Genomic DNA, 56979 nt, shown 5'->3' on the forward strand with positions numbered 1-56979 from the left:
GCCGCCGCGCAGTCCGCGATCGGCAAGCCGTACGTGTGGGGCGCCAACGGGCCGGGCGCCTTCGACTGTTCGGGCCTGATGCAGTGGTCGTACGCCCAGGCCGGGGTCTCCCTCCCGCGCACCTCACAGGCCCAGCGCTACGCCGGCCGCCAGGTACCCCTCTCCCAGGCGCGGCCCGGCGACCTGGTCACCTACCGGGGCGACGCCAGCCATGTCGGCATGTACGTCGGCAACGGCCAGGTCGTGCACGCCCCGTACCCCGGGGCCCCGGTGCGCTACGACCCGGTGGGCATGATGCCGGGGGCGACGGTCACGCGCCCCTGACCCAGGGCCGCGCTACCCGTACGATCGGGAAACATGGCTGGTCGAAGGCGGGTGCCGAAACACGGTGTCGTGGTGCTGTGCCTGCTGCTCGCCTCGCTGGTGGCCTGCGGCGGGAGGCCGACGTCCACCGACTCCGTCAGGGCCGATGTGCAGCACCTGCTCGACCGGCGGGCCGCGGCCGTCCTCGACCGCGACAAGGCGGCGGTGGCCGGGACGGGCGCCGCGGGCTGGTACGAGGACGTCAGCGCGGTGCCGCTCGCCTCCTGGGCCTACAAGGTCACCGGCGTCCACCGCACCGGCGCCACGGCCACCGCGGACGCCGAACTCCGCTACCAGGTCCAGGGATACGACCAGGCCCCCGTCACGGCCGCCCGTGTCCTGGACCTGTCCCGGGACGCGTCCGGCCGGTGGTACGTCGTCAGGGAGAAGCCCGCCCGGAAGGCCTCGCAGCAACTGTGGGACCAGGGCGAGGTGACCGTCGTCCGCGGAAAGCACAGCATCGTCCTCGGCGTCGGTCAGTCCGGCGAGAGGCTGCACTTTTTCGCGGACCTGGCCGACCGTGCCGTGCCCGCCGTGTCGGACGCCTGGGGCACCGAGTGGTCCCGGCACGTCGTCGTGCTCGTACCCAGGTCCCTGGAGGGGATGGCGGAACTGCTCGGCTCGCCGGCCTCCTCGTACCGCGGGATCGCGGCCGTCACCACCGGTGAGACGGGTGCCCCGGCGCGGGCGCCCGCGGACCGGATCATCGTCAACCCCGACGCGTACGGCCTGCTCGGCACCCTGGGCAGGCAGGTCGTCCTCACCCACGAGACCACCCATGTCGCCACCCGCGCCGACACCACCGCCGCGACACCGCTGTGGCTGTCGGAGGGGTATGCCGACTGGGTCGGGTACCGGGGCACCGGGCGCACCCCGGCCGAGGTCGCGCCGGAGCTGAGGGAGGCCGTCTCCGCGGGCCGGGTGCCGACGGCCCTGCCGTCCGACGCGGACTTCGGCTTCGACGGCACCGCGTCCGGGCTCGCGGTGTCCTACGAGAGCGGCTGGATGGCCTGCCGGATGATCGCGGACCGGTGGGGCGAGGCCAGGCTCGGCGCGTTCTACCGGGCCGTGGGCACGCACACCAAGCGGCCGGGGGCGGTGGAGGAGGCCATGGCGAAGGTGCTCGACACCGACCTGAAGGCGTTCACCGCCGCATGGCAGGAGTACCTGCGCGATCAGCTCGGCTGATCCAACTGCTCGACGGCTTCCGCCAGCCACGCCCGCTCGGCCCGGCCCGTCGCCCGCGCCACCCGCAGCATGCCCTGCCGGAACAGGTCGTCCGCGTCCTCCGCACTCACCGGTTCGCCGCCGTCGTAGAAGAAGCTCGTCGGTGTCTCCAGGAACTCCAGCCGCCGCCGCAGCACGGCCGCCTGCTCGTGCCGGTCCGGCAGGTGCCGCAGGAACGCGAGGACGGTGTTGAAGCGGACCTGGTCGCTGATCTCGGCCTGCTTCGGGTGCCGCAGCCGCTCCAGGAGGTCCTCGCGGCCCTTTTCGGTGAGCGACAGGGTCCGGCGTGGCGCGGCGCTCGTCCCCGGCTCCGCGCGCTCGTCGAGCAGACCCGCCCTGACGAGCCGGGTGATCGCCGGGTAGAGCGCCCCGTCGCTGACCGGGCGGACATGGCCGGTCAGCGCCTTGATGCGCTCCTTGAGCTCGTAGCCGTGCAGCGGCTCCTCGGCGAGGAAGCCGAGGATCGACAGCTCCAGCACTGCATTCCTCCTTGCGGGGGTTCTGACGTCATGCTACCTCTAATCGAGCTACCTCGTTTAGGGGTAGCTCGTATCGAGGGGGATTGCTCCGTGAACAGCCATCGCAAGCAGCTCGTCGCGCTCGCCCACCCCGTCTATCTCGGCCTCCTGGCCTCCGTGGCCGCCGGGATCATCAACACCGTGTGGGTCTCCCGGCTCGGCGGCTCCGCCGTCGCCGCCGTGGCCGTGGCGACCAACACCGAGAACGTGCTGCTGGGCGTCGCGCTCGTCTTCGGCTCCGGTACGACCGTGCTGGTGGCGCACGCCCGGGGCGCGCGGGATCCCAGTGGGGTGCGGGCGGCCGTGCGCGGCGGCCTGGCGCTGTGGGCGCTGGTCACGCCGGTGGTCGCCGTGGGCGGCTTCCTGCTCCGCGAGCCGCTGGCCCGGCTGGTGCTCGACGGCGGCCCGGCCGTGTCCCTGGCCACCGCCTACTTCGCGATCTCCCTGCCGGGCATCGCCGTCTTCTTCGCCCAGCAGCTCGTCGACGGCGTCCTCAAGGGCGCCGGAGACACCCGGACACCCATGCGGCTCGCCCTCCTCGCGAACGGGCTGATCCTGGTGTGCGACCCCTTCCTGATCCAGGCGTACGGCGTCCGGGGCGCCGCCGCCTCGACCGTGCTGTGCCGGGCGGTGGCCCTCGGGGCCGGGCTGCTCGCCCTGCGCCGCAACCTGCTGCTGCGGTCCTGTGCGGGGGCTCCGGCCGGCGTCCGTCTGCGCGCGACGCTGACCACCGGGCTGCCCATGGCCGCCGACTTCACCGTGCGGCAGGGCGGGGCGCTCGTCCTCGTCGCGATCGTGGCGCGGCTCGGGGTGACGGCGGTGGCCGCGTACTCCATCGCCTACAAGGTCATGTACGTGGCGACCATGGCCTCCTACGCGGTGCGGCAGGCCGCCTCGATCCACACCGCGCACCTGCGGGGCGCCGGGCGGGACGCGCGGCGGGCGGTCGGACGGGAGGCGGTACTGGTCTCCGGGGCGGTGGGGCTCGCGGCGGCCGTGCTGCTTCTCGTGACCGCCCCCTGGATCATGGCCGCGTTCGGCGCGGGATCCGAGGTCGCCCGCGACGGGGTGTTGTTCCTGCGCTGCGTGGGCCCCTATCTGCTGCTGATGGCCTGCTTCATCGCGCTCGGCGGGGTCTTCGAGGGCAGTGGGGGAGCACCGGCGCTGCTGAGGGTGACGCTGCTCGGCACGGCGGTCCAGCTGGCGCTGGCGTACGCCTGCACGGGCCTGGGCCTGCCCGGCGTGTGTCTGGCACTCGCACTGGCCATGGCACTGCAGTGCGGGATCGTGCTGCTCCTGTTCCGGCGGGCGGGTACGCGGGTTGAGGGGGAGGCGGAGGCCGCGCGGGCCGGGGCGGTGGCCTGATCCGGGGGCGGGGTCGGCGTGGGCTGTGGGGAGTCGAGCGGGGGACCGCGGATGACGTCCGCGCATGGGATCGGGGGCTTGAGGATGGTGGCCGGTGCCTGGGTTCAGGGGGAGGTCGAGGTTTCCCGGGCCGGGGTGGGGGTCTGGTCCGGGGCCGGGGGTGGCGGGGTGTGTTTGGGGACCGTGGCCTGCCACAGCTCGCGCATGCCGATGACCGTGGCGAGGACCAGCAGGCCGTTGCGCACGAGGAGGAGGCCGATGCCGCGCGGGGTGCTGCCCACGACGTCCGCGAACCAGATCGGGAACTCCAGGACCGTCACGAAGCACGCCACCAGCACCAGGGCGGCGGGGACGCCCATCCGGCTCGCGCGGAAGCACAGACAGGCCGCCGCGAGGCCGACCAGCCACACCATGTACTGCGGGCTTATCACCCGGCTGGTGGTGGTGAACATCAGCACCGCCACCAGCGCCGCGTCGGCCGCCGTGTGCGTCTCGAACCGGGTCGCCGTCAGCCGCCACAGCAGCAGCAGACCGAAGGCCATCCCGGTCAGCGCGAGCGCGGCCGTGCTGACGGCGGTCACCCAGGGGCCGAGGAACTCGACCGAGCCGTAGTTGAGCAGGACCGAGCCGTTCCAGCCGTGATGGCGGGCGATGTGGAAGACCAGGGAGCCCAGGGACTCCACCTCGGTGCCCCGCTCCCGCTGGAAGGTCAGAAAGGCGAAGGCCCCCGGCATCGCCACCGAGAAGACTCCGGCGACCACCGCGACGGTCACCGCCGCCGAGGCCCAGACGCTCCGCCTGCGGATGCCGACCAGGATCAGCGCCGGCCACACCTTCAGCATGGCCCCGAAGCCCACCAGCGCCCCCGCCACCTTCGGATGCCGGGCGGCCGCGAGAACCGCGGCGACCGCCACCGCGGTCACCATCACGTCGTAGCGGGAGTAGACGGTCGGTCCGAGCAGAGGTACGCCCGCCACCCAGACCCAGGCCCCCCGCAGCCGCCGGCCGTCCCGCAGGCCCGCGTACAGCAGCAGGAGGAGGACGGCCAGGTCGGCGGCGAAGGCGAGGAGGAAGAAGGCCTGCGTGTACTCCAGGAAGGGCAGCAGCGCGGGGGAGAGGATCGCGAGTGCCGCGGCCGGCGGATACTGCCAGGTCACGTCGGACTGCGGGAACGTTCCGGTGCGCAGGACGTCGTACCAGCCCTGGTAGATGACCGACACGTCACTGGTGACGTCCGGGCCCGGGAAGACGTACACCTTGTAGACCCACAGCAGGAGCAGCAGCCTGGTCACGCCCCAGGTCAGCAGCAGTCCGGTCAGGGATCGCCGCCCGGCCTTCGTCTCCACGTGATCCCCTGCCGTTCTCGTGCGGTCTTGAGGGGAACATGATGTCCCGCTCTCCTGTGAGGGTGCCATAAACGCGGCCGCGCCCGGCCGTGAGCAGCCGGTTCGGTAGGGTCGGCCGCGATGCACAAGACCCTGATCGTGACGAACGACTTCCCGCCCCGCCCCGGGGGCATCCAGGCGTTCCTGCACAACATGGCGCTGCGGCTCGACCCCGAGCGCCTGGTCGTCTACGCCTCCACGTGGAAGCGCAGCCGGGAGGGCGTCGAGGCGACCGCCGCCTTCGACGCGGAGCAGCCCTTCACCGTCGTACGGGATTCCACGACCATGCTGCTGCCGACGCCCGGGGTGACCCGCAGGACCGTCGGGCTGCTGCGTGAGCACGGCTGTACGTCGGTGTGGTTCGGGGCGGCCGCGCCGCTCGGGCTCATGGCTCCGGCGCTCAGGAGGGCCGGGGCGGAGCGGCTGGTGGCGACGACCCACGGGCACGAGGCCGGGTGGGCCCAACTGCCCGCCGCGCGGCAGCTGTTGGGCCGGATCGGGGAGTCCACTGACACCATCACCTACCTCGGCGAGTACACGCGGTCGCGGATCGCCGGTGCGCTGAGCCCGAAGGCCGCCGCACGGATGGTGCAGCTGCCGCCGGGGGTCGACGAGAAGACCTTCCATCCCGGGTCGGGCGGCGACGCCGTGCGGGCGCGGCTGGGACTGACGGACCGGCCGGTGGTCGTGTGCGTCTCGCGGCTGGTGCCGCGCAAGGGGCAGGACACCCTCATCCTCGCCATGCCCCGGATCCTGGCCGCGGAGCCCGACGCCGTGCTGCTGATCGTCGGGGGCGGCCCGTACGAGAAGGAGCTGCGCAGGCTCGCGCACGAGACGGGGGTCGCCGCCTCCGTCCGTTTCACCGGAGCCGTGCCCTGGACCGAGCTGCCCGCGCACTACGGCGCCGGGGACGTCTTCGCGATGCCGTGCCGGACCCGCCGGGGCGGGCTCGACGTGGAGGGGCTGGGGATCGTCTACCTGGAGGCCTCCGCGACCGGACTGCCCGTCGTCGCCGGGGACTCGGGCGGCGCCCCGGACGCCGTGCTCGACGGCGAGACCGGCTGGGTGGTGCGGGGCGGCTCCCCCGAGGAGGCCGCCGAACGGATCACCGTCCTGCTCGGCGACGCGGAACTGCGGAGGCACATGGGGGAGCGGGGACGCGAGTGGGTCGAGGAGAAGTGGCGATGGGATTTGTTGGCGGAAAAGTTGAAGACACTGCTATAGCCGGAGGCCGATAATCCGCCGATGCTGCGCGCATGGCAACAAAACTGATACAGCGTCAGCTGACTAGACGTCAGATCCTTGGTATGGCCGCCCTTCAGACGGCGGCCACTCTCGGCTTCACCCGCGTCGGGCTCCAGTCGGCCCGCGCGGACGAGCCCGCCGCGGTCGAGTCCGCGCCCGCCATCGTCGTGGGCTCCGGCTACGGCGCCTCCGTCGCCGCCCTCCGTCTCGGCCAGGCCGGCATCCGCACCCTCGTCCTGGAGATGGGCCGGCTGTGGAACACCGCCGGCCCTGACGGCAAGGTCTTCTGCAACACCGCCAACCCCGACCAGCGCTCCATGTGGTTCCGCACCCGCACCGAGGCACCGCTGGCGACCTTCCTGTGGCTGGACGTCGTCAACAAGGACGTCAGCCCCTACCCCGGCGTCCTGGACCGGGTGCACTTCGACCACATGTCCGTCTTCGTGGGCCGCGGGGTCGGCGGCGGTTCCCTCGTCAACGGCTCGATGGCGGTCACCCCGCTCCAGTCCTACTTCGCCGAGCAGTTCCCGACCGTCGACACCGCGGAGATGTACGGCACGTACTTCCCGCGCGCCCGCGCCATGCTCGGCGTCAACACCATCGACCCGGCCTGGTTCGAGTCGACCGAGTGGTACAAGTTCACCCGGGTCTCCCGGAAGCACGCCCAGAACACCGGCCTGAAGACCACCTTCGTGCCCAGCGTCTACGACTTCGGCTACATGCAGCGCGAGGCCGCGGGCACCGCCACCAAGTCCGCTCTCGGCCAGGAGGTCATCTACGGCAACAACTTCGGCAAGAAGAGCCTCGACAAGACGTATCTGGCGTCCGCGCTCGGCACCGGCAACGTCACCATCCACACCATGGAGAAGGTCACCGGGATCAGCCGGGCGGGCGACGGCAGCTGGGTGCTGAGCGCCGAGCGCATCGACTACAGCGGGGCGGTCGTGGAGACCAAGCAGTACTCCTGCACCTATCTGTTCCTCGGCGGCGGCAGCCTCGGCACGAGTGAACTCCTGCTCCGGTCACGGCAGTCGGGGACCCTCCCGGCGCTGGACGCCAGCGTCGGGGCGGGCTGGGGGCCCAACGGCAACACGATGCTCGGGCGGGCCAACCACCTGTGGGACACCGTCGGTGCCAACCAGTCGACCATGCCGGTCATGGGCATCGACGACTGGGCCAACACCGACAACCCCGTCTTCGCCGAGATCGCGCCTTTACCCACGGGACTCGAACACTGGGTGAGCCTGTATCTGGCCATCACCAAGAACCCGCAGCGCGCCAGGTTCTCCTACGGCAGCGGGGGGTTGAGCCTCGACTGGAGCGGCGCACAGAGCGCGGTCTCCTCCGGCATGGCCAAGAAGCTCTTCGACCGGATCAACTCCGCCAACTCGACCATCTACCGGTACGACCTCTTCGGATCGCCCAGCAGGGTCTTCGCCGACGACTTCACCTACCACCCGCTCGGTGGCTGCGTGCTGGGCAAGGCCACCGACAACTACGGCCGCGTGAAGGGCTATTCGAGGCTGTACGTCACCGACGGCTCGCTGATCCCCGGCAACATCGGGGTGAACCCGTTCGTCACCATCACCGCGCTCGCCGAACGCACGATGGCGCGGGTCCTCGTGGAGGACACCGCGCCATAGGCCCCGTACGGGCGACTACTTCGCGTAGATCGCCTCGATCTCGTCCGCGTAGTCCTTCGCCACCACGTTCCGCTTGAGCTTCAGGGACGGCGTGAGGTGGCCCGTCTCCTCCGTGAACTGGGAGGACAGAATGCGGAACTTCCGCACCGATTCCGCCTTCGACACCGCGGCGTTGCCGTCGTCGATCGCGGCCTGGATCGCCGCGTTCAGGTCCGCGTCCCCGGCCAGCGACGCCGCGGTGGAACCCGCCGGCTTGCCGTGCTCCTCGGCCCAACGGCCCAGGAACTCCTCGTCGATGGTGACCAGCGCGCCCACGAACGGCCGCCCGTCGCCCACCACCATGCACTCCGCGACCAGCGCGTGCGCCCGGATACGGTCCTCGATCACGGCCGGGGCGACGTTCTTGCCGCCCGCGGTGACGATGATCTCCTTCTTGCGGCCGGTGATCCTGAGGTAGCCGTCCTCGTCGAGGGTGCCGATGTCACCGGTGTGGAACCAGCCGTCGGTCAGCGCCTCGGCGGTCGCGGCCTCGTTGTTCCAGTAGCCCTTGAACAGGTGCTCGCCGTGCAGCAGCACCTCGCCGTCGTCGGCGATCCGGATCACCGAGCCAGGCAGCGGCTGCCCGACCGTGCCGATCTTCGTGCGGTCCCAGGGGTTGAAGGCGGTCGCCGCGCACGACTCGGTCAGGCCGTAGCCCTCCAGAACCGTGAAGCCGATGCCGCGGAAGAAGTGCCCGAGCCGCTCGCCCAGCGGGGCGCCACCGGAGATGGCGTACTCGCCCCGACCGCCCAGCACGGCCCGCAGCTTGCTGTAGACCAGCTTGTCGAAGGTCTTGTACTTGATCTTCAGCCCGAGCGACGGACCCGACGGGGTGTCCAGCGCCTTGCTGTAGGCGATCGCCGTGTCGGCGGCCTTGTCGAAGATCTTGCCCTTGCCGTCCGCCTGCGCCTTGGCGCGCGCCGAGTTGTAGACCTTCTCGAAGACGCGCGGCACGCCGAGGATCAACGTCGGCCGGAAGGACGCCAGTTCGTCGGTGAGCTGCTTGATGTCCGGGACCATGCCCAGCTTGATCGGCGCCATCATCGGCGCGATCTGCACCAGCCGCCCGAAGACGTGCGCGAGCGGCAGGAAGAGCAGGACCGAGCACTCGCCGGTGCGGAACAGCGGGCGCAGTCGCTCCACGATGTTGCCGCACTCGGCGAAGAAGCTGCGGTGGGTCAGCACACAGCCCTTGGGCCGGCCGGTGGTGCCCGAGGTGTAGACGATGGTCGCCGGGTCGTCGGCCTTCGCCAGCGAACTGCGCTCCTCGACGGTGGCGTCGCTGATGTCCTTGCCCGCGCGGCCCAGCTCCTCGACCCCGCCGCCCTCGATCTGCCAGACGTGCTTGAGCGCGGGCAGCTGCTCGCGCACCGACTCGACGGCCGCGCTGTGACCGTCCAGCTCCACGACACAGGCGGTCGCGCCCGAGTCGCTGAGAATCCACTGGATCTGCTCCGCCGAGCTGGTCTCGTACACCGGCACGGTGACCGCGCCCGCGCTCCAGATCGCGAAGTCGAGCAGCGTCCACTCGTAACGGGTACGGGACATCAGGCCGACCCGGTCGCCCGGCTGGACGCCGGAGGCGATGAGCCCCTTGGCGGCGGCGTGCACCTCGGCCAGGAAGGCCGTGGCCGTCACGTCCTGCCACTGACCGCCCACCTTGCGGGCGATGACGGCGACGTCGGGATGCTGCGCGGCGTTTCTACGGACGATGTCGGTGAGATTGCCGTCCGCAGGGACCTCGTACAAAGCCGGAAGGCTGAACTCGCGCAAGACTGCTGCTCCTCATAGGGCGCCGGCGCCACGACGTTGTGTGATGCGACGGTCGGTCCAAGGCTCGGGCAGGTGCTCAGGATTTCAGTAATTGAATGCTGAGCACGACTGGACTGCCCGGACGTTACCCGCCGGTATGGCTTCTTCGACAGGGGGTCCCGGCGAGATGTTCGCTGCGTCACACGGATTGGGGTTCCCCGGCACAGTAGTCCACCTGCTTGCCGACTGGCCAGTAACCGCAGGCCCGGTCGGCACTGTTCACGTATGCCGCACAGCCTTACCCTTGATCGTCATGGCACCCACACCGGCCGGAAACCGGAAGACACGCGTACACGTGGTCAGTGACGTGCACGGCAACGCCCGTGACCTGGCCAGAGCCGGCGAGGGTGCCGACGCCCTGATCTGCCTGGGCGACCTGGTGCTGTTCCTGGACTACGCCGACCACTCGCGCGGCATCTTCCCCGACCTGTTCGGGGTGGAGAACGCGGACCGCATCGTGGAACTGCGCACCGCCCGCCGTTTCGAGGAGGCGCGGGAGTTCGGGGCCCGGCTGTGGGGCGGGATCGGTGCCGACCGGGCCTCGGTGATCGAGACGGCGGTGCGCAAGCAGTACGCCGAGATGTTCGCCGCGTTCCCGACACCGACGTACGCGACCTACGGCAATGTCGACATGCCGCCTCTGTGGCGGGAGTACGCCGGGCCCGGCACGACCGTGCTCGACGGCGAGCGGGTGGAGATCGGCGGCTGGACGTTCGGCTTCGTCGGCGGCGGCCTCAGGACCCCCATGCGGACGCCCTACGAGATCGACGACGAGGAGTACGCGGCGAAGATCGAGGCGGTCGGCGAGGTGGACGTGCTCTGCACACACATCCCGCCGGAGGTGCCGGAGCTGGTCTACGACACGGTGGCGCGGCGGTTCGAGCGGGGGAGCCGGGCGCTGCTGGCAGCGATCCACCGCACCCGGCCCCGCTACTCGTTGTTCGGTCATGTCCACCAGCCCCTGGTCCGGCGGATGCGGATCGGGGCGACCGAGTGCGTGAACGTGGGGCACTTCGCGGGGAGCGGGAAGCCGTGGGCGCTGGAATGGTGACTCCGTCCGCGCGGTAGCCTTCACGCTGCACAGACGTGCGTACCACCCTTCCTCACCGGACCTTATCTGGAGGAGCCACGGCGATGGCGGAACACACCAGTTCGAGCATCACGATCGAAGCTGCGCCGGCCGACGTCATGGCCGTGATCGCGGACTTCGCCCGCTACCCGGACTGGACGGGTGAGGTGAAGCAGGCGGAGGTGCTCTCCACGGACGCGTCCGGCCGTGCCGAGCAGGTCCGGCTGGTCATGGACGCGGGCGCCATCAAGGACGACCAGGTCCTCGGCTACACCTGGACCGGCGAGAACGAGGTCTCCTGGACGCTGGTCAAGTCCCAGATGCTGCGGCAGCTGGACGGTTCGTACGTGCTGAAGCCGGCGGGTGCGGGGGCGACGGAGGTCACGTACCTGCTGACGGTCGACGTCAAGATCCCGATGCTCGGCATGATCAAGCGCAAGGCGGAGAAGGTCATCATCGACCGGGCGCTGGCGGGGCTGAAGAAGCGGGTGGAGTCGGGGCAGTAGAGGTCGCGTTTTTGTCGCGCAGTTCCCCGCGCCCCCAAGAAGGTGGGTACAGCTGGACCGGCCGCGACTGTACCCACTCAGGGGCGCGGGGAACTGCGCGATCAGCCACGACGCGCCCGCAGCCGAGTCCGTTACGGTTCACCCCTATGCGCACCATCCTGATCACGGGCCCTGGCGGCAGTGGCCGTACGACCATCGCCGCCGCCACCGCGCTCGCCGCCGCCCGCGAGGGAACCCGCACTCTTGTGCTGAGCGCCGACCGGACCGACACCCTGGGCACGGTCCTCGGCGCGAAAACCGGCCCCACCCCCACCCAGGTCACCCCCACTCTCACCGCCTGGCGCCCCGACGCCACCGCAGGATTCCGGGACGACCTCGCCGCCTTCCAGGACCGTGCCTCCCACGTGCTCGACCTGCTCGGCGCCTCCCGCCTCGACCCCGAGGAGGTCACCCCTCTCCCCGGCGCCGAGGAACTCACCCTCCTGCGCGCCCTGCGCGACGCGGCCCTCTCCGAGCGCCATGAGCTGCTGGTCGTGGATCTGCCGCCCACCCCGCAGGCCCTCGCGCTCCTCTCCCTCCCCGAGGAACTGCGCCGCTACCTGCGCCGGCTCCTGCCCGCCGAGCGCCAGGCGGCCGCCGGCCTGCGCCCCGTCCTCGGACGGCTCGCCGGCATTCCCATGCCCTCGGAGTGGCTGTACGAGACCGCCGCCCGCTGGGACACCGAACTCGGCGCGGTCCAGGCCGTCCTCGCCGACCGGCAGGCCGTGCTGCGACTGGTCGCCGAACCCGGCCCCGCCGGCACCGACGCCGTACAGGCCGCGAGCCTGGCCCTCGCCCTGCGCGGCCTGCGCCCCGACACCCTGGTCGCCAACCGCGTCGTACCGGAGGACTGGCCCGCGGGACTCGTCGCCCAGCAGCGCAAGGCCCTGGAGGAGTGGCAGGAGTCCTACGACGTCCGCGCCGTCCCGCATCTCGGCCACGACCCGCGCGGCGACGACGACCTCGGCGCGCTCGCCGTCCCCGAGGTCAACGACACGACCTCCACCGTCGAGTGGCCCGTCGTCGATCACCTCGCCGAGGACGGCGTGCTGGTGTGGCACATCCCGCTGCCCGGCGCCCTCCGCGACGAGCTGGACCTGGTCCGGCGCGGCGACGAACTCGTCGTCAGCGCGGGCCAGTTCCGCCGGATCGTCCCGCTGCCCTCGGTCCTGCGCCGCTGCACCGTGGCCGGCGCCGCCCTGCGCGAGGGCGAGCTGCGGATCCGGTTCGCGCCGGACCCGGATCTGTGGCCCCGCACTCCGTGAACCGCGTACGCCCATTCGGGTAACGTCGTAGGGACGAACCGTAGTCAGGAGTCCGTCATGAGCGAAGAGCTCCCCCCGTCCGACGCCGCTGACCGTGAGCCCGCGGACGCCGTGGACGAGGTACGGGCGACCGACGCCGACGCGTGGGCGACGGCGGTCGCGGAGGACCTCGCGGCGGAGAAGGCCCGCCGCCGCACCCAGTACGGCCAGCCCCCGGGCTCGGCCGCCGAGGAGCTGCGCAAGCTCGTCGACAACGTCGCCGAGAAGCTGTCCGGCCTCCAGTCCCCGCTGCTCGGGGGAATCGCGGGACCCGCCGCCCAGCAGATGGTCAAGCAGGTCGTCCAGCAGGCCAAGGCCGCGGTCGAGCCGGTCATCGAGCGCAATCCGGACGTCTTCGACCACCTCGCCGCCGCCGGTGGCGAACTCCTCGCCGCGTACCGCTCCGCGGTCCAGGCGCAGGAACAGCGCTGGAGCCGGCGTGACGACACCCTGCGCGACAAGGGCGAGGAGGGCCCCGGTCCCGAGCGCATCGACTTGGACTGAAACCCGCTGACGGCAGGGCCTCGGGTACGGTTGGCCGTAGCGGGGCTCGACCGAAACTGAGGGATTCATGGGACTCACCATCGGCGTCGACATCGGCGGCACGAAGATCGCGGCCGGCGTGGTCGATGAGGAAGGCAACATCCTCTCGACCCACAAGGTGCCGACCCCGGGCACGGCCGAGGGCATCGTGGACGCGATCGCCTCGGCGGTGGAGGGCGCGCGTGCCGGGCACGACATCGTGGGCGTGGGCATCGGTGCGGCCGGATACGTCAACCGCCAGCGCTCGGAGGTCTACTTCGCCCCCAACATCCACTGGCGGAACGAGCCGCTGAAGGAGAAGGTCGAGACCCGTGTCGGCCTTCCGGTCGTCGTGGAGAACGACGCCAACGCGGCCGCGTGGGGCGAGTACAAGTTCGGGGCGGGCAAGGGCCACCGCAACGTCATCTGCATCACGCTCGGCACCGGCCTCGGTGGCGGCATCATCATCGGCAACAAGCTGCGCCGCGGCCACTTCGGCGTGGCGGCCGAGTTCGGCCACATCCGCATGGTCCCGGACGGCCTCCTGTGCGGCTGCGGCTCGCAGGGCTGCTGGGAGCAGTACGCCTCCGGGCGCGCCCTGGTGAGGTACGCCAAGCAGCGCGCCAACGCCACCCCGGAGAACGCCGAGATCCTCCTCGGACTCGGTGACGGCAGCCCCGACGGCATCGAGGGCAAGCACATCTCCATGGCCGCTCGCCAGGGCGACCCGGTCGCGGTCGACTCCTACCGCGAGCTCGCCCGTTGGGCCGGCGCGGGCCTGGCCGACCTGGCCTCCCTCTTCGACCCCTCCGCCTTCATCGTCGGCGGCGGCCTCTCCGACGAGGGCGAACTGGTCCTGGACCCGATCCGCAAGTCCTACAAGCGCTGGCTGGTGGGCGGCAACTGGCGTCCCGTGGCGGACGTCATCGCCGCCCAACTGGGCAACAAGGCGGGGCTTGTCGGGGCAGCCGACCTGGCGAGAGAGCCGGACCCGATCATGTGATCAGGCGTTGACCGGACCTGCCCAGGGGCGCGGGGAACTGCGCGACCAGCCACGGACGACCGGCAGTCGCACACCGTCCTCGCGCCCCTCCCCTTTGGGCGTAGATTGATCCACATGGTTCTGGTCAAGGTCCTGAGCTACAACATCCGCTCGATGCGGGACGACACAGACGCGCTGGCCCGGGTCATCCAGGCCTGCGAACCGGATCTCGTCCTGATCCAGGAAGCCCCCCGCTTCTTCCGCTGGCGCAAGAAGCTGGCAAGGCTGGCGTCGACCGCGGGACTGGTCGTCCTCACCGGAGGCGGCACCGCGGCGGGCCCCGCGATCCTCTGCAACCTCCGCGTCACCGTCGAACGCACCGAGGACGTCCTCCTGCCCCTCATCCCCGGCCAGCACCGCCGGGGCTTCGCCACGGCCGTCGTACGGATCGGCGCAGCCCGGCTCGGCGTACTGAGCTGTCACCTGTCGTTGCAGAAGGACGAGCGCTACGACCAGGCGGGCATGCTCCTCGACCGCCTGGCCGGCATGGGCGTGGAGCACGCCGTGGCCGGCGGCGACCTCAACGACCGCCCCACGGGACCCGCCTTCAGCCGTATCGCGGACAGCCTTCAGGACTGCTGGGCGACCAGCCCGACCGGCGGCGAGGTCACCTGGACCCGCACCGAACCCCACCGGCGTATCGACGCGATCTTCGCCACGAAGGGCATCGAGGTGCGCGGCTGCGGGGTCCCCCTGGACCTGCCCGGGATCACGGAGACAGACCTGAGGGCGGCCACCGACCATCTCCCGGTCCTGGCCACCCTCGACATCCCCGCGAGCTGAGCCGGACTAGACGACCGCTCCCCGGCCGGGATTCTCGTCGTCCTCGTCGTCCGCCCGCATCCGCGTCACCAGGGTGACGAAGCCGCCCAGGAACCCGCCGATCCCGACCGTGGCCAGCCACCACGTCATCTCCCAGCCGAGCAGCACCGCGACCAGCAGCAGGACCGGGCCGCCCAGCACGCCCAGCCAGGCGAACTTCGCGGTGGTGTCCGCGGCGGGCAGCGGCGGCGGCTCCGGCGGCACGAAGTGCCCCTCGTCGTCCTCCTCGAAGTCGTCCTCGGAGGGCTCCGGGCCGCTGTAGTCACGGGGCCCGACGCCGGGCGCGAAGGAGACGGAACCGCCCAGCGGCTTGGCCGGCTTCTCGTCCTTCTTCGGCTTGGGCTCCGGCTTCTCCAGTGCCGTCACCGTCGGCTCGTCGTTCGTCTCGGTCTCGAGGAGCGCGAGATCCTCGACCGACTTGAACGGCTTGGTCCCCGGCGGGTCCTTCGGCTCCTCGCCGTACCCGGCGACGATGGCCGCCCACGCGGCCTCCTCGTCGAACGGGACGCCCTGCTCCTCGGGCTCGTGGCCCTCGCGGTCCTCGCGCTCGGAGTCGTGCTCAGCCACGGGCGGCCGTCCCTTCACTGCCGATGCCGGTGGTGTGCCGGCCGATGAACGCGAGGCTCTCGTCGAAAATCCGCTCCGCGTCATGGTCCAACGTCGCGACGTGGTAGCTCTGTTCCAGGACGATCTCCGTCACGTCCGTCGACGACACCCGGCTCAGCACGCGCGCGGAGTCGGCCGCCGGCACCACATGGTCCTGGGCGCTGCGCAGCACCAGCAGCGGCTGGGTGACCTGCGGCAGCTCACCGTCGACCTGGCGGAAGAAGGTCCGCAGGGAGTGCGCCGCGTGCAGCGGCACCTTGTCGTACCCCAGCTCGACGCTGCCCTCCTTCTTGATGTCACTGGCGATCCCGGGCGCCGTACGGACGAAGTGGCGGGCCACCGGAAGGGCGTACGGCGCGAGGCCGTGCATGCGGTTCGCCGGGTTGACGACGACGACACCGCTCACCGCGTCCCCGTGCTTGGCGGCCAGCCGGAGGGCCAGGGTGCCGCCCATGGACAGACCGGCCACGAACACGGAGGTGCAGCGCTCGGTCAGGGCGCGCAGCTCGCGGTCCACCTCGGCGTACCAGTCCTGCCAGCCGGTGAGGGCCATGTCCTGCCAACGGGTGCCGTGCCCGGGCAGCAGCGGCAGGGAGACCGTCAGGCCGTGCGCGGCGAGGTGCTGGGCCCAGGGCCGCAGTGACTGGGGGGAACCGGTGAAGCCGTGGCAGAGAAGGACACCGGCCTCCCCGCCCTCATGGCGGAACGGCTCGGCTCCGGGGAGGACCGGCACCTAGGTCTCCTGTTCATGAAAGAAGCGTGAGCAAGTCCAGGTGAGGTTCACCGTACGCGACCGCACTGACACCGACCAGGGCCGTCGGACTGTTTGACAGGGCGCCGGGTTAAGGTCTGTTCGACGGACACAGGAGGCACTCGGTTGTTGTACGGCACGATGAAGGTCGCCATCGGCGGGCCGCTGAAGGTCGCCTTCAGGCCCTGGGTGGAAGGCATCGAGAACATTCCCGCCGAGGGCCCGGCCATCTTGGCGAGCAACCACCTCTCGTTCTCCGACTCCTTCTTCCTGCCCGCGGTCCTCGACCGCAAGGTCACCTTCATCGCGAAGGCCGAGTACTTCACCACGCCCGGGGTGAAGGGCCGGCTCACGGCCGCCTTCTTCAAGGGCGTCGGCCAGCTCCCGGTGGACCGCTCCGGCGCGCGCGGCGCGGGCGAGGCGGCCATCAAGAGCGGCCTCGACGTCCTGGAGCGCGGTGAACTGTTCGGTATCTACCCCGAGGGCACACGCTCGCCCGACGGGCGCCTGTACCGCGGCAAGCCCGGAGGCCTCGCGCGCGTGGCGCTCGCCAGCGGCGCCCCGGTCATCCCGGTCGCCATGATCGACACCGAGAAGATCCAGCCGCCGGGCAAGGTCATGCCCAAGCTGATGCGGCCGGGCATCCGCATCGGCGAGCCGCTGGACTTCAGCCGCTACCAGGGCATGGAGCACGACCGTTTCGTACTGCGCGCGGTGACCGACGAGGTCATGTACGAGATCATGAAGCTGTCCGGCCAGGAGTACGTCGACATCTACGCGACCGCCGCCAAGCGGCAGATCACGGAGGCGGCCAAGGCCGAGAAGGCGGCCAAGGCGGCTGCCGCCAAGGCCGCTGCCGCGAAGGCCGAGCAGGACAAGCCCGAGCAGCCGGCGTCCTAGGATCCTGGGACACGGCAGTCGGAGCCCGGGGGTGGGGGACATGGCCAAGCAGGTGCGCGTCATGCGCATGTCGGTCGAGCAGCCGCTGTGGCGTGCCCTGACCGGGTACCGGGTGCTCACCATGCTGTACGCGGTCGGGCTCTTCGCCACCGCCTACGACGAGTACGACCGGCCCGGCGTCGCCATCGCCTACTACGCCGTCCTGTGCGTCTGGACGCTCGCCACCCTGCCCCGCGTCCAGAACGCGGCCGCCTGCACCAAGCGCTTCCTCGCCGTCGACCTCGCGATCGCGATCACCGGGATCGTGCTGACCCCGCTGGTCGTCAACGACCACCACATCGACAGCGGCGGCCCCACCCTGCCGTCGATATGGACCGCCGGTTCCGTCCTCGCGTTCGCCATCAAGGGCGGCTGGCGCTGGGCCGCGCTCGCCTCCACGCCGGTCGCCGCCGCCAACCTGATCGAGCGCGGCCACCCGGCCCGCGACACCGTCCACAACGTGATCCTCGTCTGGGTCGCCTCCATCGCCATCGGCTACGTCGTCGAGGTCGCCCGCGCCTCCGAGCGCACCCTCGCCCGCGCCCTGGAGATCGAGGCGGCGACCCGGGAGCGCGAGCGGCTGGCCCGGGACATCCACGACAGCGTCCTCCAGGTGCTCGCCATGGTGCAGCGCCGGGGCGCGGTCATGGGCGGCGAGGCGGCCGAGCTGGGCCGGATGGCCGGTGAGCAGGAGGTGGCGCTGCGCACCCTGGTCTCCGGCGGCCTGACGTCCGTGTCCCGGGTGTCCGACGACGTGGCCCAGGGGGCGGTCGTCCATGTCGTCGACGAGGGGCGGGACGATGACGAGCCGGACGGCCCGCTCGATCTGCGCGCGCTGCTCGCCCCGTACGCCTCGGCGAAGGTCTCCCTCGTCGAGCCCGGCGCCCCCGTCCCGCTGCCCCCGCCCGCCGCGCGCGAGCTGGCCGCGGCCGTGGGGGCCGCCCTGGACAACGTGCACCGGCACGCGGGTGAGCACGCGCGTGCGTGGATCCTCGTCGAGGACGAGCCCGACGAGGTGATCGTGACCGTGCGGGACGACGGACCCGGCATCGCCGAGGGGCGACTCGCGCAGGCCGAGGGGGAGGGGCGGCTCGGAGTCGCTCAGTCGATCCGGGGCCGGCTGCGTGACCTCGGCGGCAGCGCCGAGTTGATCTCGCCTCCGGGGCAGGGCACGGAGGTCGAGCTGAAGGTACCGAAAGTCTCCCGGGGGAAGGCAGGACAGCGATGAGTGACAAGGACCTGATCAAGGTCATGGTGGTCGACGACCACCCCATGTGGCGCGACGCGGTCGCCCGGGACCTGGCCGAGTCCGGGTTCGACGTGGTCGCCACCGCGGGCGACGGCGACCAGGCCGTACGCCGGGCCCAGGCCGCCGCGCCCGACGTGCTGGTGCTCGACCTGAACCTGCCGGTGAAGCCCGGCGTCCAGGTCTGCAAGGAGCTCGTCGGCCACAACCCGGCCCTGCGGGTCCTCGTCCTGTCGGCGAGCGGCGAGCACGCCGATGTCCTGGAGGCCGTGAAGTCCGGCGCGACCGGCTATCTGCTGAAGTCGGCGTCGACCGAGGAACTCCTGGACGCGGTCCGCCGCACGGCCGTCGGCGACCCCGTCTTCACGCCCGGCCTCGCCGGCCTGGTCCTCGGTGAGTACCGCCGCCTCGCCTCCGACCCCGCGCCCGCCTCCGACCCCGACCGGCCCAGGGCCCCGGAGCTCACCGAGCGCGAGACCGAGGTACTGCGGCTGGTCGCCAAGGGCCTAAGCTACAAGCAGATCGCCGAGCGTCTGGTGATCTCCCACCGCACGGTCCAGAACCACGTCCAGAACACTCTCGGCAAGCTGCAACTCCACAACAGGGTCGAGCTCGTCCGCTACGCCATCGAACGAGGTCTCGACGACGAGTGAGACGCGCGTCACACTGACCCTTCGTCAGGCACCTGCGGCGAAGGGAACTGTCCATGCGCGTCGGAGTACTGACCGGAGGCGGCGACTGCCCCGGCCTCAACGCCGTCATCCGGGCCATAGTCCGCAAGGGCGTACAGGAGTACGGCTATGACTTCACCGGCTTCCGGGACGGCTGGCGGGGTCCACTGGAAGACCGCACCGTGCGTCTCGACATCCCGGCCGTCCGCGGCATCCTGCCCCGCGGCGGCACCATCCTCGGCTCCTCGCGCACCAATCCGCTGAAGCAGCAGGACGGCATCCGCCGGATCCAGGAGAACCTGGCCGCGCGGGAGGTCGACGCGCTCATCGTGATCGGCGGCGAGGACACCCTCGGCGTCGCCGCGGCGCTGTCCAACGAGCACGGCGTGCCCTGTGTCGGCGTACCGAAGACCATCGACAACGACCTCTCCGCCACCGACTACACCTTCGGCTTCGACACCGCGGTCGGCATCGCCACGGAGGCCATCGACCGCCTGCACACCACCGCCGAGTCCCATATGCGCGTCCTGGTCTGCGAGGTGATGGGCCGTCACGCCGGCTGGATAGCCCTGCACTCCGGTCTCGCGGGCGGCGCCAACGTCATCCTCATTCCCGAGCAGCGCTTCGACGTCGAGCAGGTGTGCGCCTGGATCACCTCCCGCTTCAAGGCCTCGTACGCCCCGATCGTGGTCGTCGCCGAGGGCGCCATGCCCAAGGACGGCGACATGGTCCTCAAGGACCAGTCGCTCGACTCCTTCGGACACGTGCGGCTGTCCGGGGTCGGCGAGTGGCTGGCCAAGCAGATCGAGAAGCGCACCGGCAAGGAGGCCCGCACCACGGTCCTCGGGCACATCCAGCGGGGCGGCACCCCCAGCGCCTTCGACCGCTGGCTCGCCACCCGCTTCGGCCTGCACGCCATCGAAGCCGTCCGCGACGGCGACTTCGGCAAGATGGTCGCGCTGCGCGGGACGGACATCGTGCGCGTGCCGATCGCCGAGGCGACCGCGCAGCTGAAGACCGTCGACCCGAAGCTGTACGAGGAGGTGGGGGTCTTCTTCGGCTGACCGGGCGGGGCGCGGCTGTGGGCCCTACATTCGGCCCACAGCCGACCCGAGGTGCGCAACGTCCTGGACTACAAGGCCGGCCGCCGCTCCGAGAACGTGCTGGTGCCCCGCAGCTGAGCCACCAGCTCCCGTACGACGGCCGCGCCGTTCAGCGTCAGGACCGACTCGGGGTGGAACTGCACCCCGGCGAAGCCCGGCCCGCGCAGGGCATGCACCTCGTGCGTGCCGCTCCGGCTCACCTCGATGCCGTGCGCGGCCAGCTCCCGGGCGGCCTCGTCGTCGCAGCGCGCCACGAAGCTGTTGTAGAAGCCGACCGTCTCCGGCCGCCCGAACAGGTCGACGGTCGTCTGGGCCCCCTGGTACGGCACGTCCTTCCGTACGATGCCCAGCCCCAGCTCGGCCGCGATCAGCTCGTGCCCGAGGCAGACGCCGAGCACGCCGTGCCGGTGGCCGCGGATGACGTCGGCGGTCAGGGCGCGCAGGAACCGCATCTTGGGGTCGTCGAGGTCGGAGGGATCGCCGGGACCGGGACCGAGCACGAGGGGGCCCTCGTGCGCGAGCACGGCGTCCCTGAGGCCCGGTTCGTCGTAGCGCCGCACGGTCACGTCCAGTCCGCCCGAACGCAGCACATGCGCGAGCATCGAGGTGAAGGTGTCCTCGCCGTCGACCACGAGCGCGTGCCCTTCGAGGTCGTTCGACCGCTCCTGCATCCGCAGCCAGAACGGGGCGAGGTTCGTGCGCCGCCCGTCGAGCGCGGCACGCACGCGTGGATCGTCGGAGAGACTCACGCGCGCCTGGTCCGCACGGGGCCGGGACGGCCGTACGCCGAGAGCCGCCAGCACCCCCGCCGCCTTCGCGTGGGTCTCCGCGACCTCGCTCGCCGGGTCCGAACCGCGCACGAGGGTCGCGCCGACCGGGACCCTCAGGTGTCCCTCGGCGGAGATGTCCGCCGTGCGGATGAGGATGGGGGAGTCCAGGGTCTGCGCCCCGCCGGAGTCCCGGCCGAGCAGCGCCAGCGCGCCCGCGTAGTAGCCGCGCCCCCCGACCTCGTGCCGTTCGATGACCCGGCAGGCGTTCTGCACCGGGGAGCCGGTGACGGTGGCCGCGAACATGGTCTCCCTCAGGACCTCCCGCACGTCCAGCGAGGACTTGCCGCGCAGCTCGTACTCGGTGTGCGCGAGGTGGGCCATCTCCTTGAGCCGGGGCCCGACGACGACCCCGCCCATGTCACCGACGGTGCACATCATCTTGAGCTCCTCGTCGACGACCATCGACAGCTCCTCGATCTCCTTGCCGTCGACGAGGAAGTCGAGCAGGTGCTCGGGGGACGGGCCCTCCGCGGGATAGCGGTACGTCCCGCTGATCGGATTCATGACGACGGTCCCGCCGGTCATCCGGACGTGTACCTCAGGGCTCGCGCCGACGAGCGTGCGCTCCCCGGTGTGGACGACGAAGGTCCAGTAGGCGCCCCGCTCGCCCACCAGGAGCCGCCGGAACAGCGCGAGGGCGTCCGCGCGGGAGAATCCCGGGATCTCGCCCTCGTACGTGCGCCGGATCACGAAGTTGGCACCCTCGCCTCGCCCGATCTCCTCGTGCAGGACCCGTCCGACGATCCCGGCGTACTCCTCGTCGGCGACATCGAAGCCGCCGTTCTCGACCCGGACGTCATGAGCGGGGAGCTGTTCCAGCACTTCGGCGAGAGGGAGCTCGTACGTCTCCTCGGGGGTCAGCACCGCCAGTGGCGTGTCGTCGTCCCTGACGTCGAAGCCGCGCTCGCGGATCTGGCGGAAGGGGATGAGCGCGAGCCCCTCGTCGGGGAGGTCGGCGAGGCGGTCGTAGGTGCGGACCGGGCCCACGAGCAGTTCGACGGTGTTCTCGTCGTGGCCCGGGGTGCGACGGCGGACCAGGGCGAACGGACGGTCGTGGCCCAGGAGGTGTGTCAGGTCCATGGTTCCTCAGCTCCCGATGAGTCGATGACTCGATGTCGGAGAGGAACGACCCCGGAAACGCCGAAGGCCGCCCCTCGGGCGGCCTTCGCGAAGTCTTGCGTACGCGCAGTCAGTGGGCCGCCGGATGAGCGGTCCACCACCAGTTCTGGGTCGAGTGCGCGAACATGCGAGGCACCATATCCCATGTCCGACCCTCGTACCCCGTGTCTCATTTGCTGGGCACGGAGCAGGGGCCCCCGACACGACCCCGTAATGTTGATGCCGTGACCGTGAACGCTAAGACCAGCGCGAGCGCTGGCAACACCTGGCGAGACCTGCCCGCGGCGCAGCAGCCCGAGTACCCCGACACCGAGGCTCTGCGCGCAGTGATCGCGGACCTCGAGTCGTATCCGCCGCTCGTCTTCGCGGGCGAGTGCGACCAGCTGCGCGCCCGGTTGGCGGCCGTCGCCAAGGGAGAGGCGTTCCTCCTCCAGGGCGGCGACTGCGCCGAGGCCTTCGACGCCGTGTCCGCGGACCACATCCGCAACAAGCTCAAGACGCTGCTCCAGATGGGCGCCGTACTGACGTACGCCGCCTCGGTGCCGGTCGTGAAGGTCGGCCGCATCGCCGGCCAGTACTCCAAGCCGCGCTCCAAGGGCACCGAGACCCGCGACGGCGTGACGCTGCCGACGTACCGCGGCGACTCCGTCAACGGCTTCGAGTTCAACGAGAAGGCCCGCATCCCGGACCCCGAGCGCCTGAAGCGGATGTACAACGCGTCCGCCTCCACGCTCAACCTGGTGCGCGCCTTCACCACCGGCGGCTACGCCGACCTGCGCCAGGTGCACGCCTGGAACCAGGACTTCGTGAAGTCGTCCCCCTCCGGTCAGCGCTACGAGCAGCTGGCCCGGGAGATCGACCAGGCGCTGAACTTCATGCGGGCCTGCGGGACCGACCCGGCCGAGTTCCAGACGGTCGAGTTCTACTCCTCGCACGAGGCACTGCTGCTGGACTACGAGTCGGCGCTCACCCGCGTCGACTCCCGCACCGGGCGGCTGTACGACGTCTCGGCGCACATGGTCTGGATCGGTGAGCGCACCCGGCAGCTGGACCACGCGCACATCGAGTTCGCCTCGCAGATCCGCAACCCGATCGGCATCAAGCTCGGCCCGACGACCACGGCCGAGGAGGCGCTCCAGTACATCGAGCGCCTGGACCCCGACCGTGAGCCCGGCCGGCTGACCTTCATCGTCCGCATGGGCGCCGACAAGGTCCGCGACAAGCTGCCCGAGCTGGTCGAGAAGGTCACCGCCTCCGGCGCGACCGTCGCCTGGATCACCGACCCGATGCACGGCAACACCTACGAGGCGGCCTCCGGTCACAAGACCCGCCGCTTCGACGACGTGCTCGACGAGGTCAAGGGCTTCTTCGAGGTCCACAAGGGCCTCGGCACCCACCCGGGCGGCATCCACGTCGAGCTCACCGGTGACGACGTCACCGAGTGCGTGGGCGGTGGCGACGAGATCTTCGTCGACGATCTGCACCAGCGCTACGAGACGGCCTGTGACCCGCGGCTCAACCGCAGCCAGTCGCTCGACCTGGCCTTCCTCGTCGCGGAGATGTACAGGGACCAGTGACGGGGGCACCTGTTACAGGAACGTGAATGGGGCGCGGATCACATACGATCCGCGCCCCGCTCCACTTTTGCGGTTCCTGAGCGCCGGGTAAGGTTAGGTTAGCCTCACCGATCATCGGGATGGCAGCACTGATCAACCCGTCGGGAGGTGAGCCGCGTGTACATCTGCAGTTGCTTCGGCGTCACCGAGCAGCAGGTCAAGAAGCACGCGGCGGACGGTGCCTGCACTCCCCGCCAGATCGCCTCCGCCTGCAAGGCGGGCACCGACTGCGGTTCCTGTGTGCGACGCATTCAGGCCCTTCTGGGCCGCGGGGCGTGCTCGCGGGGCGAACTCGTCGAGAAGGGCGAGCCCACCCGCGCCGCACTGGACGAGGCCGCCTAGCTCGGGTCGCTCAGCTCTCCGGCTGCTCGATCAGCTGTGCGATGTACAGCGCCTCGCCGAGCTTCTCCAGAAGCTCCAGCTGTGTGTCGAGATAGTCGATGTGGTGCTCCTCGTCCGCGAGGATCGACTCGAAGATGTTCGCCGACGTGATGTCACCCTTGGCGCGCATCACCTCGATACCGCGCTTGAGGCGGTCGATGGCCTCGACCTCGACCTGCCGGTCGGCCTCGAACATCTCCTTGACGGTCTGGCCCACGCGCACGTGGAACAGCCGCTGGTAGTTCGGCAGGCCCTCCAGGAAGAGGATGCGGTCGGTGAGGACCTCGGCGTGCTTCATCTCGTCGAACGACTCGTGGCGCGTGTACTTCGCGAGCTTCGTCCAGCCGAAGTTCTCCTGCATCTTCGCGTGCAGGAAGTACTGGTTGATCGCGGTGAGCTCGCCCGTGAGCTGCTCGTTGAGGAATTCGATGACCTCGGGGTCGCCCTGCATCGCAGAGGCTCCTTCCAACCGTGGGGAACTGGCAGGCTGCGCCGCATCCTTGCACCGGCGAAGAAGATCGTCCAGTAAGCCCTCACTTAGTAAGTAAGGGCATGCTTAGTCCGATATAGGGGGCATTGGGGGGAGCCTGGTCAGGTGCATCGCCTCGGGTCTGTCAGGATGGAAGGCATGGGTCAGCCGGTGGAGCGGGAGAGTGGAGAAGCGGCGAACTCCGAGCTTCCGCCGGGGCAGCGACTGCAGCGCGGCTGGCCCGTCACGCACTACGGCCCCGTCCCCAGGTTCCGGCCCGAGCGCTGGGAGTTCCGGGTCTTCGGTGCCACCGCGGACGACGAGAAGCACTGCTGGAACCACGAGGAGTTCACGGCCCTGCCGTACACCACCGTCGTGGGCGACCTGCACTGTGTGACGAAGTTCAGCATGCTGGGCGCCGAGTGGGGCGGTGTCCCGGCCCGCGCGATCCTGGACATCGCCCCGCCCGCGCCGGCGGTCACCCATGTGATGGTCTGGGCCGAGTACGGCTTCAGCTCCAACCTGCGGCTCGACGACTTCGCGTCCGAGCGCACGATCTTCGCCACCCACAAGGACGGGGAGCTGCTGACCGCGGAGCACGGGTTTCCACTCCGGCTGGTCGTCCCCCATCTGTACGCCTGGAAGGGGCCCAAATGGGTCCGCGGCGTGGAGTACATGACCGCCGACCGGCGCGGGTTCTGGGAGGAGCGCGGCTACCACAACGTCGGCGACCCCTGGAAGCAGCAGCGGTACTCGTACCAGGAGGAGCCGGGGGACGGCCCCGAGTTGTGACGCTCAGTGGGCGTGGTGCTGGTGGACCACGGCGTGCCCCTTGCCGCGGCCGATCATCCACTTGTTGACCGGCACGGTGACGACGAACGCGACGGCCAGCGAGATCGCCAGCGACGCCCAGAACAGCAGATCGACGAGTTCCGCGTCCATGGCGTCCGGCCACAGGGCGATCACGCCGTTGTCGATCAGCTCCATCACGGCGATGGACAGGGTGTCGGCGGCCAGCGCCACCCGAAGCGCGGCCCGGAAGCCCATGCCGGCCTTCAGGACCCCGCGCAGGGTGAGGGAGTAGCCGAAGAAGAAGGCCAGGATGATCGCCAGCACGGTGGTCGCCAGGTTGCCCCACCCCAGCGCGGTACCGATGACCATCCCGAGCACCTCGCCGATGGCGCAGCCGGTGAGGCAGTGGAGGGTGGCCTGGACGGCTGTGGACCATCCGGGTGCCTGGTGCCGCATGAGTGCCCCCAATGTCAGTGACGGTTCCTGTACGCGGAACCGTATACCCCCTGGGGGTATTCCCGCTCCTGAATTCGTTGCCGAGTCAGCCGTCCCGGAGCTTCTTCAGCCGCTCCACGTCCGCCGCGTGTCCCTCCTTGCCGCCGGGGGTCTCGATGATCAGGGGGACGCCCTCGGTGGCGGGGTGGGTCATCAGGGCGCGGAACGGGTCCTCGCCGATATGGCCGGAGCCGATGTTCTCGTGGCGGTCCTTGTGGGCGCCGACGACGTCCTTGGAGTCGTTGGCGTGGATCAGCTTCAGACGGCCCTCGCCGACCGTGTCCACCAGCAGGTCGAGCGTCTGGTGCATGCCGGAGGGGCCGGTCAGGTCGTGGCCGGCGGCGAAGATGTGGCAGGTGTCCAGGCAGACGCCCAGTTTCGGATGGGCGTCCAGGGCCTCGAAGTACGGGCCGAAGTCCCAGGTGCGGGAACAGAGCGAGGCGCCCTGGCCGGCGGTCGACTCCAGGAGCAGGTACGGGTCGTCGTCGTGGGTGAGTTCGTCGAGGAGCGGCAGCAGGTGCTCGCGGACCTGCTTCAGGGCCACGGAACGGTCCCGGCCGCCGGTCGCGCTGCCCGTGTGCACGACGACACCGAGCGCGCCGATCTCGCGCCCGCGCCTCAGGGAGTGCCGGAGCGAGTCGACCGACTTCTCCACCGTGGCCTCGGTGTGCGAGCCGAAGTTGATCAGATAGGGGGCGTGGACGTACGCCGGGATCGACCGTTCGGCGCAGGTCTCGCGGAACGCCTCGTCCTGGCGGGGGCTCCCGACGGGGGTGGCCCAGCCGCGTGGGTTGGCGACGAAGACCTGCACGGTCTCGGCGTCGAGGTCCTGGGCGTACGACAGGCCCACCGAGTGGAGACCGCCGGCCACCGGGACGTGGCCGCCGACGGGGTTGCGCTGAGTTGTCACCGGTCAAGGGTGCCATTGCCTGCGGGGCCTGAACGGGGTGGGGTTCCCTGGGCAGGTGTGGCGAGGGTGCCTGCGCCCGTCAGCGAATGGTGATCGTGATGGTCGAGCCCTTGGGCGCCGTGTCCCCGCCGTCCACCGACTGCTTCTTCACGGTGTCGCCGAACAGGCCCAGCAGGCCGCGGTCCTCGTCGACCTGGAAGCCCGCGTCCTCCAGCTCGGCCTTGGCGTCGTCCACGCTGTCGCCCGTGACGTCCGGGACCTCGACCATCACCGGGCCCTTGGAGACCGTCAGCGTGACGGTGTCGCCCTCGGCCGCCTGGCTGTCGGCGGTCGGGGTCTGCTTGGCGACCTGGCCCGCGTCGTACTCGGAGTTGACCCGGGTGGTGGCGACCTCGACCTTCAGGCCGGCCTCCGCCAGATCGGCCTTGGCGTCGGCCAGGTCCTCGCCGGTGACGTCCGGGACGTCGACCGGGGCGCCCTTGCTGACGGTGAGCGCCACGGCCGAGCCGGCGCGCAGTGTGGTGCCGACCTCGGGGTCGGTGCCGATCACGAACCCCTTCGGGACGTCGTCACTGAACTCCCGGGTGGCCATGCCCGGCTCCAGTCCCTCCGCCTTCAGCCGGGCTCTCGCCTTGCCCAGTGCCCACCCGTCCACGTCGGGCACCTTCACCGTCTGCGGGCCCTTGGAGAGGGTGAGCGACACGGAGTCGTGGCTCCGGATCCGGCTGCCGGCCCCCGGGTCCGTGCTGATGACGGTGCCGCGCTTCACGGTGTCGCTGTAGGCGTACGTGACCTTGCCGGTCTCCAGATTGGCCTCGTCCAGCCGGTCCCTGGCCTGTGCCTCGGTCTTCGTCAGGAGGGCCGGGACGTGGGTGAACTGGCCGGAGTTGATGTACCAGACCCCTGCCCCGAGCCCGAGGGCCAGCAGGACCGCGGCGACGATCAGGAGCGGGCCGCGCCGACGGCCGCCCGAGGAGCGCTCACGCCGGGACGGCGGGAGCGGGGGGCTCTGCAGGACGCTGGTGCGGTGGTACCCCGGCTGGGGCTCGTCCTCGTTGACCGGCAGCAGGCGCGGCACGGTCAGCGAGCGCGGGATCACGCTCGTACGGTTCTCGGCGCCCCCGTACTCCGTGGCGAGCGCCTGCGGGGGCACCGCGTCCAGCTGGTCGGCGCTCAGCCGTCCGCGGGCCTCGCGGGTCTGCGCGAGCAGGGCCACGGCGTCGTACGGACGCAGGTCCGGGGTGCGGGCGGTCGCCGACGCGACCAGCTCGTCCAGTTCGTACGGCAGTCCCGGGACCACGGCTGAGGGCGGCGGGACGTCCTCGTGGAGGTGCTTGTACAGGACTATCGCGGGGGATTCGCCTTCGTGCGGCTGGCTGCCGGTCAGCATCTCGTACAGGACGACTCCGCACGCGTACACGTCGACGCGGGCGTCCGCGGCCCCGGGTTGGTCGATCTGCTCGGGCGAGAGATAGGACACGGTGCCGAGGACGGCTCCGGTGGTGCTGGTCACGGTGTTCACGGACCGCACGAGACCGAAGTCGGCGACCTTGACCCGGCCGTCGTCCCCGATCAGGACGTTCTCCGGCTTCATGTCCCGGTGCACGAAACCGGCGCGGTGCGCGGCACCGAGCGCGGCGAGCACCGGTTCCAGGATGTCCAGGGCGGCGCGCGGCTGCAGCGCCCCGCGCTCGCGCAGCACGTCACGCAGGGTGCAGCCGGCCACGTACTCCATCGCGAGGTAGACGTACGACCCGTCGGTGCCCTGGTCGAAGACCTGCACGACGTTGGGGTGGGAGAGCCGGGCGACGGACTTGGCCTCCCGGATGAACCGCTCGACGAAAATCCCGTCCGCCGCGAGCGCGGGGTGCATCACCTTGAGCGCGAGCACGCGGTCCAGACGGGTGTCCAGGGCCCGGTAGACCGTGGCCATCCCGCCGACCGCGATGCGCGCGTCCACGCGATAGCGGCCGTCGAGCACCTGCCCGACCAGCGGGTCCTGAAGGGTCGTATCCACGCAGGCGAGTCTACGAGCCGCCGCCGACAGTCCATCCGGTTCGGCGGATTTGGCGGCCGTACTGCAGCTGACCTGTGACGGAGGTCGCACCTGCCCGTGTCCCAGGCCGAACGTGTGTTTCAGAAGGCGGGGCGTTCCGGGTCCAGTACGGCCCTGCCCGCCACCGGGGAGGACGCCTCGGCGAAATGCCGCCGCGGGATGCGTCCCGCCCGGTACGCCAGCCGTCCGGCCTCCACCGCGTGCCGCATCGCGTGCGCCATCAGCTCCGGCTCCTGCGCCCGTGTCACCGCCGAGGCGAGCATCACACCCGCGCAGCCGAGTTCCATCGCCAGGGCCGCGTCCGAGGCCGTGCCCGCTCCCGCGTCCAGGATCACCGGCACGCGCGCGTGCTCGACGATCAGCTGGAAGTTGTGCGGGTTGCGGATGCCGAGCCCGGAGCCGATCGGGGAGCCGAGCGGCATGATCGCCGCGCAGCCCACGTCCTCCAGCTTGCGGGCCAGCACGGGGTCGTCGTTCGTGTACGGCAGCACCGTGAAGCCGTCGTCCACCAGGGTCTCCGCCGCGTCCAGGAGCTCTATGGGGTCCGGCAGGAGGGTGCGCTCGTCGGCGATGACCTCCAGCTTGACCAGGTCGGTGCCGAGCGCCTCGCGCGCGAGGCGGGCCGTCAGGACGGCCTCCCCGGCGGTGAAGCAGCCGGCCGTGTTCGGGAGCACCCGGATGCCGAGCTTGTCCAGTACGGACAGCACCGAGCCGTGCACCGAGGGGTTCACCCGGCGCATCGCGACGGTCGTCAGCTCGGTGCCGGAGGCGAGCAGCGCCCGCTCCAGCACGTCCAGGCTGGGCGCTCCGCCCGTGCCCATGATCAGCCGGGACGAGAAGGACGTACCGCCGATGACGAAGGGATCGTCGGCCATGGGTCAGCCTCCTTGGACGGCGGTGAGGACTTCCACGCGGTCTCCCTCGGCGAGGGACGTCGAGGGCCACTGAGCGCGCGGGACGACGGTCTCGTTGAGCGCGGCGGCCACCCCGGAGGGCGCCGGCGTCAGCGCCCGCACCACGGTGTCGAGAGCCGTGCCGGGAGCGAACTCCCGCGGCTCCCCGTTGACGGAGATGTTCATGCCGGCTGCTCCAGGAGTCCCGTGGCGGCGAATCGCCTCGGGGTGAACGGGCGCGCCACATCGGGGAGTTCACCCGTCGTCAGGACGTGCGCCATGGCGTCCCCGGTGATCGGCGTGAGCAGCACGCCATTGCGGTAGTGGCCGGTCGCGAGCACCAGCCCGGGCAGTTCCGTCGGGCCGAGCAGCGGGGCGTTGTCCGGGGAGCCCGGGCGCAGTCCCGCGCGGGTCTCCGTCAGCGGCAGCTCGGTGATGCCGGGGACCAGTTCGTGCGCGTCCCGCAACAACTCGTACACCCCGCCCGCGGTCACCGTCGTGTCCCAGCCCAGCTCCTCGCTGGTCGCGCCGATCACCAGCTCGCCGCTCTCGCGCGGCACCAGGTAGACGTGACTGCCGCGCACGATCGCCCGCACGGTACGGCTCAGGAAGGGCGCGTGGCGCGGCGGCACGGTCAGCCGCAGCACCTGCCCCTTGACGGGCCGTACGGGAGGCAGGAGGGCCTGCGGGACCCCTTCCAGGCGGCCGCCGAAGCTTCCGGCGGCGAGCACCACCTGGTCCGCGCCCAGTTCCTGGCCGTCCGTGGTGGCGACCCCGGCGGCCCGGTCCCCTGCGACCCGCAGACGCTGCGCCCACATGCGGTGGAACACCACGCCCGCCCGTTCGCACGCGGTCAGCAACGCGCGCGTGAGGCGGCGCGGGTCGATCTGGTGGTCACCGTCCACCCGCAGCCCGCCCCGCACCCCCGGCGCGAGCATCGGCTCCAGGCGCCGGCACTCCCGGCCGGACAGCCACTCCGACTCCAGCCCCGACTGCCGCTGGAGCGCGTGCAGTTCGCGAAGGTGCGCGCGGTCGTCGGCGTCCAGGGCGACGGCGAGGGTGCCGCAGCGGCGGTAGCCGAGGTCGTGTCCGGTCAGCTCGGTGAGTTCGGCCACGAAGGCGGGATAGCGGTGGGCGGAGGCGAGGTTCAGGCCCAGCAGGGTCTGCTCGCCGTAGTGCAGTTCGGTGACCGCGGCCAGCATCCCGGCGGCCACCTGGGCGGCCCCGCCGCCCGGTTCGGGGTCCACGACGGCCGTGGTGAGACCGCGTTGCGCGGCCCGCCAGGCCGTGACCAGGCCGATGATGCCGCCCCCGACGACGAGGACGTCTGACGTACGTGAGGACATGGGCGTCCAGCCCCTCCCTTCGCCGGCATGACCCGGATCAGGTTCGTACGGTCGGAGGCCGCCCAGCCTCCCTCTCAGCCCGGTACGTCCGGGCTCCCGCGAGTGCTCTACGTTGGCCACCCTAGCCCGTGTTCGTGTGCCTCTGTAAGGGAGCCCGCCGCCATGCCCCGCTCGCTCGACGGCCTTGTCCTCGCCCCGGTGGCCGATCAGGCCCCAGGTCAGGTCGGGACGCGGACCCGGTTCACCTACCACGAGCAGGACGGGGAGATCTGGGCCGAGTACGCGGGCGGTGACGTCGTCCGCGGACATCTCGTCGGCACGCGCGCGGGGGACCGGCTCGACTTCCGTTACGTGCAGCTCAAGCACGACGGAACGACCTCCTCCGGGCACTGCGTGTCGACGGTCGTGGAACTTCCCGACGGCCGGGTGCGGCTGGAGGAGACCTGGGAGTGGGAGTCGCAGCCGGGCCGCGGGACAAGCGTTGTGGAGCAGGTCACCGCGCACGACTCCTGACTGACTGATTGTCAGCTGGCTATGGTGATCAAATGAGCGAGCAGACGCAGGCGCAGCGGCGGGTGGTCGTGGTCGGCGCGGGCATGGCCGGGGTGCAGACCGCGGTCGCCCTGCGCGAGCAGGGCTTCAGCGGTACCGTCACGCTGATCGGCGCGGAGCACCATCAGCCGTACGACCGTCCGCCGCTCTCCAAGGCCGTGCTGCTGGGCAAGGCCGAGGGTTCCGCCTTCGACGTGGACTTCGAGGCGCTCGGCATCGAACTGCTGCTCGGCCGCGAGGTGTTGGGCGTACGCCCCGAGGCGCACGAGCTGGACACCGAGGACGGGCCCTTCCCGTACGACGTCCTGGTCCTCGCCACCGGCGCCGAACCGATCCGGCTGCCCGGCACGGAGGGCGTGCCCGGGGTGCATCTGCTGCGCACCCTGGACGACGCCGAGCGGCTGCGTCCCGTGCTCGCCCGGCAGCACGACGTCGTGGTCGTCGGCGCGGGCTGGATCGGCGCCGAGTTCGCCACCGCCGCGCGCGAGGCGGGCTGCGCGGTGACGGTCGTGGAAGCCGCCGAACGGCCGCTCGCGGGCGCACTGCCCGCCGAGGTGGCCGCGCCGATGACCTCCTGGTACGCCGACGCGGGTGCCGTGCTGCGCACGCACGCGCGCGTGGAGCGCGTCGAGCCCGGCGAGGTCGTCCTGGACGACGGCTCCCGGGTGGCCGCGGGCGCGGTCGTGGTCGGCATCGGCGCCCGGCCCGCCACGGCCTGGCTCGCCGGTTCGGGGATCGAACTCGGCGCCCACCGCGAGGTCGTCGCCGACGAGCGCCTGCGCACCTCCGTGCCGGACGTGTACGCGGTCGGCGACTGCGCCTCCTTCCCCTCGGGCAGGTACGGCGAGCGCCTGCTGGTCCACCACTGGGACAACGCCCTCCAGGGGCCGCGCACGGTGGCCGCCGACATCCTGGGCGAGACCCCCACGGTCTACGACCCGGTCCCGTACTTCTGGTCCGAGCAGTTCGGCCGCTTCGTCCAGTACGCCGGCCACCACGCCTCCGCCGACACGACCCTGTGGCGCGGCGAGCCCTCCGGCCCGGCCTGGACGGTGTGCTGGCTGCGCGAGAACCGCCTGGTCGCCCTACTGGCGGTGGGCCGGCCCCGCGACCTCGCGCAGGGCCGCCGCCTGATCGAGGCGGGCACGGAGATGGACCCGGCGCTGCTGGTGGACCCCGCGAGGCCCCTGAAGGCAGCGACGGCGTAGCCGAGGGCCGGGCGCCCTCCCCGGCCGACAGCCGCGACCCTTCACGGTGGGGTTTCGGGTGCTTGGCTGCGGGGCTGGGTGGTGGGGGTCTCGGGTGCTTGGCTGCGGGTCTGAGCGGTGGGGTCTCGGGTGCTTGGCTGCGGGTCTGTGCGGCGGTATGTCGGGTGGCTCGTTGCGGTCTGTGCGGTGGCATCTTGGGTGGGTGGCCGCGGGTCTGTGCGCGGTATGTCGGGTGGTTCGCTGTGGTCTGTGCGGTGGCATCTTGGGTGGGTGGCCGCAGGTCTGCGCGTGGCATCTCGGGCGGGTCGCTGCGATCTGTGCGGCGGAGTCGGGTGGGGCCGGGGCGTCGAGACCCGCCTGGTTCTGACGGAGTCATCCCCCGGCATTCGCGCCCCCTGTTCCCCCGCCGGAGGCGCCCCGGCTTCCGACTGTCAGTGCGGGGCGCCCCCTGTTCCCCCGCCGGAGGCGCCCCGGCTTCCGACTGTCAGTGCGGGATGGCACGCTTAATCCCGTGACCGAGATTGACGCAAAGATCGATGCTCTCGTCCCCGCCTGGCTCACGCTGCCCGACATCGCAGAGATGCTCGATGTCGAGGTGACGCGTGTGCGGCAGCTGGTCAAGGACGGCCAGCTCATCGCCGTACGCCGTGGTGAGAACCGCGCGCTGCACGTCCCCGCCGCCTTCATCGACGGGGCCGAGCAGAAGGTCGTCAAGGGCCTGGCCGGGACCCTGACGCTCCTGAGGGACGACGGCTTCTCCGACGAAGAGATGCTGGAGTGGCTCTTCACCCCCGACGAGAGCCTGCCCGGCACCCCCGCTCAGGCCCTGAGCGAGAATCGCGGCACGGAGGTGAAGCGCCGGGCCCAGGCGCTCGCCGTCTGATCCGAACCACACCGGTGTACGGGCCGTGACCGCCAGGGCCACGGCCACGATCCGGCACGGCCCGTACGCCACCGAACCCGGGGGAGACACACGCATGCCCGACACCGCCCGCACCCAGCTCGCCGACGCCCGTGTCTACCTGTGCACGGACGCCCGCGGGCGCCAGGGAGACCTCGCCGCGTTCCTGGACGCGGTCCTGGCCGGCGGCGTCGACATCGTGCAGCTGCGGGACAAGGGCATGGAGGCGGCCGAGGAACTGGAGCACCTCCAGGTCTTCGCCGACGCCTGCGCGCGGCACGGCAAGCTGCTCGCGGTCAACGACCGGGCCGACGTCGCCCACGCGATCGGTGCCGACGTGCTGCACCTGGGCCAGGGCGACCTGCCCGTCCCCGCCGCCCGCGCGATCCTCGGCGAGGACGTCCTCATAGGCCGCTCCACGCACGCCGAGGCGGAGGCCGCCGCGGCCGCCGTGCAGGACGGCGTGGACTACTTCTGCACCGGCCCCTGCTGGCCGACCCCCACCAAGCCCGGCCGGCACGCTCCCGGTCTCGACCTGGTCCGGTACACCGCCGCCCTCCGCACCGACCGCCCCTGGTTCGCCATCGGCGGCATCGACCTCGGCAACCTCGACGAGGTCCTGGAGGCCGGCGCCCGCCGGGTCGTGGTCGTCCGGGCGATCACCGAGGCGGACGATCCGGGCGCGGCCGCCGCGGAGTTCGCGAAGCGCTTGCGTGACACACGGTGAGGGGCAGATGCCGACCGGTCGCATGATCGGCCCGGTGTCCGAAGGGTGGACAACAAGTCGACAAAACGGGCAAATTTCCGTGATCTGGTTGGGTGACCGCTGCCCCCTGGCTAACCTGCCGGTATGGCCCTAGGAACCGCATCCACCAGGACTGACCGCGCACGCACCGTGCGTGACATGCTCGCCGCGGGCAAGACGACGTACTCCTTCGAGTTCTCGGCGCCGAAGACCCCCAAGGGTGAGCGGAACCTGTGGAGCGCGCTCAGGAGGGTCGAGGCGGTCGCCCCGGACTTCGTGTCCGTCACCTACGGCGCCGGCGGCTCCACCCGCGCGGGCACCGTCAGGGAGACCCAGCAGATCGTCGCGGACACGACCCTGACCCCGGTCGCCCATCTCACCGCGGTGGACCACTCCGTCGCGGAGCTGCGCAACATCATCGGGCAGTACGCCGACGCCGGGATCCGCAACATCCTGGCCGTACGCGGCGACCCGCCCGGCGACCCCATGGCCGACTGGGTGGCGCACCCGCAGGGCCTGACCTACGCCGCCGAACTCGTCCAGCTCATCAAGGAGTCGGGCGACTTCTGCGTCGGCGTCGCGGCCTTCCCGGAGATGCACCCGCGCTCCGCCGACTGGGACTCTGACGTCACGCGCTTCGTCGACAAGTGCCGAGCCGGCGCGGACTACGCCATCACCCAGATGTTCTTCCAGCCGGAGTCCTATCTGCGGCTGCGTGACCGAGTCCACGCGGCGGGTTGTGCGACCCCCGTCATTCCCGAGGTCATGCCCGTGACCAGCGTGCGGATGCTGGAGCGGCTGCCGCAGCTCAGCAACGCGAGCATCCCCTCTGTCCTGAAAGAGCGGATCCTCACAGCAAAGGACGATCCGGCCGCTGTACGCTCAATCGGAATCGAGTTCGCCACGGAGTTCTGCGCACGGCTGCTGTCCGAGGGAGTGCCCGGACTGCACTTCATCACGCTCAACAACTCCACGGCGACGCTGGAAATCTACGAAAACCTGGGTCTGCACCATCGACCGCAGGCCTAGACCGGCCGCACGGATATACGACACACTGCGTAGCGGTCACTGGGAGAGGGGCGTACATGGGCTGGACGGTCCTCTACATCGCGTTCGGATTCGTCGCGCTGTGGCTGCTCGGCGAGGTGCTGCTGCAGTACAAGGCGCGTCTGCGCTGGCGGTTGCTCGCTTTCGTCGGCTTCCTCGGCGTGGTCCTCGGCGTGCTGATCCCGTCGGTGATCGTCATCGGCCTGGGCGCGATCGCCTTCGCGGTCGGTCAGACCTACGTCACCCTGTCGTTCCGTCGCGGCTTCGAGCAGGGCTGGGCGGTCAATCCGCCGGCCGCGCTGGGCGGTCTGACCGGCGGCAAGAAGAGCCGCCGGGAGCGCGGCCGCGAGGAGCCCGGCCTTGAGGTCTCCGACCTGGAATCGGGCGAGGCGGCCTACGGCGACGAGCCCGGATACGACCAGGGCCGCCCGGCCGGCGCCGGTTACGGCCACGACGACGAGTACGACCGCGACGACGTCTTCACGCCCGCGCGCTCCGCCGCCCCCACGGCCGCCGAGACCACCGCGGTCTACGAGCCGCAGCCCCTGCCCGACGACACCGGCTCCTACGGCGTGTACAACGACGCCTCCTACGCCGGTGACCAGTCCTACGCGGCCGCGGGCCAGACCCAGGACCAGTACGCGACGGCGGCCGCCGACCAGACCTACGGCTACGACGGCTACACCGGTTACGACCAGCAGCAGTACGGCTACGACCAGGCCGGGCAGCAGCAGTACGCCGCCTATTCCGACCCGTACATCGGCACCCAGACCTATGGCGCGGGGTCGTACGACACCTACGGCGGCCAGCAGCAGTTCGTCCAGCAGGGTTACGACCAGTACGGCGGGACGTACGGCGGCGAGACCCCGGCCGGCGGAGTGTGGGTGCCGCAGCAGCGCACCGACGAGTCCTACGGTGGCGAACTCCCGTCCGAGCAGGGCTACTACCCCGACAACGGCGGCCAGGGGCAGCAGAACCAGGGCCAGGGGTACGACGAGCAGTACCGTTTCTGACGCCGGGCGGCTCCCCTCACTGAGAACCGCGGAACTCCGGTCCCTCCACGATCAGTCCGGCCACCAGCGCGCCCGACATGCCCGCGTGGGCGAGGCCGCCGCCGGGGTGCGACCAGCCTCCGGCCGTGAACAGACCAGGTAGCGCGGTGTTGTTGGACGGGTGCAGGGTGCCTTCGCCGCCGGCCAGCGAGGGCGGGGGGACGGCGCCGCCCGTGGCCCCCGTCTCCCGCTCGGTGTGCACCGGCGTCCGCACCTCGCGCCAGAGAATCCGCTCGCGCAAGCCCGGAACCGCCCGTTCGGCGGCGGCGACCATCCGGTCCGTGAAGCTCTCCACGACGGTCGGCCTGGTCCAGTCGTGCCTGAGTCCACAGGGCACGGTCGCCGTCAGCACCACGGACTCGTGGCCCGCGTCGGGGCGCAGGGCGGGGTCGTCCGGCCGGTCGACCCGGACCGTGGGGTCGGGCACCTCCCCGTCCACGAACAGGGCCAGCTCGTTCTCCGGTTCGGGGCCGTACACCACCGTGCGGTGCACGGCGTCCGGCTCCCGCGGGCCGCGCAGGGCGAGGCACACGACGACCCGGCCGTAGTGCAGGTCCTCGGCGTCGGGAGGAACGTCCTTCGCGCCGTAGAGCTCACGGCCCGGTACGAGCCCGCGCAGTCGCCAGGGTCCGGTGCCGACGACGGTGTCCGCCTCCACGACGGTCCCGTCGGACAGCTCCAGGCCCGCCGTGCGGCCGTCCTTCTCCAGGACGCCCGTCACCTCCGCGCCGAAGTGGAACTCGACCTTGCGCCGGACGCACCGCTCGTACACCGCCCGCGCCAACTCCCGTATGCCGCCCCGGGCATACCAGGTGCCGAAGGCATGCTCCATGTACGGCAGGACGGCCGCGCTCGCCGGCGCGGTACCGGGGTCGACGCCGTACGCGAGCGCGTGGCCGTACAGCAGGGCCGCGAGGCGGGGGTCCCGCAGCTCCCAGCCGCCGATCTCCTGCAGCGTGCAGGCCCGCCGGGTGCGCAGCAGCCGCTTGTGCGGCACCGCCGGGTAGGGCTCGCGCATCAGCACCTGCCAGTTGGGCCAAAGGGGCTCCTCCAGGAGCGGCCTGCGCGTGCGGTCCCAGGCATCGCGGGCCCGGATGAGGAAGTCGCCCCAGCGGGCGCCCGCGCCCGCGCCGAGCGCTTCGTCCAGTGCGGCGACCACTCCCGCGCGTGATGCGTTCGGCAGGGACACCTCGGTGCCGTCCGTGAACACGTGCCGTGACGACGGGTCGACCTGGACCAGTTCGACCAGGGACTCCAGCGGTTCCTTGCCGGTCTTGACGAACAGGTCGCGGTAGACCGCGGGGAGCGTGAGCAGTCCCGGTCCGGTGTCGAAGGCGAACCCGTCCCGCTCGAAGCGGCGCACCGCCCCGCCGTAGGTCTCCGTACGCTCGTACACCGCCACCCGGTGGCCCGCGACGGCCAGCCGGGCAGCGGCCGCCATCGCGCCCATCCCGGCGCCGATCACCGCAATCCGTGCCATGCCTGCGACTTTATCGGCCGCCACTGACACTCCGGCCGCGGGCCGTCACCGGGAGGCTGAGCCGGTGACGTGGCGGCGGGCCTCCGGACGGAAGGGGCTGAGCGGACGGAACAGGCGGGAGCCGGGCCGGACCGCCGGTTCCGCCGGTTCCGCGCGCCGCAGGTCGCGCCGCACGGCAGGTGCCGGCTCAGGCTCCGGCTCCCGCGACAACCTCCGTGCGCGGCACCGCCCCTCCGACCGCCGCGCGGTCAGCCCGGTGGTCGCTCCATGCGTGCCGCCAGCTGTTTCTCCTCGCGCCGCTGGGCCCGGCGGCGCCGGAATCTGCGGATCCGGGAGATCAGGAAGAACAGCATCACCAGTCCGGCCGTCAGCAGGAGGCCCGCGATGATCGCCGCCGCCTCCGGGTGGAACATCGCGAAGGTGACGATGCCGGCGACGCCGAGATCCTCCGCCAGACTCAGGACGATGTTGCTGAAGGGCTCGGGGGAGGCGTTCACCGCCATGCGGGTGCCCGCCTTGACCGTGTGACTGGCCAGCGCCGTCGAACCGCCGATCAGGCCCGCGGCCACGTCGGAGAGCGACCCGCTCTGACCGGCGAGCAGCGCACCGACCCAGGCGCCGGCGACGGGACGGACCACCGTGTGGACCGCGTCCCACGCCGAGTCGACGTACGGGATCTTGTCGGCCACCGCCTCGCACAGGAACAGCAGGCCCGCCGCCACGAGGACCTCGGGGCGCTGCAGGGTCTCGGGGACGTCGTCGCTCAGCCCCGTCGCGCCGAACACGCCGAGCAGCAGCACCACCGCGTACGCGTTGACACCGCTGGCCCAGCCGCTGGTGAACACCAAGGGGAGTACGGACACGGACGCGATCGTAACCATTCGGCGAATGGCCGTCGTGGGGGTGAGCGCGCAGGCCTGAGTACGCGTACCTAGTGGGTGAGTTGAGTACGCGCGCGGATGGGCCCCGACCTGCGTGGACGAGAGAGTGGGGGCACGGCGAAGGGGAACGGCTCCGGCACCGGCGACACGGGGCGCCGGAACGGAGCCGCCCCGGACCCGCTCCTTCCGTCGGCCGAGGTCGGCGGGAGCGAGGCACGGGGGAACCCGGAAAGCGGGGGAACGACCGAACGGGGGCCCAACGGGGGGACGGGGGATCGGGGGGAAACGGGGGATCGGGGGAGCAGGGAAGGCGCCGGTTCGAGGTGGCCCGCGGGGGACGCGGCCACAGCGGACCGGCGCTTTCGCATGTCAGCCCGGTGTCATCCCCTGCGCCCGCTCACCCGCCCCTGCAACAGCCGCGACAGCGCCGCGTGCACGTCGTCCAGGGAGCGCTCGGGCTGGAAGGACTGCCAGTCCAGGGCGGCCACCAGGACCATGCCGACCAGGGCGGAGGCGGTCAGCGGGACGTCGATCTCGTCGCTGAACTCGCCGTTCTCCACCCCCTCGCGCAGCACGTCCTCCACGACCGCCACGGCCTGCTGACGGACCACCATGAGCGTGGACTGCCAGGTCCGGTTGGTGCGCCACAGCTCGGCCACGTACAGCTGGGTGAAGGCCGGATAGCGGTCGATGAAGACGAGGCCCGCGCGGATCATCGCGTCCAGGGCGTCCACCTTGCCGCCCCCCGCGCGTGCCGTCGCTTCCGCCGCCTCCCGCAACGAGGCGGTGAGCAGGCCCACACCGTGCCGCAGCAGCTCCTCGAAGAGGACGGACTTGCTCGCGAAGTTGTAGTAGACCGTGCCCTTCGCGACCCCGGCGCGCTCGGCGATCTCGTCGACCGTGGTGGCGGAGAAGCCCTGCTCGGCTATGAGCGTGACGGCCGCCTCGTAGAGCTTCTGCCGGGTGGCCTCGCGGCGCGTGCTGACGCCCGCCGTGGCGCTGCTGCTTTCCATGCTCCTGATTCTCACAGGTGAGGGCGCCCCTGAGGTCGCGGAAGAACTCACAGGGTCAGCTCCGGGTGCAGCCGGTCCAGCGTCCACACCTGCCGGCGACGGGCCGAGACGGCGGTCAGCGCGAGGGCGCCCGCGGTGAAGGCGAGGAGCACCACGCACGCGTGCCACACGGGGGCGAGACCGCCGCCCGTGATGAGCCTTCTGAGGGCCTCGACGACGTAGCTCATCGGCAGGAAGGGGTGGATCGCGTTGAAGAAGCCCGGGCTGGTCTGGACGGGGTAGGTGCCGCCCGCGGACGTCAGCTGGAGCATCAACAGAGCCAGGACGAGGATCCGGCCCGCCGCGCCGAAGCGTGCGTTGAGCCATTGGACGATCGCCGCGAAGCAGGCGGTCACCAGGAACAGGAAGCCCACGGTCCCGGCCGCCCGCACCATCTGGAGGCCGATCGCCCAGTGCAGCACCGACATCAGGGCCACGACCTGCAGCACCCCGATCGCCACCACGGGCAGCCATCCCGCCAGCGCGATCCGCCAGGCAGCGGCACCGGCGGCGAGGGCACGCCGGTTCATCGGGGTGATGAGCATGTACGCCACCATCGCGCCCACCCACAGGGACAGCGGGATGAAGTACGGGGCGAATCCGGTGCCGTAGTTCGGCGCGTTGTGCAGGTCCTTGGAGACCAGCTGGACCGGGTCGGCCATCACGTCGGTGCGCCGGTCGCGGTCCTTCTTGTCGTAGTCGGGGATCTGCGAGGCGCCGTCGTGCAGCCCGTCGGAGAGCTTCCCGGAGCCGTCGGCGAGCTTGTACATGCCGCCGCTCAGGGTGTCGGCCCCGGTCTTGAGCCTGCCGAGGCCCGTGTCCAGGTCCTGTGCGCCGGTCCTCGCGGTGCCGAGGCCGGAGTGGAGCGTCCTGGCGCCGGCGGCGACCTTGCCGGCGCCCTGGTTCAGCTTGTTGATCTTCGCTACGGCGTCGTCGAGGTCCTCGGAGAGGTGGGGCGCCCGGTCGGCGAGGGCCCGGGCCTGCTGCTGGAGAGTGGCGAGCTGGCCGTCGAGCTTCTTCAGGTCGCCGTTCTGGTCGGCGACGAGCGCGTTGACGTCGTCGGCGACCTTCGCCACGTCGGCGGCGGCCTGCCGGGCCTTCTTCAGGTCGGCGCAGGCGGCGTCCGGCAGGACCGGGTCCGTGCAGCGCGCCTTGTAGACGGCGTCCAGGGTGTCGGCGGCCCGGTGCGCCCCCGCGGCGGCCGCCGGGGCGGTCCGCACCAGGGTGCCGAGGTTGTGGCGGACGGCCCCGGCCGAGTCGGCGACGAGCCGGGCGGTGTCGCCGATGGTCTTCCCGTTGTCCTTGAGGAAGGGGCCCGCCTTGTCCGCGACGCCGTTGACCTTGTCGGCGAGGCTCTGGGTGCCGTCGGCGACCTGCCGTGCGCCGTCCGCGAGGTCACCGGAGCCCGTGTCGAGCTTCGCCAGCCCGTCGGAGAGCCTGCCGCTGCCTGCCTTGGCCTGCTCAAGGCCCGCTGCGAGGTCCTCGGAGCCCTTCTCCGCCTTGCCGATGCCGCCTTCGAGGTCGTCGGCCCCGTTCGCGGCCTTCACGGTGGCGCCGTGGATGTCCGAGAAGGAGATGAAGATCCGGTCCAGGAAGGACCGCGACGCCTTGGTGGACGCGGCCTGGCGCACCTCGGCGAAGACCGTCCGGGAGATCTGCCCGACGATGTAGTTGTTGGAGTCGTTCGTACGGACCTGGAGGGTGCCGGTCTCGGGGGAGTCGCCCGCGCTGGAGGCGATCCGCCGGCTGAAGTCGGACGGCATGGTGAGCGACAGGTAATAGGTGCCCTTCTCGACGCCCTCGCGTGCCTTGGCGGCGTCGACCTCGTGCCACTCGAAGGTGTCGCTCTCGCGCAGCCCCTTGGTGAGGTCGTCGCCCGCGGTCAGCTTCTTCCCGTCGGCGGTGGCGCCCTTGTCGTCGTTCACGAGGGCGACGGGGATGCGGTCCAGGCGGCCGTACGGGTCCCAGAAGGACCACAGGTACAGGGCGCCGTACAGCAGCGGCAGCACCAGCAGGGCCACCAGGGCGGCGCGCGGCAGCTTCCCCCTGCCGAAGCGCCGCAGTTCAAGCGCGGCCAGTCTCGGCGAGCGCATCGGTCTCCTCCTCCTTCCGGGACTCCGGCCGCGTGGACACCGTCACGGCGTCCTCCGGGGCCTCGCTGCACACCGCCACGACCGTGGTCCCGGCCGCGGCGAGGGACCTGAGCTGCGCCCAGGCCTCGACGCGTTCGGCGTCGGACAGCTTCAGGTCCAGGTCGTCGACGGCGAGCAGCCGCGGACGGCCGATCAGCGCCAGGGCGATCGACAGCCGCAGGGCTTCCAGGCGTTCCAGATCCCGTACGGCGGTCCGCGTGCCCTTGGGCAGTGCCTCGGGATCGAGCCCGGCGGCCGACAGCGCGGTGTCGATCCGCAGCCTCGCCTCGGCCGCACGCTCCTCGCGCGGCCGCAGCAGGGCGCGCAACGAGTCGCCGAACCGGCGCTGCAGCAGCGTCCGCTCGCGCAGATGCTCCCCGACGGTCAGGGCCGGTTCGAGGTCGGTGACACCGGCGACGTTCGCCGGCGCGCTGAACCGGCGCACCGCCGCGAGCTGCTTCGGCAGCCGGGCCCCGCCCACGGTCGCCGTCCCCTCGGTGGCCCTCATCCGCCCGGTGAGCGCGAGCAGCAGGCTCGTACGACCGGACCCCGAGGGCCCCTCCACGGCGATCAACGCGCCGGGCTCCGCGGCGAGGTCGATCCCGCGGAACGCCCAGCCGCGGGGTCCCTTCAGACCGAAACCCTCGGCCGTGACAGCGATTCCGTCCACGGCCACCCCCTGATCTTCTTGAATCGCGAACTTTTTGAACTGACTGGTCAGTGCAAAAACTAACCCGAACCTTCGATCGAAGCAAAAGCGCAGGTCAGAACGGATTGTCAGTGGCATACCTCACGATGGGCACATACGGCACTCCGTAGCGCGAGCTGCCGTCAACCAGACGACAGGAGGTTCGTCATGGCCAGCTACCACGCAGCCGCCGCCCGTCGGCGCCGCGCCACCGGCCCTGCCCCCTCACTGACCGGCCCGGCGAGCGACGTGCACCCCGTGCTGCGCCGGGCGACGGCCCCGCCCGCCGCCCTCGACCTGCTCGCCCAGGCCCGCGCCGGGCTCGACGAGGCCTCGGCACTGGAGACGCCGAACGAGCGCTATGCCACGGCCCACCTGGCCGCCCTGCGCACCGCGGCCGCCGTGCTCGCCGCCCGGGGGCGTCCGGAGCCGACGTCCCGACGCCGCGCCAAGATCCGGAGCGCCTGGGAAGTGCTCCCCGAGATAGCGCCCGAGCTCACCGAGTGGAGCGCGCTGTTCGCCTCCGGAGCCCGGCGCCGCGCCCGGGCCGAGGCGGGCATCCAGGGCGCGGCCAGCCGCCGGGACGCGGACGACCTCATACGCGACGTGGCGATGTTCCTGCGCCTCGTCGAGCGGATGCTGGTGCTCCAGCCGGTCCTGCCGCAGCCACGCCAGGACGCGGAGGGGCCACAGGACAGCGGCCACGGCACCGACCGTGACTATCCGGACGCCGGGTGACCGGCGTGCCGCGCTACGGGCCACCAGGGTCCGTCGGGGTCCGCCGTACGAGACGAGCAGCCGGGCACGGCACCGGAGTGACCAGGCGGGGTACCGGAGGCAATAGGGTGGAAGGCGCCTGAAGCCTTCCCATCCGCGCCGAGGAGTCAACTGTCGTGTCGGACCCGCTGCGACCCCGCGCCGCCCTCCGTACCGCCGTGGTCTGGGAGGTCCTCCAGGACGCCCTCGACCGCCGGGTCAAGGCCACGGGACGCCAGGCGCTGGACGTCCTCGACACCGGAGGCGGCAGCGGCAACTTCGCGGTGCCGGTGGCCCGCCTCGGCCACCAGGTCACCGTCGTGGACCCCAGCCCCAACGCACTGTTCGCCCTGGAGCGCCGCGCCGCCGAGGCCGATGTCGCCGACCGGGTGCGCGGTGTCCAGGGAGACGCCCACGGCCTCTTCGACGTGGCCGAGCGCGGCGGCTACGACGTGGTGCTGTGCCACGGCGTCCTGGAGTACGTGGACGACCCGGCCGAGGGCGTGCGCAACGTGGTGGCCGCTCTGCGCCCCGAGGGCGTCCTGAGCCTGCTCGCGGCCGGTCTCGGCGGCGCCGTGCTCGCGCGGGCCCTGGCCGGCCACTTCAAGGAGGCCCGGCAGGCGCTCGACGACCCGAACGGCCGCTGGGGCGACGGCGACCCCGTGCCGCGCCGGTTCACCGCCGACCAGCTCACCGCACTCGTCGAGGGCGCGGGCCTGGCCGTGGGCGCCGTGCACGGCGTGCGGGTCTTCGCCGACCTCGTGCCCGGGGTGCTCGTGGACACCGAGCCCGGAGCCCTGGAAGCTCTGCTGAAGCTGGAGGAGGCGGCGGCCGAGCTGGCCGCATTCCACTCCGTGGCCACGCAGCTCCATGTGCTCGGTGAGACGCGAGAGGCCACCGAGGCCTGAGCTGCCCCTGTGCCGGAGTGCTGATCAGGTACTTGCCGGCGCATGGAGTACGCCACAGGCCCCCCGATCGCCCGCTCAGCGCCGTATGATCGAGGGAGACCGCCCGGCATGACGGGACGGCCGCTGGGGAATGACAAGATTCAGCAGCCGGAGCGTTCATGGCGGAATCCGGTTGGCCAATTGGCGCAGAGGGGCGGGTTTCACGGGGGCGATTCCCTGCCTATCCTGAAGGGACCCCCCGAGTCGCCCCGGCGACTGCACGATGAGGAGGACGCCGTGCCGCTCTCGGAGCACGAGCAGCGCATGCTCGAGCAGATGGAGCGAGCGCTGTACGCCGAAGATCCCAAGTTCGCGTCGGCGCTCGAGGGAAGCGGGCTGCGTACGTACACCCGGCGGCGGGTCTACCAGGCGGTCGCCGGCTTCCTCGTGGGTATCGCGCTCCTCATGGCCGGAATGGTCGCCAAGCAGGTGTGGCTCAGCGTGGTGGGCTTCCTCGTCATGCTGGGGTGCGCGGTGCTCGCCGTGACCGGCTGGCGCAAGGCCCCCAAGCCGGGCGAGCAACCCGCTGCGGGCGTTCCGCACGGCCGTCGTCAGGGACGCCAGAAGCGCTCGGTGATGGACCGGATCGAGCAGCGCTGGCAGAAGCGCCGCGATGAGCAGGGCGGCCAGTAGCCGGCCCGACAAGCAGTTCCCACAGATGTTCTGAGGGGGTGAGCACCCGGCCGGGTGCTCACCCCCTCACCCATGTCCTGCCTCACGCATGTCCTGCTCGCAGCACGGTGGCCCGGGCCTTCGAGAGGCCCGGGCCACCGTCGTTCTGCCGTCTGCGGGGGCGGCGTTCTTCAGCCGCTCTGACCCGACGGTTTGCGCAGGGTCGGCCGGGCCGCCGCCACGCGTGTCCTGACCCCGGCCCACCACTCCGAGACCGCCCACGTCACCCTCGCGATGGAACGCGGGGCGACCAGTGCACGCGCCCGTGTCCGCCGGCCGGCCGAGCCGCGCAGCCCGCCGATCACCTGGTGGACGTCCTGCGCGAGTCCGGCCGTCGGCCGGGGCCGCGGGGCGTAGAGCACCTGCTCCACGGCGTCCGCCACCCGGTGCACCGAGGCCGCGGCCGGCGGGTCGAGATGCCCGAGCCGTACGATCCGCGCGGCCGCCCGGCGGGGCGTCTGCGAGTCGTCCGGCGGGATCCCGAAGTCCCAGGCCGTGTCGGTCAGCTCCTGCCAGGCCGCCAGGGTGTGCGCGGCGGCTCCCTCGGCACTGCGGCCGTGCCCGCCCAGACGTACCGCACGGGTGCGCAGCCGCCACAGCATGGGCGCCGAGGGGACCGAGAGCACGAGCAGTCCGACCAGCAGCCAGAACAGCAGTTTCAGATACCACCACGGGCCCTGTACGGCCCACCACGGGCCGTCACCGCCCTCGGCGGCCGCGGCCGCCGGGGACGCGCTGTCGCACGCCTGAAGCTTCCGCAGCTGGGGCGAGCAGTTCTCGCTCGCCGAGGCCGAGGCCGACGGCGCCGTGGAGGACCCCGCCGAGGGCCGTGCCACACCGGGGTCCACGTTGCCGGTGGCGTCCGGAACGGTGTACGAGGGCACCGTGCCCCGGGTCGGGGTGGGCTCGAAGCGGGTCCATCCCACCCCCTCGAAGTACAGCTCGGGCCAGGCGTGGGCGTCCTTGAGCCCCACCGACACCGAGCCGTCCGCCTGCGGGGTGCCGGGCGCGAAGCCCACCGCGACACGGGCCGGAATGCCCAGCGAGCGGGCCATCGCCGCCATGGCGAAGGAGAAGTGGACGCAGAAGCCCTGCTTGTCCCGCAGGAAGTTGGCGATCGCGTTGGGCCCGTCGCCGACCTGCACCTGGGTGTCGTACTCGAAGCCCCCGGTCACCGCGAAGTAGTCCTGGAGCGCGACCGCCTGCTCGTAGGGGTTCTTGGCGCCCGCGGTGACCTCGCGGGCTGTCCTGGTCACCACCGCCGGCAGCGAGTCCGGCAGGTCGGTGTACTCGCGCTCGATGGCCGGGGGCGCGGCCGGTGCCGCGGCGAGCTGCTCGGCCGTCGGCTCCACGTCCAGGCTCTTCACCTCGTACGTCAGCCCGCGCGTGTTCTGCCCGTGGTCGCCGACGAGCGCCATGCCCTCGGGCTCGTAGCGCCAGTTGCCGCGGACCTGCACGCCGCTGGGCGGGTAGGGCATGGGCAGATAGCTCTGCTCGTACCAGTTCGCCGCCGAGATGGTCGTCTTGACCTCCGTGCGATTGACGTCGGAGCCGAGGCCGATCGGGGTGGGGAAGTCCTTCGGTACGGCGCCGATGGACCGCTTGGACGGTTTCCAGGTCCGGCCGTCGAAGTCGTCCAGGGAGACGATCCGCAGATACAGGTCGGAGGTGTCGCTGCTCTGGGTCCGCACGGACAGGACCTGGCGGTCCTCGTCCACGTTCAGGCTGTCGCGCAGCGAGAGCAGCGGGTTCACCGCGGAGATCGTGCCGCCGCTGCCGTTCCCGGCGCCCACGCCCGCCCCGGTGGCGTCCAGGAGGCCGCCGTTCATCGAGGGCAGGACGGCCGACACCACGAGGGCGATGCCGAGACTCGCCACACCGATCCGCCGACCGGTACGCACCGGCGCCACCGGCCCGGAGTCGAGACCCGCGGAGCGGGCCGCCCCGCCGAAGACACGGCCCCACTGCGAGAGCCGGTCGCGCCCCTCGGCCAGGAGCAGCAGCAGATAGCCGATCGCCGCGATCAGGAACCAGAACCAGTCGCCGTGGCCTTCGGACAGCCCCGCGGCGACGGAGTACAGCGCGAGCAGCGGCAGGCCCGCCGGGGCCGCGCTGCGGAAGGTCACCGCGAGGGCGTCCACCACCAGTCCGACGATCAGGACACCGCCGAAGACCATCAGCTTGATGCCCTCGGACGCCAGGGGCGCCGGGATCGCGTACCGCGCGATGTCGTCGCTGCCCTGCCGGAGCAGGTCCCCGAAGTGCCCCAGGGCGCCCGGGCCGGGGATCAGCCCGAGGAAGGCCTGGTCACGGGCGAAGATCAGGGTCAGCATGACCAGCGTGACGAGCGCCTGGGCCGCCACCGTCAGCGGACGGCCCAGCGGGATCCGCCGGGTCGCCGCGCCCACGACGGTCTGCACCCCGAGCAGGAAGGCGGCCTGCACGATCCAGGTGACCGGCTCGACCAGCGGCAGCAGCGCGCAGGCGGCCATCAGCGTGGCCGCCCACGCGCACAGCGCCAGTCGTCCCCGCCCGCTCATCACGACGCCTCCCCGGCCGCACCGACGCCCGTGCGCTCGCGGTCCGCGAGCCGCCACAACTCCTCGAGGGAGGAGCCCCGCGGCACGCCCAGCGCCGTCCAGCCCGCCTCGCGCAGCATCCGCAGCCGCTCCTCGCGCTCCTGCAACGGCCCGGGCACGTCGGTCGGTTCCCGCACCCAGCTCTCGCTGTCGAGCACGAACGCGAGCGCGCCCCCGCTGCGCTGCCGCATCTTGGCGACCACCGCGGCCTGCTCCTCGTCGAGGTCGCCGATGAAGGCCACCAGCAGTCCTTCGTTCCCGCGGCGCAGCACGTCGTACGCGCGTGACAGGCCGGAGCCGTCGGAGTGGTCGATCACCGCGAGAGTGTCCATCATCAGCCCGGCCGCGTCCGCGGTCCCCTGGCTCGCGCCCGCGAAGCCGTCGGCGCCCTCGCCGGGCACGGAGTTGCCGGTGTCGGTCAGCAGCCGTACGGAGAAGCCCCGTTCGAGCATGTGGACCAGGACGGAGGCGGCGCCCGAGACGGCCCACTCGAAGGCCGCGTCGGGGCCCGCGCCCGCGAAGGCGTGGCCCCGGGTGTCCAGGAGCACCGTGCACCGGGCGCGCTGGGGCTGCTCCTCGCGCCGCACCATCAGCTCGCCGTAGCGGGCGGTGGAGCGCCAGTGGACCCGGCGCAGGTCGTCGCCGTAGCGGTAACCGCGCGGGATCACGTCGTCCTCGCCGGCCAGGGCGAGCGAGCGCTGCCGTCCGTCGCCGTACCCCTTGGCCTCGCCGCTCAGCCGCACCGGGGGCAGCGCCTCCACGCGCGGGATCACGGTCAGGGTGTCGTACGTCGAGAAGGAGCGCGTCAGCTCGCACATGCCGAACGGGTCGGTCAGGCGCAGCTGGAGCGGGCCCAGCGGATAGCGGCCGCGCAGGTCGGAGCGGACCCGGTAGGAGACCTCGCGGCGGCCGCCCGGCTCGACGCGGTCGAGCACGAAGCGGGGGCGCGGGCCGAGGACGTAAGGGACCCGGTCCTGGAGCATCAGCAGGCCGGTGGGCAGCCGGGAGACGTTGTCCATCCGCAGATGGACGCGGGCCTCGCTGCCGGCGGGCACGCGCGCGGGGGAGAGCCTGCGGCTGCCCGCGACCCGGTAGCGGGTGCGGTAGAGCACGGTGGCGCAGACCAGAGGCAGGACGGCCAGCAGGAGTCCGACCCGCAGCAGGTCGGACTGACCGAGGACGTAGGCGCAGACGGCCGCGGCGATGCCGGCGGCGAAGAAGGAGCGGCCCCGGGTGGTCAGTCCGGCCAGTGCCGTGCGGACCCCGCCCTTGTCGCCCCGGTCGGCCTCGGGGCCGCCGGCCGAGGGCACCCCGGTGGACATCACAGGCCCCGCGGCGGCTGCTGCGGATACGCGGGCGCGGTCCGGCCGATCCCGAGTCCGCCCTGCTGGAGCGCGGCGGGGACCGGGGTGCGCTGGAGGATCTCCTGCACGACCTGCTCGGCGGTGCGCCGGTTCAGGTGGGCCTGGGCGGTGGGCAGCAGACGGTGGGCGAGGACGGCCACGGCGAGCGCCTGGATGTCGTCCGGCAGCGCGAACTCGCGGCCGCTGAGGGCGGCGGAGGCCTTGGCGGCGCGCAGCAGGTGCAGCGTCGCGCGCGGGGACGCGCCGAGTCTGAGATCGGGGTGGGTGCGCGTGGCGGAGACCAGGTCGACGGCGTACCGCCGGACCGTTTCGGCGACGTGGACGCCGCGGACGGCCTCGATGAGCTTCACGATGTCGTGCGCGTGTGCCACCGGCTGGAGGTCCTCCAGGGGGCTCGCCCCGCCGTGGATGTCGAGCATCTGCAGCTCGGCCTCCGCGCTGGGGTAGCCGACCGAGACCCGGGCCATGAAGCGGTCGCGCTGGGCCTCCGGGAGCGGGTAGGTGCCCTCCATCTCGACCGGGTTCTGCGTGGCGACCACCATGAAGGGGCTGGGCAGCTCGTAGGTCTGCCCGTCGATGGTGACCTGGCGCTCCTCCATCGACTCCAGGAGCGCGGACTGGGTCTTCGGCGAGGCGCGGTTGATCTCGTCGCCGATCACGATCTGGGCGAAGATCGCGCCCGGCTTGAACTCGAAGTCCCGGCGCTGCTGGTCCCAGATGGACACGCCCGTGATGTCCGAGGGCAGCAGGTCGGGGGTGAACTGGATGCGGCGCACCGAGCAGTCGATGGACCGCGCCAGGGCCTTGGCCAGCATGGTCTTGCCGACGCCGGGGACATCCTCGATCAGAAGATGTCCCTCGGCGAGCAGCACGGTCAGTGAAAGCCGTACGACCTCGGGCTTCCCCTCGATCACGCCCTCCACCGAACTGCGAACCCGCTCGACGACGGCGGTCAGATCAGTGAGGCTCGATCGATCGTCATAGGTGGTCACCCGGCCCTCCTCGGCCCGTACTTTCCGGGCCGACGCTGTGATGCGCAACCGGCCCACCCCGAATCACGGACACCACGCGTGAACAGTTCCGCGTGACGCCCCTCCCGCATTCTTGCTGCCGTTACCGATTCGTGTCACTCGACTGTGGACAACTGGCTGCACTATGTCGGGTCTTGCGGTGTTTTAGGCACCCCGAGGGCCGAAATCAACAGCGAAACGACAGCTACGGCGGGCCGTGAGGGCGGTCATCAGGCAGGGTCGATCTCGCGCAGCAGGCCCGTCTTCACGTCGAACACGAACCCGCGCACGTCGTCGGTGTGCAACAGGAACGGCGAGGTGCGCACCCGCTGCATGGACTGGCGTACGTCCTGGTCGACGTCACGGAAGGCCTCCACGGCCCACGCGGGACGCTGGCCGACCTCCATCTCCAGTTCGGTGCGGAAGTCCTCGGTGATCGCCTCCAGACCGCAGCCCGTGTGGTGGATGAGCACGACGCTGCGGGTGCCGAGCTTGCGCTGGCTGATGGTGAGCGAGCGGATCACGTCGTCGGTGACCACACCGCCCGCGTTGCGGATGGTGTGGCAGTCGCCGAGCTCCAGGCCGAGCGCGGCGTGCAGGTCGAGGCGGGCGTCCATGCAGGCCACGACGGCGACGTGCAGGACCGGGCGGGCGTCCATACCGGGATCGCTGAACGCGGCGGCGTACCGCTCGTTGGCGTTGACCAGTCGGTCGGTCACGCCGCCGTCGCGGGATATGGCGCCTTCGGTGGGAACGGATGCGGAAGTCGTCATAACCATGACGGTACTGGTCACCGCCGTCTCGGTCCTGCCGTGAGAAGGGAAAAGAGCGTCATCACGTCTTGTGTGTGAGGTACGCCACAAGGGTATCGGGAGCGCCTGAACGGGTGTTTTCCGCGCTTTTGAGGCATCGAGTCCGTGCCGGTGCGCGACGCGCAGGCCGGTTGATTGACCGCGAGACACCGTGGACTAAAGTGACGCGAAGCGGGAGGCGAGGCTTCCCTGCTGACTTTCCCCGGAGGCCCCGGCTCGCGCGCGGACGGTCTCCCCACGTGCGCGGCGCGTACGTACGGCTCGGCCTCCTCCCGCTCCCGGTCGACTGACGCTTCCGGCGCCGGCAGGCCTCCCCTTCATTGGGGGTCCCCCCAGCTTGCTGGGGGAGGGCGGGGACCCGGCGGTGCGTACCGGCCCGTGCCGGACCTGAGAGGGCCCCTTGAGCCAGAGTCGACACGTCCCGGTGATGCTCCAGCGGTGCCTGGACCTGTTGGCCCCCGCACTCGAGCGGCCCGGGTCGGTGGTCGTGGACTGCACGCTCGGTCTGGGCGGCCACAGCGAGGCCCTGCTCCAGCGGTTCCCCGAGGCCCGGCTCATCGCCCTCGACCGCGACAAGGAGGCCCTGCGCCTGTCCGGCGAGCGGCTCGCGCCCTTCGGTGAGCGCGCCACCCTCGTCCACGCGGTCTACGACGAACTCCCGGACGTCCTCGACCGGCTCGGCATCGCGCGCGTGCAGGGCGTCCTGTTCGACCTAGGGGTCTCCTCCATGCAGCTCGACGAGGCCGACCGCGGCTTCGCCTACGCCCAGGACGCCCCGCTCGACATGCGCATGGACCAGACGACCGGCATGAGCGCGGCCGAGGTCCTCAACACCTACCCGGCGGGCGAACTCGTCCGGATCCTGAGGGCGTACGGCGAGGAGAAGCAGGCCAAGCGGATCGTGTCCGCGATCGTGCGCGAGCGCGACAAGGAGCCGTTCACCAACAGCGCGCGCCTAGTCGAGCTGATCCGCGACTCCCTGCCGCAGGCCGCCAAGCGCACCGGCGGCAACCCGGCCAAGCGCACCTTCCAGGCCCTGCGCATCGAGGTCAACGGCGAACTCTCGGTCCTGGAGCGGGCGATCCCGGCCGCGGTGAAGGCGCTCGCGGTGGGCGGCCGGATCGCCGTGCTGTCGTACCACTCGCTGGAGGACCGGCTGGTCAAGCAGGTCTTCGCGGCCGGCGCCGCCACCACCGCCCCACCCGGACTGCCCGTCGTCCCCGAGCGCTACCAGCCCCGGCTCAAGCTGCTCACGCGCGGTGCCGAACTTCCCACCGAGGAAGAGATCGCCGAGAACCGGCGGGCCGCACCGGCGCGTTGCAGAGGCGCCGAGCGCATCAGGGAGGACATCGAGTGAAGTGCGTGAGGCGCGTCAGTGGGTTGGGAAACCGGACTCACTGGAGGGTGTGTGCGTAGGAAACCCGAACTGAGGGGGAGGGCGGCCCGTCTCGCGCGTCTCCTCCCCGGCACGGCGAGCCCCGGACAGGCGGCCCGCACCCCCTTCGTGCTCCTGGTGGTCCTGCTGCTCGGCGGCGGCCTCATCGGGCTGCTGGTGCTGAACTCCGCGCTGAGCGAAGGGTCGTTCAAGCTCACCGACCTCCAGAAGGACACGAAGAGCCTCACCGACGAGCAGCAGGCCCTGCAGCGGGACATCGACGCCTACTCCGCGCCCGACGCCCTGCTGCGCCGCGCCCGGGAGCTCGGCATGGTGCCCGGCGGCGACCCGGCCTTCCTCGACCCCGACGGCACCGTCAAGGGCGTCCCGTCCCCCGCCTCCGACGCCGAACCGCTCTCCTACCGGATGCCGCTCGTCCTCGCGCCCGAGGCGTTCGACGGCGCGGCGGCCGTCCCGACGCCGACGGTCAGCCCCACCCCGACGGAGACGGTCGTCCAGGCCCCCGGGGACGTCGTACAAGCCCCCGAGGCCGTCTCCCCGGACGTCCCGCTCCCCACCACCCCGCTCCCCACGACCCCCGGCAGGTGACGGAAGTGTCCGACGACTTCGGCAGGCAACCGCCGCGCCGCCGCGTGCCGGGACCCGCGCGCCCCGAGCGCTCCGCCCGCCCCGTCGGCCGGGCGCGTCCGGGCCCCGGCGCCCGCCCGGCCCGCCGCCCGTCGGCGCCCCGCCCCGCGGCCCCCAAGACCATCCGCCTGGGCAGCCCCCGCCCCCGGCTGCGCCTGGTCGGCCTCGCGCTGACGCTGGTGCTGGCCGCCTTCGTCGTACGACTGCTCCAGGTGCAGGCCGTCGACGCGAGCACGTACGCCGCCAAGGCCGAGCAGAACCGGTACGTCGGCTACACGCTCGCCGCCGAGCGCGGCGGGATCACCGACCGCGACGGTGTGGCCCTGGCGACCAGCGAGGACGCGTACGACATCACGGCCGACCCCACGCTGTTCACCCGCAAGCAGCTCAAGGTCGACGACGGCCCCGAGCAGGCCGCCGCCCTGCTCGCCCCGATCCTGGGGCAGGAGCAGGAGGCGATCGTCAAGAAGCTGCGGCCCAAGGACAAGAAGCTCCGCTACGTCCTGCTCGCCAACCGGCAGACCCCGCAGGTCTGGAAGCAGATCAAGGACCTGAAGTCCGCGCTCGCCACCAAGAGCTCGACCGACCCGGGCACGGCCAACGTCCTCGGGGGCGTCCTGTCCGTGCCGACGACCAAGCGCGTGTACCCGAACGGCGATCTCGCCGCCGGGATACTGGGCTGGGTCAACGCCGACGGCAAGGGCGGCGGCGGTGTCGAGCAGCAGCTGAACTCCCTGCTGGCCGGCAAGGACGGCAAGATCCGCTACGCCCAGTCCGGTGGCCGGCAGGTGCCCACCGTGGGCTCCACCGAGACCCCCGCGGTGCCCGGCAGCGACGTCGAGCTCACCATCGACCGCGACATCCAGTGGGCCGCCCAGCAGGCCATCACCGACCAGGTGAAGGAGTCCAAGGCGGACCGCGGGTACGTGATAGTGCAGGACACGCGGACCGGCCAGGTTCTCGCCATGGCCAACTCGCCCGGCTTCGACCCGAACGACCTGTCCAAGGCGAGCTCGGTGAACATGGGCAACGCGGCCCTCCAGGACGCCTACGAGCCCGGTTCCACCGCCAAGGTCATGTCGATGGCCGCCGTACTGGAACAGGGCGTCGCCACCCCGCTCACGCATGTGATCGTGCCCAACCGGCTGCACCGCGGTGACCGGCTCTTCAAGGACGACATCGATCACGAGACCTGGTACCTCACGCTCAACGGCGTGCTCGCCAAGTCCAGCAACATCGGCACCATCCTGGCGACCGGCCAGCTCGGCAAGACGCAGGCGCAGGCCAACCAGGTCCTCTACTCCTACCTGCACAAATTCGGCCTCGGCCGCTACTCGGGGCTCGACTTCCCCGGCGAGACCCCGGGCATCCTCGCCAAGCCCGCCGACTGGTCGACGTCGCAGCAGTACACGATTCCTTTCGGCCAGGGCGTGTCCCTCAACGCGATGCAGGCCGCGTCCGTCTACTCGACGATCGCCAACGGCGGTGTCCGCGTCGAACCCACCCTCGTGCGCGGCACGAAGGGGCCCGACGGACGCTTCACACCCGCCGCGAAGCCCAAGGAGACAAGGGTCGTCAGCGCCAAGACGGCCAAGACGCTGGCCCGGATGCTGGAGTCGGTCGTGGACGACGAGGAGGGCACCGGCACCAAGGCGCGCATCCCCGGCTACCGGGTCGCGGGCAAGACGGGCACGGCCAACCGTGTGGATCCGGCCACCGGCAAGTACAAGGGCTACACCTCGTCGTTCGCCGGCTTCGCGCCTGCCGACAAGCCCCGGATCACCGTGTACTGCGCCATCCAGAACGCCACCAGCGGCAGCTACTTCGGCGGCCAGATCTGCGGACCCGTCTACAAGCAGGTCATGGAGTTCGCCCTGAAGACCCTCCAGGTCCCGCCCACGGGGGCGAAGGCCGCGAAGCTGCCCGTCTCGTACACGCCCTGATCAGCACCACCTCAGCACCTCATCAGCGCTCGGAAAGGCCACCAGGAACCACCTCGTGACGACGATCACCTCCGATTCCGGGAACCAGGGCGCCCCCCGCCCCTCACCCGCCCGTCGCCCACCGCCACCCTTGTCCGACCGCGCTGCGCGCGGGCCCTCTTTTAGCCCCGAGGCGGGTGTGCCCGGTACGCTCACCGCCGTGCCACACGCTGATCAGTCCCAAACCACCCAGAAGGGCGCACCCGTGACCTATCCGGGACCGCCCCGGCCGGTCCGGGTCTCCGCAACACCCCTCGCGGAGCTCGCCGATCAGCTGGGTGCCGAGCCGCCGCAGAAGGCCGCGCAGGTCACGGGGATCACCCATGACTCGCGTGCCGTCCGCCCCGGCGACCTGTACGCCGCCCTCCCCGGTGCCCGTCTGCACGGCGCCGACTTCGTCACCCAGGCCGTCGGCCTCGGCGCGGTCGCGGTGCTGACCGACCCGACCGGCGCCGAGCGCGCCGCGGCGACCGGGCTTCCGGTGCTGGTCGTCGAGGACCCACGCGCGCGCATGGGCGAACTCGCCACCACGATCTACGGCCACCCCGGCCGGGACCTGCTCCAGATCGGGATCACCGGCACCTCCGGCAAGACCACCACGGCCTATCTCGTCGAGGGCGGTCTCAAGGGGGTCAGGTCCACCGGTCTGATCGGCACCGTCGAGATGCGCATCGGCGACGAACGCATCAAGTCGGAGCGCACCACACCGGAGGCCACCGACCTCCAGGCCCTGTTCGCGGTGATGCGCGAGCGCGGGGTCGAGGCGGTCGCCATGGAGGTCTCCAGCCACGCCCTGGTCCTCGGCCGGGTCGACGGCTGTGTCTTCGACATCGGCGTCTTCACCAACCTCAGCCCGGAGCACATGGAGTTCCACTCCGGCATGGAGGACTACTTCCAGGCCAAGGCGCAGTTGTTCACGCCGGAACGCAGCCGTCTCGGCGTGGTCAACCTCGACGACGAGTACGGACGCCGGCTCGTCAAGGAGGCCACGGTCCCGGTCGTCACCTTCTCCGCCGAGGGGCACCCCGACGCCGACTGGCGTGCTGCGGACGTCGAGGTCGGCCCGATGGACTCGACGTTCACCGTGATCGGCCCCAAGGACGAGCGGATCAGCGCCAGGTCGCCGCTGCCGGGCCCCTTCAACGTGGCGAACACCCTCGCCGCGATCGTCGCCCTGGCCGCCGCGGGCCTCGACCCGCAGACCGCCGCCGACGGCGTCGCCGCGGTGCCGGGCGTGCCGGGCCGCCTGGAGCGCGTGGACGCCGGGCAGCCCTACCTCGCGGTGGTGGACTACGCCCACAAGACGGACGCCGTCGAGTCGGTGCTCAAGGCGCTCCGCAAGGTCACTGAGGGCAAGGTGCACATCGTGCTCGGCTGCGGAGGCGACCGGGACACGACCAAGCGGGGGCCCATGGGCGCGGCCGCGGCCCGCCTGGCCGACACCGCCGTACTGACCTCCGACAACCCCCGCTCCGAGGATCCCCTCGCGATTCTTGCAACCATGCTCCAGGGCGCGGCGTCCGTACCGGCACACGAGCGCGGCGAGGTCCAGGTCTTCGAGGACCGGGCCGCCGCGATCGCCGCAGCAGTCGCCCGCGCGCGGCCGGGCGACACCGTGCTGGTCGCCGGGAAGGGCCACGAGCAGGGCCAGGACATCGCCGGGGTGGTCCGTCCCTTCGACGACCGCCAGGTGCTTCGAGAAGCCATCCAGAAGACCCAGGGATGAACTTGTGATCGCCCTCTCTCTCGCCGAGATCGCCTCAGTCGTCGGCGGGCAGACGCATGACATACCGGATCCGTCGGCGCAGGTGCACGGGCCCGTCGTCATCGACTCCCGGCAGGTGAAGGACGGCAGTCTGTTCGCCGCCTTCGTGGGGGAGCGCGTCGACGGCCACGACTACGCCGACCAGGCCGTCCGGGCGGGCGCGGTGGCCGTGCTGGCCCAGCGTCCCGTCGGCGTGCCCGCGATCGT

General features: G+C 71.5%; 54 protein-coding genes and 1 riboswitch (2 of these 55 cut by a window edge). Of the genes, 32 read left to right on the forward strand and 22 right to left on the reverse strand.

Annotated elements, in window-relative coordinates; translation table 11 throughout:
- A protein-coding gene (locus tag D1369_RS29880) for a C40 family peptidase (RefSeq protein ID WP_007381470.1) crosses the window boundary here: on the forward strand, positions 1–324 show its end. The gene continues 693 nt to the left of window position 1, outside the view; only the last 324 of its 1017 coding nucleotides appear in the window; its start codon lies off the left edge, out of view; the stop codon is at positions 322–324.
- Between the two features lie 33 nt (positions 325–357).
- On the forward strand, positions 358–1551 hold the full coding sequence (locus D1369_RS29885; RefSeq protein WP_007381469.1) for a hypothetical protein: 1194 nt from the start codon (positions 358–360) through the stop codon (positions 1549–1551).
- Here D1369_RS29885 and D1369_RS29890 read toward each other — a convergent pair.
- Positions 1539–2069 carry a PadR family transcriptional regulator gene (locus tag D1369_RS29890; protein WP_007381468.1) on the reverse strand — a complete coding sequence of 177 codons (531 nt, stop codon included), beginning with the start codon at positions 2067–2069 and terminating at the stop codon, positions 1539–1541. The genes D1369_RS29885 and D1369_RS29890 overlap by 13 nt on opposite strands.
- Positions 2070–2159: 90 nt before the next feature.
- Between D1369_RS29890 and D1369_RS29895 the strand changes: the two genes are divergently transcribed.
- Positions 2160–3473, forward strand: coding sequence for an MATE family efflux transporter (locus D1369_RS29895; protein ID WP_007381467.1), 1314 nt, complete (start codon positions 2160–2162; stop codon positions 3471–3473).
- 104 nt (positions 3474–3577) lie between these two features.
- Here the strand turns inward: D1369_RS29895 and D1369_RS29900 are convergent, their stop codons facing one another.
- A complete protein-coding gene (locus D1369_RS29900) occupies positions 3578–4819 on the reverse strand; it encodes a glycosyltransferase 87 family protein (RefSeq protein ID WP_007381466.1) in 1242 nt (413 codons plus the stop codon).
- A 120-nt stretch (positions 4820–4939) separates the two neighbouring features.
- On the opposite strand from D1369_RS29900, the gene D1369_RS29905 reads away from it, so the two are divergent.
- Both D1369_RS29905 and D1369_RS29910 read left to right on the forward strand, forming a co-directional pair.
- Entirely contained in the window at positions 4940–6082 is a 1143-nt protein-coding gene (locus D1369_RS29905) for a glycosyltransferase family 4 protein (protein ID WP_007381465.1), read from the forward strand.
- A gap of 83 nt (positions 6083–6165) precedes the next feature.
- Positions 6166–7746, forward strand: a complete 1581-nt coding sequence (locus tag D1369_RS29910) for a GMC oxidoreductase (protein ID WP_037899694.1) — start codon at positions 6166–6168, stop codon at positions 7744–7746.
- A gap of 15 nt (positions 7747–7761) precedes the next feature.
- Here the strand turns inward: D1369_RS29910 and D1369_RS29915 are convergent, their stop codons facing one another.
- Positions 7762–9558, reverse strand: coding sequence for an AMP-dependent synthetase/ligase (locus D1369_RS29915; protein ID WP_007381463.1), 1797 nt, complete (start codon positions 9556–9558; stop codon positions 7762–7764).
- Between the two features lie 292 nt (positions 9559–9850).
- Here D1369_RS29915 and D1369_RS29920 point away from each other — a divergent pair, with 292 nt between their 5' ends.
- From D1369_RS29920 to D1369_RS29945, 6 genes are all read left to right on the forward strand, one after another.
- Positions 9851–10648, forward strand: coding sequence for a metallophosphoesterase (locus D1369_RS29920; protein ID WP_007381462.1), 798 nt, complete (start codon positions 9851–9853; stop codon positions 10646–10648).
- Positions 10649–10731: 83 nt separating this feature from the next.
- Positions 10732–11172 (forward strand): SRPBCC family protein, encoded by a 441-nt coding sequence (locus D1369_RS29925; RefSeq protein ID WP_007381461.1) that lies wholly within the window; start codon positions 10732–10734, stop codon positions 11170–11172.
- A 146-nt stretch (positions 11173–11318) separates the two neighbouring features.
- The gene (locus D1369_RS29930; RefSeq protein WP_118082705.1) at positions 11319–12476 is read left to right on the forward strand and encodes an ArsA-related P-loop ATPase; all 1158 of its coding nucleotides are present in this window, start codon (positions 11319–11321) and stop codon (positions 12474–12476) included.
- Positions 12477–12533: 57 nt separating this feature from the next.
- A complete protein-coding gene (locus tag D1369_RS29935) occupies positions 12534–13019 on the forward strand; it encodes a DUF5304 domain-containing protein (RefSeq protein ID WP_007381459.1) in 486 nt (161 codons plus the stop codon).
- Positions 13020–13086: 67 nt separating this feature from the next.
- Positions 13087–14040 carry an ROK family glucokinase gene (locus D1369_RS29940; RefSeq protein WP_007381458.1) on the forward strand — a complete coding sequence of 318 codons (954 nt, stop codon included), beginning with the start codon at positions 13087–13089 and terminating at the stop codon, positions 14038–14040.
- Positions 14041–14154: 114 nt separating this feature from the next.
- On the forward strand, positions 14155–14862 hold the full coding sequence (locus D1369_RS29945; RefSeq protein WP_050789689.1) for an endonuclease/exonuclease/phosphatase family protein: 708 nt from the start codon (positions 14155–14157) through the stop codon (positions 14860–14862).
- A gap of 6 nt (positions 14863–14868) precedes the next feature.
- On the opposite strand, the gene D1369_RS29950 is transcribed toward D1369_RS29945, so the two are convergent.
- Together D1369_RS29950 and D1369_RS29955 are read right to left on the reverse strand one after the other, a co-directional pair.
- A complete protein-coding gene (locus tag D1369_RS29950; RefSeq protein ID WP_037899689.1) occupies positions 14869–15468 on the reverse strand; it encodes a hypothetical protein in 600 nt (199 codons plus the stop codon).
- Positions 15461–16240, reverse strand: coding sequence for an alpha/beta fold hydrolase (locus tag D1369_RS29955; RefSeq protein ID WP_037899688.1), 780 nt, complete (start codon positions 16238–16240; stop codon positions 15461–15463). Before D1369_RS29955 ends, D1369_RS29950 begins: the two co-directional genes overlap by 8 nt.
- Positions 16241–16387: 147 nt before the next feature.
- Between D1369_RS29955 and D1369_RS29960 the strand changes: the two genes are divergently transcribed.
- The 4 genes from D1369_RS29960 to D1369_RS29975 are packed head-to-tail and all read left to right on the forward strand — an operon-like array spanning position 16388 to position 20178.
- Complete coding sequence (locus D1369_RS29960) at positions 16388–17158, forward strand: lysophospholipid acyltransferase family protein (protein WP_037899686.1); 771 nt, start codon at positions 16388–16390, stop codon at positions 17156–17158.
- 40 nt (positions 17159–17198) lie between these two features.
- Positions 17199–18425, forward strand: coding sequence for a DUF5931 domain-containing protein (locus D1369_RS29965; RefSeq protein ID WP_037899684.1), 1227 nt, complete (start codon positions 17199–17201; stop codon positions 18423–18425).
- Positions 18422–19096 (forward strand): response regulator transcription factor, encoded by a 675-nt coding sequence (locus D1369_RS29970; RefSeq protein ID WP_007381453.1) that lies wholly within the window; start codon positions 18422–18424, stop codon positions 19094–19096. Before D1369_RS29965 ends, D1369_RS29970 begins: the two co-directional genes overlap by 4 nt.
- A gap of 53 nt (positions 19097–19149) precedes the next feature.
- Positions 19150–20178, forward strand: a complete 1029-nt coding sequence (locus D1369_RS29975; RefSeq protein WP_007381452.1) for a 6-phosphofructokinase — start codon at positions 19150–19152, stop codon at positions 20176–20178.
- A 68-nt stretch (positions 20179–20246) separates the two neighbouring features.
- On the opposite strand, the gene D1369_RS29980 is transcribed toward D1369_RS29975, so the two are convergent.
- The gene (locus tag D1369_RS29980; RefSeq protein ID WP_007381451.1) at positions 20247–22127 is read right to left on the reverse strand and encodes a phenazine-specific anthranilate synthase component I; all 1881 of its coding nucleotides are present in this window, start codon (positions 22125–22127) and stop codon (positions 20247–20249) included.
- A gap of 263 nt (positions 22128–22390) precedes the next feature.
- On the opposite strand from D1369_RS29980, the gene D1369_RS29990 reads away from it, so the two are divergent.
- Both D1369_RS29990 and D1369_RS29995 read left to right on the forward strand, forming a co-directional pair.
- Positions 22391–23743, forward strand: coding sequence for a 3-deoxy-7-phosphoheptulonate synthase class II (locus tag D1369_RS29990; protein ID WP_007381450.1), 1353 nt, complete (start codon positions 22391–22393; stop codon positions 23741–23743).
- Between the two features lie 147 nt (positions 23744–23890).
- Positions 23891–24124 carry a (2Fe-2S)-binding protein gene (locus D1369_RS29995; RefSeq protein ID WP_007381449.1) on the forward strand — a complete coding sequence of 78 codons (234 nt, stop codon included), beginning with the start codon at positions 23891–23893 and terminating at the stop codon, positions 24122–24124.
- A 10-nt stretch (positions 24125–24134) separates the two neighbouring features.
- On the opposite strand, the gene bfr is transcribed toward D1369_RS29995, so the two are convergent.
- The gene (gene bfr / locus D1369_RS30000) at positions 24135–24614 is read right to left on the reverse strand and encodes a bacterioferritin (protein WP_007381448.1); all 480 of its coding nucleotides are present in this window, start codon (positions 24612–24614) and stop codon (positions 24135–24137) included.
- A 177-nt stretch (positions 24615–24791) separates the two neighbouring features.
- On the opposite strand from bfr, the gene D1369_RS30005 reads away from it, so the two are divergent.
- Positions 24792–25424, forward strand: coding sequence for a sulfite oxidase-like oxidoreductase (locus D1369_RS30005; RefSeq protein ID WP_007381447.1), 633 nt, complete (start codon positions 24792–24794; stop codon positions 25422–25424).
- Between the two features lie 3 nt (positions 25425–25427).
- Here D1369_RS30005 and D1369_RS30010 read toward each other — a convergent pair whose 3' ends face one another.
- From D1369_RS30010 to thiO, 6 genes are all read right to left on the reverse strand, one after another.
- Positions 25428–25880, reverse strand: a complete 453-nt coding sequence (locus D1369_RS30010) for a DUF4396 domain-containing protein (protein ID WP_037899682.1) — start codon at positions 25878–25880, stop codon at positions 25428–25430.
- Positions 25881–25965: 85 nt separating this feature from the next.
- Positions 25966–26829, reverse strand: a complete 864-nt coding sequence (locus tag D1369_RS30015) for a deoxyribonuclease IV (protein ID WP_007381445.1) — start codon at positions 26827–26829, stop codon at positions 25966–25968.
- A gap of 79 nt (positions 26830–26908) precedes the next feature.
- The gene (pknB, locus tag D1369_RS30020) at positions 26909–28846 is read right to left on the reverse strand and encodes a Stk1 family PASTA domain-containing Ser/Thr kinase (protein WP_037899679.1); all 1938 of its coding nucleotides are present in this window, start codon (positions 28844–28846) and stop codon (positions 26909–26911) included.
- A gap of 119 nt (positions 28847–28965) precedes the next feature.
- Positions 28966–29760, reverse strand: coding sequence for a thiazole synthase (locus D1369_RS30025; protein WP_007381443.1), 795 nt, complete (start codon positions 29758–29760; stop codon positions 28966–28968).
- A 3-nt stretch (positions 29761–29763) separates the two neighbouring features.
- On the reverse strand, positions 29764–29964 hold the full coding sequence (gene thiS / locus D1369_RS30030) for a sulfur carrier protein ThiS (protein ID WP_007381442.1): 201 nt from the start codon (positions 29962–29964) through the stop codon (positions 29764–29766).
- A complete protein-coding gene (gene thiO / locus D1369_RS30035) occupies positions 29961–31124 on the reverse strand; it encodes a glycine oxidase ThiO (RefSeq protein ID WP_007381441.1) in 1164 nt (387 codons plus the stop codon). The genes thiS and thiO overlap by 4 nt, the downstream gene beginning before the upstream one ends.
- Positions 31122–31234: riboswitch (TPP riboswitch) on the reverse strand. Its footprint overlaps the gene before it by 3 nt.
- 52 nt (positions 31235–31286) lie before the next feature.
- Here thiO and D1369_RS30040 point away from each other — a divergent pair.
- From D1369_RS30040 to D1369_RS30065, 6 genes are all read left to right on the forward strand, one after another.
- Positions 31287–31637: a hypothetical protein gene (locus D1369_RS30040; protein WP_007381440.1), complete on the forward strand. Its 351-nt coding sequence runs from the start codon at positions 31287–31289 to the stop codon at positions 31635–31637.
- Between the two features lie 32 nt (positions 31638–31669).
- On the forward strand, positions 31670–32884 hold the full coding sequence (locus D1369_RS30045; protein WP_205574494.1) for an FAD-dependent oxidoreductase: 1215 nt from the start codon (positions 31670–31672) through the stop codon (positions 32882–32884).
- Between the two features lie 511 nt (positions 32885–33395).
- Positions 33396–33767, forward strand: coding sequence for an Rv2175c family DNA-binding protein (locus D1369_RS30050; RefSeq protein ID WP_007381439.1), 372 nt, complete (start codon positions 33396–33398; stop codon positions 33765–33767).
- Positions 33768–33861: 94 nt separating this feature from the next.
- Positions 33862–34512, forward strand: a complete 651-nt coding sequence (gene thiE, locus D1369_RS30055) for a thiamine phosphate synthase (protein ID WP_007381438.1) — start codon at positions 33862–33864, stop codon at positions 34510–34512.
- 123 nt (positions 34513–34635) lie between these two features.
- The gene (gene metF / locus D1369_RS30060) at positions 34636–35559 is read left to right on the forward strand and encodes a methylenetetrahydrofolate reductase [NAD(P)H] (RefSeq protein ID WP_007381437.1); all 924 of its coding nucleotides are present in this window, start codon (positions 34636–34638) and stop codon (positions 35557–35559) included.
- Positions 35560–35615: 56 nt separating this feature from the next.
- On the forward strand, positions 35616–36590 hold the full coding sequence (locus tag D1369_RS30065) for a hypothetical protein (RefSeq protein WP_007381436.1): 975 nt from the start codon (positions 35616–35618) through the stop codon (positions 36588–36590).
- 16 nt (positions 36591–36606) lie between these two features.
- Here D1369_RS30065 and D1369_RS30070 read toward each other — a convergent pair whose 3' ends face one another.
- The 5 genes from D1369_RS30070 to D1369_RS30090 form a co-directional block, all read right to left on the reverse strand.
- Entirely contained in the window at positions 36607–38109 is a 1503-nt protein-coding gene (locus D1369_RS30070) for an NAD(P)/FAD-dependent oxidoreductase (RefSeq protein WP_007381435.1), read from the reverse strand.
- Between the two features lie 248 nt (positions 38110–38357).
- Complete coding sequence (locus D1369_RS30075; RefSeq protein WP_118083156.1) at positions 38358–38972, reverse strand: DUF4126 domain-containing protein; 615 nt, start codon at positions 38970–38972, stop codon at positions 38358–38360.
- A 398-nt stretch (positions 38973–39370) separates the two neighbouring features.
- A complete protein-coding gene (locus D1369_RS30080; RefSeq protein ID WP_037899676.1) occupies positions 39371–40003 on the reverse strand; it encodes a TetR/AcrR family transcriptional regulator in 633 nt (210 codons plus the stop codon).
- A gap of 47 nt (positions 40004–40050) precedes the next feature.
- Positions 40051–42135 carry a YhgE/Pip domain-containing protein gene (locus D1369_RS30085; protein WP_007381433.1) on the reverse strand — a complete coding sequence of 695 codons (2085 nt, stop codon included), beginning with the start codon at positions 42133–42135 and terminating at the stop codon, positions 40051–40053.
- On the reverse strand, positions 42107–42850 hold the full coding sequence (locus tag D1369_RS30090) for an ATP-binding cassette domain-containing protein (RefSeq protein WP_118082706.1): 744 nt from the start codon (positions 42848–42850) through the stop codon (positions 42107–42109). The genes D1369_RS30085 and D1369_RS30090 overlap by 29 nt, the downstream gene beginning before the upstream one ends.
- Before the next feature lie 180 nt (positions 42851–43030).
- On the opposite strand from D1369_RS30090, the gene D1369_RS30095 reads away from it, so the two are divergent.
- From D1369_RS30095 to D1369_RS30105, 3 genes are all read left to right on the forward strand, one after another.
- Positions 43031–43600, forward strand: coding sequence for an SAV_6107 family HEPN domain-containing protein (locus D1369_RS30095; RefSeq protein WP_037899673.1), 570 nt, complete (start codon positions 43031–43033; stop codon positions 43598–43600).
- A gap of 155 nt (positions 43601–43755) precedes the next feature.
- Positions 43756–44526: a methyltransferase gene (locus D1369_RS30100; protein ID WP_118082707.1), complete on the forward strand. Its 771-nt coding sequence runs from the start codon at positions 43756–43758 to the stop codon at positions 44524–44526.
- A gap of 276 nt (positions 44527–44802) precedes the next feature.
- The gene (locus D1369_RS30105) at positions 44803–45198 is read left to right on the forward strand and encodes a DUF3040 domain-containing protein (protein WP_007381431.1); all 396 of its coding nucleotides are present in this window, start codon (positions 44803–44805) and stop codon (positions 45196–45198) included.
- A 170-nt stretch (positions 45199–45368) separates the two neighbouring features.
- On the opposite strand, the gene D1369_RS30110 is transcribed toward D1369_RS30105, so the two are convergent.
- The 4 genes from D1369_RS30110 to D1369_RS30125 form a co-directional block, all read right to left on the reverse strand.
- Positions 45369–47777, reverse strand: coding sequence for a DUF3488 and transglutaminase-like domain-containing protein (locus tag D1369_RS30110; RefSeq protein WP_118082708.1), 2409 nt, complete (start codon positions 47775–47777; stop codon positions 45369–45371).
- Positions 47777–49138 carry a DUF58 domain-containing protein gene (locus tag D1369_RS30115; RefSeq protein ID WP_007381429.1) on the reverse strand — a complete coding sequence of 454 codons (1362 nt, stop codon included), beginning with the start codon at positions 49136–49138 and terminating at the stop codon, positions 47777–47779. The genes D1369_RS30110 and D1369_RS30115 overlap by 1 nt, the downstream gene beginning before the upstream one ends.
- Positions 49138–50172 (reverse strand): MoxR family ATPase, encoded by a 1035-nt coding sequence (locus D1369_RS30120; protein ID WP_007381428.1) that lies wholly within the window; start codon positions 50170–50172, stop codon positions 49138–49140. Before D1369_RS30120 ends, D1369_RS30115 begins: the two co-directional genes overlap by 1 nt.
- Before the next feature lie 248 nt (positions 50173–50420).
- Complete coding sequence (locus D1369_RS30125) at positions 50421–50963, reverse strand: carbonic anhydrase (protein WP_007381427.1); 543 nt, start codon at positions 50961–50963, stop codon at positions 50421–50423.
- A 439-nt stretch (positions 50964–51402) separates the two neighbouring features.
- On the opposite strand from D1369_RS30125, the gene rsmH reads away from it, so the two are divergent.
- The 5 genes from rsmH to murF all read left to right on the forward strand — a co-directional run.
- Complete coding sequence (gene rsmH, locus D1369_RS30130) at positions 51403–52359, forward strand: 16S rRNA (cytosine(1402)-N(4))-methyltransferase RsmH (protein ID WP_007381426.1); 957 nt, start codon at positions 51403–51405, stop codon at positions 52357–52359.
- A gap of 51 nt (positions 52360–52410) precedes the next feature.
- Entirely contained in the window at positions 52411–52986 is a 576-nt protein-coding gene (locus D1369_RS30135) for a septum formation initiator family protein (protein WP_240436109.1), read from the forward strand.
- A gap of 5 nt (positions 52987–52991) precedes the next feature.
- Positions 52992–54968: a penicillin-binding protein 2 gene (locus D1369_RS30140; RefSeq protein WP_276147314.1), complete on the forward strand. Its 1977-nt coding sequence runs from the start codon at positions 52992–52994 to the stop codon at positions 54966–54968.
- 244 nt (positions 54969–55212) lie between these two features.
- Entirely contained in the window at positions 55213–56733 is a 1521-nt protein-coding gene (locus tag D1369_RS30145; RefSeq protein ID WP_007381423.1) for a UDP-N-acetylmuramoyl-L-alanyl-D-glutamate--2,6-diaminopimelate ligase, read from the forward strand.
- Between the two features lie 4 nt (positions 56734–56737).
- Positions 56738–56979: the beginning of a UDP-N-acetylmuramoyl-tripeptide--D-alanyl-D-alanine ligase gene (gene murF, locus D1369_RS30150; protein ID WP_007381422.1), read on the forward strand. 1159 nt of this gene lie beyond the right edge of the window; the window shows 242 of its 1401 coding nt (coding positions 1–242); the start codon lies at positions 56738–56740; the stop codon falls past the right edge of the window.

Source organism: Streptomyces sp. CC0208 (assembly GCF_003443735.1).
GTDB lineage: Bacteria > Actinomycetota > Actinomycetes > Streptomycetales > Streptomycetaceae > Streptomyces > Streptomyces sviceus.

Bases quoted from the DNA above. Each gene is read 5' to 3' on its own strand.
- D1369_RS29885 (WP_007381469.1), top strand. From the start codon at position 358: ATGGCTGGTCGAAGGCGGGTGCCGAAACACGGTGTCGTGGTGCTGTGC.
- D1369_RS29905 (WP_007381465.1), top strand. From the start codon at position 4,940: ATGCACAAGACCCTGATCGTGACGAACGACTTCCCGCCCCGCCCCGGG.
- D1369_RS29910 (WP_037899694.1), top strand. From the start codon at position 6,166: ATGGCCGCCCTTCAGACGGCGGCCACTCTCGGCTTCACCCGCGTCGGG.
- D1369_RS29920 (WP_007381462.1), top strand. From the start codon at position 9,851: ATGGCACCCACACCGGCCGGAAACCGGAAGACACGCGTACACGTGGTC.
- D1369_RS29925 (WP_007381461.1), top strand. From the start codon at position 10,732: ATGGCGGAACACACCAGTTCGAGCATCACGATCGAAGCTGCGCCGGCC.
- D1369_RS29930 (WP_118082705.1), top strand. From the start codon at position 11,319: ATGCGCACCATCCTGATCACGGGCCCTGGCGGCAGTGGCCGTACGACC.
- D1369_RS29935 (WP_007381459.1), top strand. From the start codon at position 12,534: ATGAGCGAAGAGCTCCCCCCGTCCGACGCCGCTGACCGTGAGCCCGCG.
- D1369_RS29940 (WP_007381458.1), top strand. From the start codon at position 13,087: ATGGGACTCACCATCGGCGTCGACATCGGCGGCACGAAGATCGCGGCC.
- D1369_RS29945 (WP_050789689.1), top strand. From the start codon at position 14,155: ATGGTTCTGGTCAAGGTCCTGAGCTACAACATCCGCTCGATGCGGGAC.
- D1369_RS29965 (WP_037899684.1), top strand. From the start codon at position 17,199: ATGGCCAAGCAGGTGCGCGTCATGCGCATGTCGGTCGAGCAGCCGCTG.
- D1369_RS29970 (WP_007381453.1), top strand. From the start codon at position 18,422: ATGAGTGACAAGGACCTGATCAAGGTCATGGTGGTCGACGACCACCCC.
- D1369_RS29975 (WP_007381452.1), top strand. From the start codon at position 19,150: ATGCGCGTCGGAGTACTGACCGGAGGCGGCGACTGCCCCGGCCTCAAC.
- D1369_RS29980 (WP_007381451.1), bottom strand. From the start codon at position 22,127: ATGGACCTGACACACCTCCTGGGCCACGACCGTCCGTTCGCCCTGGTC.
- bfr (WP_007381448.1), bottom strand. From the start codon at position 24,614: ATGCAGGGCGACCCCGAGGTCATCGAATTCCTCAACGAGCAGCTCACG.
- D1369_RS30005 (WP_007381447.1), top strand. From the start codon at position 24,792: ATGGGTCAGCCGGTGGAGCGGGAGAGTGGAGAAGCGGCGAACTCCGAG.
- D1369_RS30010 (WP_037899682.1), bottom strand. From the start codon at position 25,880: ATGCGGCACCAGGCACCCGGATGGTCCACAGCCGTCCAGGCCACCCTC.
- D1369_RS30025 (WP_007381443.1), bottom strand. From the start codon at position 29,760: ATGGCCGACGATCCCTTCGTCATCGGCGGTACGTCCTTCTCGTCCCGG.
- thiS (WP_007381442.1), bottom strand. From the start codon at position 29,964: ATGAACATCTCCGTCAACGGGGAGCCGCGGGAGTTCGCTCCCGGCACG.
- thiO (WP_007381441.1), bottom strand. From the start codon at position 31,124: ATGTCCTCACGTACGTCAGACGTCCTCGTCGTCGGGGGCGGCATCATC.
- D1369_RS30040 (WP_007381440.1), top strand. From the start codon at position 31,287: ATGCCCCGCTCGCTCGACGGCCTTGTCCTCGCCCCGGTGGCCGATCAG.
- D1369_RS30045 (WP_205574494.1), top strand. From the start codon at position 31,670: ATGAGCGAGCAGACGCAGGCGCAGCGGCGGGTGGTCGTGGTCGGCGCG.
- thiE (WP_007381438.1), top strand. From the start codon at position 33,862: ATGCCCGACACCGCCCGCACCCAGCTCGCCGACGCCCGTGTCTACCTG.
- metF (WP_007381437.1), top strand. From the start codon at position 34,636: ATGGCCCTAGGAACCGCATCCACCAGGACTGACCGCGCACGCACCGTG.
- D1369_RS30065 (WP_007381436.1), top strand. From the start codon at position 35,616: ATGGGCTGGACGGTCCTCTACATCGCGTTCGGATTCGTCGCGCTGTGG.
- D1369_RS30070 (WP_007381435.1), bottom strand. From the start codon at position 38,109: ATGGCACGGATTGCGGTGATCGGCGCCGGGATGGGCGCGATGGCGGCC.
- D1369_RS30080 (WP_037899676.1), bottom strand. From the start codon at position 40,003: ATGGAAAGCAGCAGCGCCACGGCGGGCGTCAGCACGCGCCGCGAGGCC.
- D1369_RS30085 (WP_007381433.1), bottom strand. From the start codon at position 42,135: ATGCGCTCGCCGAGACTGGCCGCGCTTGAACTGCGGCGCTTCGGCAGG.
- D1369_RS30095 (WP_037899673.1), top strand. From the start codon at position 43,031: ATGGCCAGCTACCACGCAGCCGCCGCCCGTCGGCGCCGCGCCACCGGC.
- D1369_RS30110 (WP_118082708.1), bottom strand. From the start codon at position 47,777: ATGAGCGGGCGGGGACGACTGGCGCTGTGCGCGTGGGCGGCCACGCTG.
- D1369_RS30115 (WP_007381429.1), bottom strand. From the start codon at position 49,138: ATGTCCACCGGGGTGCCCTCGGCCGGCGGCCCCGAGGCCGACCGGGGC.
- D1369_RS30125 (WP_007381427.1), bottom strand. From the start codon at position 50,963: ATGACGACTTCCGCATCCGTTCCCACCGAAGGCGCCATATCCCGCGAC.